At 61.1% G+C, this 57,671-nt stretch carries 40 protein-coding genes and 1 pseudogene (2 of these 41 only partly in view); 18 read left to right on the plus strand and 23 right to left on the minus strand.

Features of this window, described 5'->3' with window-relative positions:
* Positions 1-143 carry the start of a Fur family transcriptional regulator gene (locus AADH44_RS12265; RefSeq protein WP_341953146.1) on the minus strand. 301 nt of this gene lie to the left of the window's left edge, so 143 of the gene's 444 nt are visible here — the first part of the coding sequence; it begins with the start codon at positions 141-143; its stop codon lies beyond the left edge, outside the window.
* A gap of 150 nt (positions 144-293) precedes the next feature.
* Between AADH44_RS12265 and purL the strand changes: the two genes are divergently transcribed.
* On the plus strand, positions 294-2,594 hold the full coding sequence (purL, locus tag AADH44_RS12270; RefSeq protein WP_341953147.1) for a phosphoribosylformylglycinamidine synthase subunit PurL: 2,301 nt from the start codon (positions 294-296) through the stop codon (positions 2,592-2,594).
* A 1-nt stretch (position 2,595) separates the two neighbouring features.
* Positions 2,596-3,426, plus strand: a complete 831-nt coding sequence (locus tag AADH44_RS12275) for a redoxin domain-containing protein (RefSeq protein ID WP_341953149.1) — start codon at positions 2,596-2,598, stop codon at positions 3,424-3,426.
* Here the strand turns inward: AADH44_RS12275 and AADH44_RS12280 are convergent.
* The 5 genes from AADH44_RS12280 to AADH44_RS12300 form a co-directional block, all read right to left on the minus strand.
* The gene (locus tag AADH44_RS12280; protein WP_341953150.1) at positions 3,423-3,830 is read right to left on the minus strand and encodes a chorismate mutase; all 408 of its coding nucleotides are present in this window, start codon (positions 3,828-3,830) and stop codon (positions 3,423-3,425) included. The genes AADH44_RS12275 and AADH44_RS12280 overlap by 4 nt on opposite strands.
* Positions 3,831-3,839: 9 nt before the next feature.
* Positions 3,840-4,793, minus strand: coding sequence for a DMT family transporter (locus AADH44_RS12285; RefSeq protein ID WP_341953151.1), 954 nt, complete (start codon positions 4,791-4,793; stop codon positions 3,840-3,842).
* Positions 4,790-5,410: a GNAT family protein gene (locus AADH44_RS12290; protein WP_341953152.1), complete on the minus strand. Its 621-nt coding sequence runs from the start codon at positions 5,408-5,410 to the stop codon at positions 4,790-4,792. The genes AADH44_RS12285 and AADH44_RS12290 overlap by 4 nt, the downstream gene beginning before the upstream one ends.
* An 87-nt stretch (positions 5,411-5,497) precedes the next feature.
* Positions 5,498-6,784 (minus strand): adenylosuccinate synthase, encoded by a 1,287-nt coding sequence (locus AADH44_RS12295; protein WP_341953153.1) that lies wholly within the window; start codon positions 6,782-6,784, stop codon positions 5,498-5,500.
* Between the two features lie 53 nt (positions 6,785-6,837).
* Positions 6,838-7,290 carry a MarR family winged helix-turn-helix transcriptional regulator gene (locus tag AADH44_RS12300; protein WP_341953154.1) on the minus strand — a complete coding sequence of 151 codons (453 nt, stop codon included), beginning with the start codon at positions 7,288-7,290 and terminating at the stop codon, positions 6,838-6,840.
* Positions 7,291-7,405: 115 nt separating this feature from the next.
* Between AADH44_RS12300 and AADH44_RS12305 the strand changes: the two genes are divergently transcribed.
* The 3 genes from AADH44_RS12305 (at position 7,406) to AADH44_RS12315 (ending at position 9,804) form a co-directional block, all read left to right on the plus strand.
* Positions 7,406-8,227 carry a bacteriorhodopsin gene (locus AADH44_RS12305; RefSeq protein ID WP_341953155.1) on the plus strand — a complete coding sequence of 274 codons (822 nt, stop codon included), beginning with the start codon at positions 7,406-7,408 and terminating at the stop codon, positions 8,225-8,227.
* 133 nt (positions 8,228-8,360) lie between these two features.
* Entirely contained in the window at positions 8,361-9,470 is a 1,110-nt protein-coding gene (locus tag AADH44_RS12310; protein ID WP_341955012.1) for a M4 family metallopeptidase, read from the plus strand.
* Positions 9,471-9,510: 40 nt separating this feature from the next.
* Positions 9,511-9,804, plus strand: a complete 294-nt coding sequence (locus AADH44_RS12315) for a protealysin inhibitor emfourin (RefSeq protein WP_341953156.1) — start codon at positions 9,511-9,513, stop codon at positions 9,802-9,804.
* A 19-nt stretch (positions 9,805-9,823) separates the two neighbouring features.
* Here the strand turns inward: AADH44_RS12315 and AADH44_RS12320 are convergent, their stop codons facing one another.
* From AADH44_RS12320 to AADH44_RS12335, 4 genes are all read right to left on the minus strand, one after another.
* On the minus strand, positions 9,824-11,071 hold the full coding sequence (locus AADH44_RS12320) for an FAD-dependent oxidoreductase (protein WP_341953157.1): 1,248 nt from the start codon (positions 11,069-11,071) through the stop codon (positions 9,824-9,826).
* Positions 11,072-11,190: 119 nt separating this feature from the next.
* Positions 11,191-11,826: a TrmH family RNA methyltransferase gene (locus tag AADH44_RS12325; RefSeq protein ID WP_341953158.1), complete on the minus strand. Its 636-nt coding sequence runs from the start codon at positions 11,824-11,826 to the stop codon at positions 11,191-11,193.
* Positions 11,827-11,914: 88 nt separating this feature from the next.
* The gene (locus AADH44_RS12330) at positions 11,915-12,367 is read right to left on the minus strand and encodes a hypothetical protein (RefSeq protein WP_341953159.1); all 453 of its coding nucleotides are present in this window, start codon (positions 12,365-12,367) and stop codon (positions 11,915-11,917) included.
* Complete coding sequence (locus tag AADH44_RS12335; protein WP_341953160.1) at positions 12,364-30,666, minus strand: AraC family transcriptional regulator; 18,303 nt, start codon at positions 30,664-30,666, stop codon at positions 12,364-12,366. Before AADH44_RS12335 ends, AADH44_RS12330 begins: the two co-directional genes overlap by 4 nt.
* Before the next feature lie 151 nt (positions 30,667-30,817).
* Between AADH44_RS12335 and AADH44_RS12340 the strand changes: the two genes are divergently transcribed.
* Both AADH44_RS12340 and AADH44_RS12345 read left to right on the plus strand, forming a co-directional pair.
* Positions 30,818-31,678, plus strand: coding sequence for a DNA methyltransferase (locus tag AADH44_RS12340; RefSeq protein WP_341953161.1), 861 nt, complete (start codon positions 30,818-30,820; stop codon positions 31,676-31,678).
* On the plus strand, positions 31,675-32,451 hold the full coding sequence (locus AADH44_RS12345) for an HAD-IIA family hydrolase (RefSeq protein WP_341953162.1): 777 nt from the start codon (positions 31,675-31,677) through the stop codon (positions 32,449-32,451). The genes AADH44_RS12340 and AADH44_RS12345 overlap by 4 nt, the downstream gene beginning before the upstream one ends.
* Before the next feature lie 36 nt (positions 32,452-32,487).
* Here the strand turns inward: AADH44_RS12345 and AADH44_RS12350 are convergent, their stop codons facing one another.
* Together AADH44_RS12350 and pyrE are read right to left on the minus strand one after the other, a co-directional pair.
* Positions 32,488-33,639 carry a septum formation family protein gene (locus tag AADH44_RS12350; protein WP_341953163.1) on the minus strand — a complete coding sequence of 384 codons (1,152 nt, stop codon included), beginning with the start codon at positions 33,637-33,639 and terminating at the stop codon, positions 32,488-32,490.
* Positions 33,636-34,187 (minus strand): orotate phosphoribosyltransferase, encoded by a 552-nt coding sequence (pyrE, locus tag AADH44_RS12355; protein ID WP_341953164.1) that lies wholly within the window; start codon positions 34,185-34,187, stop codon positions 33,636-33,638. The genes AADH44_RS12350 and pyrE overlap by 4 nt, the downstream gene beginning before the upstream one ends.
* 57 nt (positions 34,188-34,244) lie before the next feature.
* Between pyrE and AADH44_RS12360 the strand changes: the two genes are divergently transcribed.
* On the plus strand, positions 34,245-35,081 hold the full coding sequence (locus AADH44_RS12360; RefSeq protein ID WP_341953165.1) for an exodeoxyribonuclease III: 837 nt from the start codon (positions 34,245-34,247) through the stop codon (positions 35,079-35,081).
* Between the two features lie 81 nt (positions 35,082-35,162).
* Here AADH44_RS12360 and AADH44_RS12365 read toward each other — a convergent pair whose 3' ends face one another.
* The 3 genes from AADH44_RS12365 to AADH44_RS12375 all read right to left on the minus strand — a co-directional run bounded on the left by AADH44_RS12365 (position 35,163) and on the right by AADH44_RS12375 (position 40,436).
* Positions 35,163-37,331, minus strand: a complete 2,169-nt coding sequence (locus tag AADH44_RS12365; protein ID WP_341953166.1) for an AAA family ATPase — start codon at positions 37,329-37,331, stop codon at positions 35,163-35,165.
* A gap of 146 nt (positions 37,332-37,477) precedes the next feature.
* Positions 37,478-38,842: an NAD-dependent succinate-semialdehyde dehydrogenase gene (locus tag AADH44_RS12370; RefSeq protein ID WP_341953167.1), complete on the minus strand. Its 1,365-nt coding sequence runs from the start codon at positions 38,840-38,842 to the stop codon at positions 37,478-37,480.
* An 85-nt stretch (positions 38,843-38,927) separates the two neighbouring features.
* Positions 38,928-40,436: a PucR family transcriptional regulator gene (locus tag AADH44_RS12375; protein WP_341953168.1), complete on the minus strand. Its 1,509-nt coding sequence runs from the start codon at positions 40,434-40,436 to the stop codon at positions 38,928-38,930.
* A gap of 127 nt (positions 40,437-40,563) precedes the next feature.
* Between AADH44_RS12375 and gabT the strand changes: the two genes are divergently transcribed.
* The 4 genes from gabT (at position 40,564) to AADH44_RS12395 (ending at position 46,017) form a co-directional block, all read left to right on the plus strand.
* A complete protein-coding gene (gene gabT, locus AADH44_RS12380; protein WP_341953169.1) occupies positions 40,564-41,925 on the plus strand; it encodes a 4-aminobutyrate--2-oxoglutarate transaminase in 1,362 nt (453 codons plus the stop codon).
* Positions 41,926-42,031: 106 nt separating this feature from the next.
* Positions 42,032-43,498, plus strand: a complete 1,467-nt coding sequence (locus tag AADH44_RS12385; RefSeq protein WP_341953170.1) for an NAD-dependent succinate-semialdehyde dehydrogenase — start codon at positions 42,032-42,034, stop codon at positions 43,496-43,498.
* A gap of 224 nt (positions 43,499-43,722) precedes the next feature.
* Positions 43,723-44,859 carry a methyltransferase gene (locus AADH44_RS12390; RefSeq protein WP_341953171.1) on the plus strand — a complete coding sequence of 379 codons (1,137 nt, stop codon included), beginning with the start codon at positions 43,723-43,725 and terminating at the stop codon, positions 44,857-44,859.
* A 195-nt stretch (positions 44,860-45,054) separates the two neighbouring features.
* Positions 45,055-46,017, plus strand: coding sequence for a DUF4143 domain-containing protein (locus AADH44_RS12395; RefSeq protein ID WP_341953172.1), 963 nt, complete (start codon positions 45,055-45,057; stop codon positions 46,015-46,017).
* 667 nt (positions 46,018-46,684) lie between these two features.
* Here the strand turns inward: AADH44_RS12395 and AADH44_RS12400 are convergent.
* The gene (locus AADH44_RS12400; protein WP_341953173.1) at positions 46,685-46,972 is read right to left on the minus strand and encodes a DUF4259 domain-containing protein; all 288 of its coding nucleotides are present in this window, start codon (positions 46,970-46,972) and stop codon (positions 46,685-46,687) included.
* 120 nt (positions 46,973-47,092) lie between these two features.
* A complete protein-coding gene (locus tag AADH44_RS12405; protein ID WP_341953174.1) occupies positions 47,093-47,389 on the minus strand; it encodes a Rid family hydrolase in 297 nt (98 codons plus the stop codon).
* 334 nt (positions 47,390-47,723) lie between these two features.
* Between AADH44_RS12405 and AADH44_RS12410 the strand changes: the two genes are divergently transcribed.
* Both AADH44_RS12410 and AADH44_RS12415 read left to right on the plus strand, forming a co-directional pair.
* Complete coding sequence (locus AADH44_RS12410; RefSeq protein ID WP_341953175.1) at positions 47,724-48,455, plus strand: alpha/beta hydrolase; 732 nt, start codon at positions 47,724-47,726, stop codon at positions 48,453-48,455.
* Between the two features lie 143 nt (positions 48,456-48,598).
* Positions 48,599-49,354: a hypothetical protein gene (locus tag AADH44_RS12415; protein WP_341953176.1), complete on the plus strand. Its 756-nt coding sequence runs from the start codon at positions 48,599-48,601 to the stop codon at positions 49,352-49,354.
* Here AADH44_RS12415 and AADH44_RS12420 read toward each other — a convergent pair.
* From AADH44_RS12420 to AADH44_RS12435, 4 genes and pseudogenes are all read right to left on the minus strand, one after another.
* Positions 49,351-49,853 (minus strand): annotated as a pseudogene (locus AADH44_RS12420) (ASCH domain-containing protein). The gene AADH44_RS12415 and the pseudogene AADH44_RS12420 overlap by 4 nt on opposite strands.
* A gap of 32 nt (positions 49,854-49,885) precedes the next feature.
* Positions 49,886-50,131, minus strand: a complete 246-nt coding sequence (locus tag AADH44_RS12425; RefSeq protein ID WP_341953177.1) for a hypothetical protein — start codon at positions 50,129-50,131, stop codon at positions 49,886-49,888.
* Positions 50,132-50,157: 26 nt separating this feature from the next.
* Positions 50,158-50,886 (minus strand): cache domain-containing protein, encoded by a 729-nt coding sequence (locus AADH44_RS12430; RefSeq protein ID WP_341953178.1) that lies wholly within the window; start codon positions 50,884-50,886, stop codon positions 50,158-50,160.
* A gap of 97 nt (positions 50,887-50,983) precedes the next feature.
* Positions 50,984-51,787 carry a GntR family transcriptional regulator gene (locus AADH44_RS12435; RefSeq protein ID WP_341953179.1) on the minus strand — a complete coding sequence of 268 codons (804 nt, stop codon included), beginning with the start codon at positions 51,785-51,787 and terminating at the stop codon, positions 50,984-50,986.
* Between the two features lie 131 nt (positions 51,788-51,918).
* Here AADH44_RS12435 and AADH44_RS12440 point away from each other — a divergent pair, with 131 nt between their 5' ends.
* The 4 genes from AADH44_RS12440 to AADH44_RS12455 all read left to right on the plus strand — a co-directional run bounded on the left by AADH44_RS12440 (position 51,919) and on the right by AADH44_RS12455 (position 55,978).
* Positions 51,919-52,977, plus strand: coding sequence for an ABC transporter ATP-binding protein (locus AADH44_RS12440; protein ID WP_341953180.1), 1,059 nt, complete (start codon positions 51,919-51,921; stop codon positions 52,975-52,977).
* Positions 52,978-53,079: 102 nt separating this feature from the next.
* Complete coding sequence (locus tag AADH44_RS12445) at positions 53,080-54,258, plus strand: extracellular solute-binding protein (RefSeq protein WP_341953181.1); 1,179 nt, start codon at positions 53,080-53,082, stop codon at positions 54,256-54,258.
* Positions 54,259-54,330: 72 nt separating this feature from the next.
* The gene (locus tag AADH44_RS12450; protein ID WP_341953182.1) at positions 54,331-55,158 is read left to right on the plus strand and encodes an ABC transporter permease; all 828 of its coding nucleotides are present in this window, start codon (positions 54,331-54,333) and stop codon (positions 55,156-55,158) included.
* A gap of 7 nt (positions 55,159-55,165) precedes the next feature.
* Complete coding sequence (locus AADH44_RS12455) at positions 55,166-55,978, plus strand: ABC transporter permease (RefSeq protein WP_341953183.1); 813 nt, start codon at positions 55,166-55,168, stop codon at positions 55,976-55,978.
* 96 nt (positions 55,979-56,074) lie between these two features.
* On the opposite strand, the gene AADH44_RS12460 is transcribed toward AADH44_RS12455, so the two are convergent.
* Together AADH44_RS12460 and AADH44_RS12465 are read right to left on the minus strand one after the other, a co-directional pair.
* Complete coding sequence (locus AADH44_RS12460) at positions 56,075-57,226, minus strand: ABC transporter substrate-binding protein (protein ID WP_341953184.1); 1,152 nt, start codon at positions 57,224-57,226, stop codon at positions 56,075-56,077.
* Between the two features lie 57 nt (positions 57,227-57,283).
* Positions 57,284-57,671, minus strand: partial view of an ABC transporter permease subunit gene (locus AADH44_RS12465; protein WP_341953185.1) — the 3' portion only. 476 nt of this gene lie beyond the right edge of the window; the window shows 388 of its 864 coding nt (coding positions 477-864); the start codon falls outside the window, past its right edge; its stop codon occupies positions 57,284-57,286.

The following is a 57,671-nucleotide window of genomic DNA, read 5'->3' on the forward strand; positions in this document are numbered from 1 at the left end:
GGCAGAACCGATCGGAAGATACGATCCGCATCAGAATGGGGGCACTCAACGAGCGCTCTCAACACTGCGACTCGGGGCTCAGTGACTTTGAGACCGGCACCGCGCAGGGTCTCAACGAACGCCTCATCCGTCACTGTTTCCATCACCCTCACTGTACTCCTTGTTTTGAATAACTCAAGACAACTCTCAGTGAACATCAGGTTCAGGGGCACGAGGCTAGCGGCCACGAAGGATCGGGGCCGCCGGTAGGATTAGAGCTTCCGGCACTCCCCAAATCCAGGAGCAAAAACCTCGTGACCTCGCCTGCGCAGACCATAGTTCCCGATACCGTGTCGAACGCGGCTGCCACCCCCGAGAAAGAGCAGCCCTATGGCGCTCTCGGGCTCAAGGATGACGAATACGCCAGGATTCGCGAAATTCTGGGCCGTCGCCCCACCAGCGGCGAGTTGGCCATGTATTCGGTGATGTGGAGCGAGCACTGCTCCTACAAGTCCTCGAAGAACTACCTTCGCCAGTTCGGCAAGAAGGTCAGCCCCGCCATGAAGAAAAACCTCATGGTCGGCATAGGCGAAAATGCCGGAGTTGTGGATGTCGGTGACGGCTGGGCCGTGACCTTCAAGATCGAAAGCCACAACCACCCCAGCTACATCGAACCCTTCCAGGGCGCCGCAACCGGTGTTGGCGGCATCGTTCGCGACATCATCTCGATGGGTGCCCGCCCTGTTGCCGTCATGGACGCCCTCCGTTTTGGCGCCATCGACCACCCCGACACCGCGCGCGTCGCGAAGGGCGTGGTTTCGGGCATCAGCTTTTACGGCAACTGCCTCGGCCTTCCCAACATCGGTGGCGAAACCTACTTCGACTCCGTCTACCAGGCGAACCCACTCGTCAACGCCCTAGCCGTTGGAGTGCTGCGCCACGAAGACCTGCACCTGGCTAACGCGCGCGGCGTGGGCAACAAAGTTGTGCTGTTCGGTGCCCGCACCGGTGGCGATGGCATCGGCGGAGCATCCATCCTCGCCTCGGATTCGTTCAGCGAAGGTGGCCCCACGAAGCGCCCCGCCGTTCAGGTCGGCGACCCCTTTGCCGAGAAAGTGCTCATTGAGTGCTGCCTCGAACTCTTCCAGGGTGACCTTGTTGAGGGCATCCAAGACTTAGGTGCTGCCGGCATTAGCTGCGCCACGAGTGAGCTCGCGTCTAACGGCGACGGCGGCATGTTCATCGAACTCGACAAGGTACTGCTGCGCGACCCCACCCTCACAGCAGAAGAAATTCTGATGTCTGAGAGCCAAGAGCGCATGATGGCCATCGTGAAGCCCGAAAAAATCGAAGGCTTTCTCAAGGTTGTTGAGAAGTGGGATGTCGAAACCAGTGTGCTCGGTGACGTCACCGACACCGGTCGCCTCATCATCAACTGGCACGGCGAAGAAATCGTGAACGTCGAGCCGCGCACGGTCGCCATCGATGGACCGGTGTATGACCGCCCCGTGGTCTACCCGAAGTGGATCGACAAGCTTCAGGCCGACAGCGCCTCCACACTTGCCCGCCCGAAGGAGGGTTTCGAACTTCGCGAACAAATGCTGCAGCTGCTGGCGAGCCCCAACCTGGCCGACAAGAGCTGGATCACCAACCAGTACGACCGCTACGTGCTCGGCAACACCGCTCTCAGCTTCCCGGATGACGCCGGCATGGTGCGCATCGACGAAGAAAGTGGCCTCGGCTTCTCTGTCGCGACCGACGCCAATGGCCGGTTCTGTCAGCTCGACCCCTATGCCGGAGCACAGGTCGCTCTCGCTGAAGCTTTCCGCAACGTTGCCGCTACCGGCGCGAACCCTGTCGCCGTCAGCGATTGCCTCAACTTCGGTAGCCCCGAGAACCCCGAAGTGATGTGGCAGTTCAGCCGCGCCGTCGAAGGACTCGCCGATGGCTGCCTCGAGATGGAGATTCCTGTCACCGGCGGAAACGTCTCGTTCTACAACCAGACCGGCGATGTGCCCATCCACCCGACTCCTGTGGTCGCGGTGCTTGGGCTGATCCGTGACGTTGCTGAGCGCATTCCCAGCGGCTGGCAAGACGAAGGCAACAACATCTACCTGCTCGGCACAACTTCGCTTGAGCTTGATGGTTCGGCTTGGGCGGGAACCATCCACGACCACCTCGGTGGCCTGCCCCCCAAGGTTGACCTCGCTGCCGAGCGTCGCCTCGCAGACCTCATCAGAGCCGGCAACGAGCAAAACATCATCGCCAGCGCGCACGACCTCGCCGATGGCGGTCTCGCACAGACACTAGCCGAGTCGGTCATGCGATTCGGCGTCGGTGCGCGCGTGTGGCTCGGCGAGTTGCTCGAACGTGACGGCATCGACGCCGCAACGGCGCTCTTCAGCGAATCGACCGGTCGCATGATCGTCTCGATCCCCCGCGAAGATGATGTGAAGTTCCGCGGGCTCTGCGAGGGTCGCAACTACCCGGCGGTCCGCATCGGAGTTACGGATGCTGCGGCTCCCGCCCTCGAAGTTCAAGACCTGTTCACCCTCACACTCGAGGAGCTAGAAACGGCTCACCGCGGAACGCTCGCGGAGGCATTCGGCGCCTAATATGCGAATCATCAAAGCGGTGTACGGCGAAGCCACGGCAACGCTAGCCCTCTTGATGATCGCGCTCGTCGTGGTTCGGGCGATGGTCGAGTCGCAGCCGTGGTGGCTCGCTGCTGCCCTGCCGTGGGGTGTGTATGCCCTCTATTTGGCGTTGCTGATGACGCGACTCGTTGTTGTGCAGCGTCGGCATCCGTGGGTTCAGCTCTCAGTTGCGGCGGTTGGTGTGGGGCTGTCGTTTATCGCGGGGCCGTTCGCCGTTCTCGTTGCCGCCCTGGGGCTCGCCGTGATTCTCGGCTACAACTACTGGTACTCGGTGCAGCACGTGACAGCGCGGCCCGTGCGCGTCGATGCGCCCCTGCCGCTGTTCCCCCTCACCACACTGGATGGCGCTCTCGTTGACAGCAGTGTGCTCACTCACCAACCGCACGTCATCATGTTCATACGCGGCAACTGGTGCCCATTTTGCATGGCCCAGGTCAGCCAGATCGCCGCACAGTATCGCGAACTCGATAAACGCGGTGTCGCCGTGGCGATCATCAGCCCCCAAAAGCCGGAAGGCACTGTGGCACTGGCTAAACGCTTCGACATCCCGCTGACCTATTACATCGATGCGGATGGCGCGGCTGCTACCATGCTCGACATTGTGCAGTCCGGCGGCACGCCTGTCATGTTCAGCACAGGCACCAACGGCGACACTGTTGTTCCGACCGTGATCATCACCGACCGCACTGGAAAGGTGCTTTGGGCGGAACACACCGACAACCACCGGGTGCGCCCCGAATCGACCACGTTCCTAGACGTGCTCGATCAGCACGGCATCCGAGCACGCTAGTTGTCGCCAGCCTCGGAATCAGGTTCGCCACCGGAGGCGAGCTGCTCGTGGTGGTGAATCACTTCGGCGACCACAAAGTTGAACCACTTCTCGGCGAAGGCGGGGTCGAGGTGCGACTCTTCGGCCAGTGACCGCAAACGGGCGATCTGGGTGCGCTCACGGCTGGGGTCAGATGCGGGCAGACCCTTGGCGGCTTTGAGCTGACCAACCTGCTGGGTGTACTTGAAACGCTCCGCAAGCAAGTGGATGAGCGCAGCATCAATGTTGTCGATGCTGCGTCGGGCGCCCAGAAGTTGTTCGCGAACCTCGGGGTCAACCTCGGTGCCCGGACCGTCGGGACCGGTGTTTGCGGCGCCGGTGTCACCGGTGCCGCTGGTTTCTGGGGCCTGATCTCCTGCTGCCATACATCGACTTTAGAGCGTGCGAGCCTTGCCCGTTAGCCATCGGAGCCTGCCCTGCGTCAACAGCACGCCCAGAATCACCAGTGCAGCGCCCACAGGTTCGTGCCACGACAGTGTTTCTTTGAGAACAGCGATGCCCAGGATGACGCCAATCACCGGGGTGATGTAGGTGACGGTGGAGGTGCGGGTTGGTCCCCACTCGGCGAGCACCCGATAATTCCAGACGTAGGCCATACCGGTGCCGAGCACGCCAAGTGCGAGCAAGCTCGCAACCACGGGCAGGGTCAGGTTAACGGGACCAACAGCGATGAGTGGAGTGAGCAGGAGGTACACGACCGCAGCAATACCGATGTTCATCGTTGCTGACGTCACACCAGCAATCTTGTATGGTGCAACGAAGCGACGCTGGTAGCTCATTGCTGCCCCATAGCAGAGGGCGGCACCGAGGCACGCGAGCTGTCCGAGGAGAGTGCCACTGATGTCGCCCGCTTGCCACGGCGCAATAATCACGAGCACGCCGAAAATGCCCACGGTGACACCCGCGATCTGCGAGCGCGACAGCTTCTCTACCCGAAATACGAGGGTTGCGAAGATCGCCGTCATGATGGGTGTCGTTGCGTTGTAGATGCTCGCCAGCCCCGAGCTCACATACTGCTCAGCCCACGCAAACAGCAGGTACGGGAACACCGCAAACAGCAACGCCAACACCGTGAAATGCGCCCACACAATCGGCTTGCGGGGGAGTTTACGGCGACTGATGGCAAACACGACGACAAGCGCTAGGGCGCCAAGCACAGCCCTGCTCCAGGCGACCTGCCCAAAGCTAACGCCATCCAATGCCACCTTGATGAAGAGAAAACTGGACCCCCAGACGAGGCCAGCGGCAGCGAATCGCAGGCTTGTGCCCAGCGTGGATGCGTGGTCATGCTTCTCTTCCCGGCCCGGCGGGGCTACGGTGGCGCTCACGCGCGTGGCTCCTGCTCGAGCCGTGCCAACAGTCCGGCCTTTACGGCAGGCCACTCGGTGTCGAGGATCGAGTACACGGCGGTGTCTCGCCACGAGCCATCAGCGCGGATGCGGTGCTTGCGCTGGATTCCCTCAAACGTGGCACCCAGCTTGAGGATTGCCGCGCGCGACCGGTCATTGATGGCATCCGCCTGAATGGTCACTCGGTTGTAGCCGCTGTCGAAGGCAAACTCGAGGAGCAGGAGCTTGGTTTCGGGGTTCACCGCGCTGCCCCACACCTTCGGATCGTAAGCAGTCCACCCCAGTTGAAGGTTGGCATTGGTCTCGTCGAGGTCACCCAGAGTGCTCGCACCAACGAGTCGACCGTTGCCGGAACCACCGTTGAGGCGCACAGCAAAGGGGAAGCGGTCGGGGTGCCCAAGGTAGGTGCCGCGCATCCATTCGACAAACGCCTCTTCGGTAGCGGGCAGACCGGCAGGGCCGCCACCGTAACCGCCGGCAAACACCTCGGGCACAGCGAGGGCCGGCCACAGCGCCGCCAGATGTGCCTCGGTCATGGGTTCAACGGAGATATGAGTTCCCTGCAAGATGCGGGGTAGAGGGCGCGTTACGGTCACTCCCAAATCTTCGCACCCCAGGCGTCTCGCGCACACGCGGAATTCGGACGTTCAGTCCAGCACTTGCCGATTGGCCTCTAGAGCTTCTTAGCCGATGAGGTCGTGCCGAACGATGATCTCGTCGCGGCCCGGTCCAACACCGATGGCTGACATGCGGGCGCCACTCATCTTTTCGATAGCGAGCACATAGTCTTGCGCATTCTTCGGCAGGTCGTCAAAGGTGCGGGCACCGGTGATGTCTTCTTCCCAACCGGGGAACGCTTCGTAGATGGGCACCGCGTGGTGAAAGTCTGACTGCGAAACCGGCATCTCATCGTGGCGAACGCCATCAACGTCGTAGGCGACACACACGGGAATCGTCTTCAGTCCGGTGAGCACATCGAGCTTGGTGAGCACGAAGTCGGTGACCCCGTTAACGCGCGCCGAGTAACGGGCAATGGGGGCGTCGTACCAGCCGCAGCGACGCGGGCGCCCCGTGGTTGTCCCAAACTCAAAACCATTCTGGCGCAAGAATTCGCCCGACTCGTCTTCGAGCTCAGTGGGGAACGGGCCAGCGCCAACACGAGTCGTGTACGCCTTCACGATTCCGATGACGCGCTCGAGGCGACTGGGGGCGACACCCGAACCGGTCGCAGCGCCACCCGAAGTGGAATTGGATGACGTGACGAATGGATACGTTCCGTGGTCGACATCCAGCATCGTGGCTTGGCCACCCTCGAAGAGCACGACTTCGCCGCGGTCGAGTGCCTGGTTGAGCAACAGGCCGGTGTCGGCGACCATGGGGCGCAGGCGGTCGGCGTAGCTGAGCAGTTCGGTGACGATCTCGTCAACTTCGATCGCCCGACGGTTGTAGACCTTCACGAGCAAGTGATTCTTCTGGTCAAGAGCACCTTCAACCTTTTGGCGAAGAATGTTCTCATCAAAAATGTCTTGGATGCGGATGCCTACACGGTTGATTTTGTCGGCATACGCCGGACCAATTCCGCGCCCAGTGGTGCCGATCTGACGCTTGCCGAGGAAGCGTTCGGTCACCTTGTCGAGGGTGCGGTGGTAGTTGGTGATGACGTGCGCGTTGGCGCTGACCAGCAGCTTCGAGACGTCAACGCCGCGGGCGATAAGCGCGTCGAGTTCTTCAAAGAGAACCTCGATATCAACGACGACACCGTTGGAGATGATCGGGGTAACGCCTTCGGTGAGAATGCCGGAGGGCAGAAGGTGCAGCGCATACTTCTCATTGCCGACGACGACGGTGTGGCCGGCGTTGTTTCCGCCATTGAACTTCACGACGTAGTCGATGCGACTGCCGAGGAGGTCGGTTGCTTTTCCTTTGCCCTCGTCGCCCCATTGGGCGCCGATGATGACGATTGCTGGCATGGTGGATCCCTTCGAAGAAGTGGGGGGATTACACCTCAGTCTACTTCAAGGACCTAGCGGCCCGTTCGGCTTGCCACTTCGTCAGCGACTCGTGTGAGCGCCGACTCGAAGGCGATCAGTTCTTCCTTGGTGAGGCTCGACGTGGATTCTGAGACCATTCGAGTGAAGTCCGAGTGGATACTGCGCATCATTGTGTGACCACTCTGGGTGAGTTCAAGAAAGATGCTCCGGCGATCACTCGGATGCGCGATTCGCTGCAAAAACCCACGGTCAGAAAGCCGAGTGGTGATCGCAGTAATCGCGCCCGTCGTCATCTCCATGTGTTCGGCCAATGCTTTGGGTGTCACGCTGGCATGCTCGGCGATCCAAAAGAGCGCACGAAGCTCGCTAGGGGTTAGTCCATTGCTGATGGCGATGTTCTCACGGTTCCGCTCAAGAGCGCGCACGAAACGGATTGCCGCAACGGGGAACCCTTCGAGGGCATGTTTTTCAGTGGCGCTAGTCATAATCTGCGAGTTTATTGCAGAAACCTCAAGAAGAATAGAAAACTTTTCTAGTAACTTACTTAGTAATTGATGTATTCTCTAAGGAGTCAACATCCACTCTCTACCGGAGGCTCTAATGATTCCTGACACCCTTACCCAGGGGCAGTACGACACCGTCTACAACTTCCTTTCGCTCGTCATCGCTTCGCAGCTCTTCACCGCTGTGTTCCTGACAATCGCTTTGCCGCGAATCTTGCCTCGCTACCGGCAGGCAATCACGGTAGCGATTGTTGTGTGCGCAATTGCGGCGTACCACTACTTCCGAATCTTCGACTCATTCAAAGAGGCCTTCGTGTCGGACTCTGTCGGTGGCGCGGGCGTATACACGCAAGCTGTCGGCGCATCGTTCAACGAGGGATACCGCTACGTTGACTGGCTTCTGACAGTGCCCCTTCTGCTGCTGGAACTCATCGCCGTACTCGCTCTCGCTCGCAAGGTGCAGACCGGACTGATCATTCGTCTGCTGCCCGCTGCCGCGCTCATGATCATCCTCGGATACCCCGGCGAGATCAGCGGCGACAACACCGTACGCGGAATCTTCGGTCTGCTGTCCACGATTCCCTTCGCGTACATCCTGTACGTGCTCTTCGTGCAGCTGGGTAAGTCACTCAATAAGCAGCCAGTCTCGGTGCGCCGCACCCTCAGCCAGTTGCGCTTCCTCCTGCTGCTCAGCTGGGGCGTTTACCCCATCGCCTACATCCTCCCGATGCTCGACATCAGTGGGGCGGATGCCTGGGTGGGCAAACAGATCGGATACTCGATAGCCGACATACTGGCGAAGGCCGTCTACGCGTTGATCATCTTCTACGTCGCCCGTATGAAGTCGTTCGACGATGACCCGGATTTCGCCGCGCGAGAGAACTCTCCCGAGGATGCCGCAATGTTCGTCCGCAGGTAGCTAACTCAAGAAGCAACAAGCTAGTGAGCGGACTTCGGCCTCTGGGCCGGGGTCCGCTCACCCCTGTGCAGGCCGACCCCGTAAATGGCTTAGTCGGTGTTGTCGGTGTCGTCGGCCCGTGTCAGCATGGAGCATGTTCCGGATTACTGAGCACCACGTTTCGCCTCTTGCGCTTCCGCAACCCCTCTGCTTGATCGTGCCCCCGTTCCTTCTGGCGCGGATCGCGACGCTGGAGGATCCCCGCTTCGAACGGGCCGCACACGCCGCACGGCGGTCGCTGACCGATGTCGCCCACGATCACCTCGACCATGGCCGCAGTCACAACGTGTTGCCCCACAGGTCGCTGCGCCCCGGTGAGCCGAGCGTGCGCGGGCAAATCAGTCGTTCCATCTACGACGCCCACGGTGCTGAAGCATTGCCCGGAACGTTGGTGCGCACCGAAGGTGAACCGGAGACCGACGATGCATCCGTCTCCGAGGCCTATGAGGGTCTGGGCAGCACGTTTGCCCTCTTCTGGGAAGTGTTCGCGCGCGATTCGATCAACGATCGCTCTGCCCCACTTGACGCCACCGTGCACTACGGAAATCGCTACGACAACGCGTTCTGGGATGGCACACGCATGGTGTTCGGAGACGGAGACGGCGAGATCTTCGGTGGATTTACGCGCTCGCTCAGCGTGATCGGCCACGAACTCACCCACGGCGTGACCGAATACACGGCGGGCCTGATCTACCAAGGCCAGAGCGGCGCACTCAACGAACACCTTTCCGATGTGTTCGGATCATTAGTCGAGCAGTATGCTCGCGGCCAGAACGCTGCAGCTGCATCGTGGCTTGTCGGGGAAGGCATCTTCACCGAACAGGTCGAAGGAAACGCGCTGCGCTCGCTGAGAGCACCCGGAACCGCTTATGACGACGACGTGCTCGGAAAAGACCCCCAGCCCGACCATCTAGATGGCTACATCGAAACTCTCGACGATAACGGCGGCGTGCACCTGAACTCAGGCATTCCCAATCGGGCGTTCTGGAGCGTCGCCAGTACCCTTGGCGGCAATGCGTGGGAACGCGCGGGGCAGATCTGGTACGACACCCTCACCGGCAACTCCCTTACGCCCCGCAGCAACTTTGCCGAATTCGCGGCAGCAACAGTCGAGACAGCTGTGGCACGATACGGGTTCAGCTCCCCTGAGCACGAAGCTGTCGTCGGCGGCTGGACTCTGGTCGGCATCACGACCGCCGAATAAGCACTGTCAAATAACCGAAGGCGCGGGATAGCATGCACGTGTGAAGGTTCAGGTGTGGCGCAGCGGAGGCCTACTCGGTCGACGCATCGAATGGGATGTCATCGTCGACGAACAACCCGATCCCGAACAGTGGTACCTCCTCATTGCCGCGCTACCCTGGGACAAGCGGGTAACGACAAACACGATGCCGGATCGGTACACCTACGAGATCCACTGCGATCCGCACGAAGTCGTCATCCCCGAGCAAGAGCTAGTTGGCCCGTGGCGCGAACTAGTCGACCGCGTGCGGGAGGCCAACGCGCAGCCCGAAGCGCGCCCCGACGGCGAGCGCTAACCTCGCACGTCAGTCATTGCTACCGCAGCGGATCGAAGGCGGTGAGGAGGGGATGCTTGTCGCCGCCCGTAATGGAGTCAGCGAGCATCCGCCCCGTCAACGGGCCTAGGGTGACGCCCCACATGCCGTGACCGCCAGCAACGTGCACTCGCGGCGAACGGGTGCCGCCAACCAGCGGCAGACCGTCTGGCGTGCAGGGGCGTGAGCCGACCCACTCTTCTTCGCGCGACTCCCAGTCGACACCGTCGAACATGGGGCTCGCGGCGTTGATGATGGTCTTGATACGGCGAGAGTCTGCTGGAGCATCGGCGTGACGGAATTCCATCATGCCTCCCACTCGCAGCCGATCGCCGAGAGGGGTGCAGGCTACGCGCTGCGCTGGCAGGTAGATCGGGTGGGTCGGGATCACCGGCGGCTTCACACTGAAGCTGTAGCCTCGACCGGCTTGCACAACTTGGCGAACACCGAACTGGCGGGCGAGACCGCCAAGCCAGGTTCCGGTGGCAATGACGACTTCGCTACTGAGCACGGCATCCTGCCCCGCGACGTCAACGGCGACACCAGCGGAACCAAGATCCCGGATGCCCGTCACGTTCGCACCCTCAACAATGCGAGCGCCCCGCGCCCGAACGGATGCCGCAAGCACGTCCATGAATGCGGGCGGGTTGATGAAACGTTGGCCATCGACGCGCAGTCCGTGGGTCACGAGTTTCGAGAGGCTCGGCTCGAACTCACGCAGTTCGTCACCGGTGATCTTCTCAAAGCTCACATGGCGACCACCGGCGGCGACCTCATCAAACTCGTGGGTGATCGCCTGTCGGTCGTGCTCGTTCACAAATGCAGCAAGGAAAGGATCAGCGTGGCGGAGGGCCGCAGCGACCCCACCATCTTCCATGCGGTCAAACGATTCGAGACTCCACTTGTTGATCTCCGCAAAGGTGACCATGTTTCTGCGCCACATTTTCGGCGTCGAATGCCGGGCGAAGCCTGCGAGGAAGCGCAGCAGTGCGGAGTTTGCTGCGATCGGAACGTACACGGGTGAGGCCGGGTCAACAACAGCCTTGAGACCATAACGGAAGATTGAGGGCTCAGGCAGGGGAAGCGTCAGTGCTGGTGCGACCCACCCGGCGTTACCTAACGAGGCTCCGGCAGCAACCCCGGTGCGATCGAGAACCGTGACCTCAACGCCGCGTTCTTGCAGAAACCAGGCCGTGCACAGCCCGACAATTCCGGCGCCAACAATAGTGACATGGGCAGGCGTAGACACAGAAATGCTCCTCATCGAACGTAACCTTCAGCCTAACGCCCGGCACGGCCTACCCGGCGAAGTGTTGGCCGGCGCGGTCTACGAGAAGATCTCCGTGAGAGCAGAAACGCTCGCCGCGGCTATGTCGAGAAGCGGACGTGCTGGGTAATCCAGTTGTGCATCGCAACGGCGGCCGCGGCTGAAGCATTGATCGACCGTGTCGAACCGAACTGGCTGATTTCCACAACATCCGCCGCCGCTTCGATGGCTTCGGGCGACAGTCCGGGCCCCTCTTGACCGAACAGCAGCACGCACCGCTGGGGCATATCGAAGGTCTCGATGATGACACTACCGGGCACATTGTCGATTGCGATGATGGGCAGGTCGTTGGCGGCGGTCCACTCGACGAAGGCCGCAACATCCGGATGATGAAGCACGTGCTGGTAGCGGTCAGTGACCATGGCGCCGCGTTTGTTCCACCGCCGACGCCCAATGATGTGCACGGTGTCGGCACCGAACGCGTTGGCGCTGCGCACGATGGAGCCGATGTTCATGTCGTGCTGCCAGTTCTCAATAGCAACATGGAATGGATGCCGCGTCACGTCGAGATCGGCAACGATGGCTTCCATCGTCCAGTAGCGATACCGGTCGATAACGTTGCGGCTATCGCCACGTTCGAGCAGCGCAGGATCAAAGTGGGGATCGGTGGGCATTTCGCCCTGCCACGGCCCCACCCCGTTGGTCGACAGCTCGACGCTGGGGTTCGGTTCAGTCACCGTTCCACGATACTCGTCGTGGGCCGAGCACTCGCACCACCTAGCGCTCGTGCCCGCTAACGCTCGTGCCCGCTAGCTGACGAAGCGCCTAGCCCTCGTACCGTTCCACGCGCAGCACACAGCTGAGTCCGTCTTCGGCGACCGGGATTGTGGTGCTCCAGTCGGCGCTTGCTCCAGGCTCGGTTGCTTCGACATCCACTTGAGTGAGTGCACGAGTGTCGTTGGCACCATTCAGCAGCGAGATGTAGATGCGGTAGGTGACGTTGGCATCGGTGGAGTTGGTGACGCTGCCCGAGACTGTCCACTCATCGCCGGCACGCTTGCACTCGTCAACTGTGGAGTCTGCGAGCGCACCTTGCAGATTCTCACCGGTGCCGGGAGCATCCGTGATGTCTGTGATGCCGGGCGTCTGCTCTGCCGAAGCGGAACTTTCGACCGGATCAGGCTGCCGCTCAGTGCCGTTGTTAGTGCAGCCAGCAAGAGTGAGGGCCAGGATCGCGAAAGGGACGGCGGTGGCGGTCAGTCGTGTGCGGAGCTTCATGAATTTTCCTGTCGTTGTCTTCTGCGTGCGAGCAGGATCAGGGCGAGGCCGGCGAGCAGTGTGCCCAGCCCGGTTGCGAGCGTTCCCCGTGGATCTGATCCAGTGTAAGAGAGTGCCTTGGTAGGTAGCTGCAAACTTGTTTGTGCTGTTGCGAATACAGGATCGCCAGAGTCGAGCTCTGTGCTCGTGACGGTTGCGGTCTCGTACAGCATCGTTCCGGCATCACGTTCCTGGATGACATAGTTCGCCGTTGCGGTGATCGATTCGCCAGGTGCGAGCGCACCCGTCGCGCCCGGCCAGGCGCCATAGCGGAGCGCTGACAAGCCACTTCGCAGATCGCTCATGGTGACGTTTGTCAGAGGCAGCGTGCCCGTGTTCGTCGCGACATAGGTGAAGATAACTACATCGCCGGGGAAACCCTTCTGCCCGGCAGCGAAGGCCGCAGAGAGTCGGAGATCGATGTTGGCCACATTCGGGATAGCCAACACATTGGTGTCACTGACCGGCGCGATCGCGCCCGATGGTGCTTCGGCGTTTACGGTTGCCTCATTGGTGGTCTCTTCGACATCCACATCTGCCTGAGTAATAACGTAGGTTGCCGTTGCCACCACGGACTGCCCCGGCGTCAGCTGCCCCGGCGTACCCGGCCACGTGTAACTGAGTGCCGACAGCCCCGGCTTCATATCGCTGACCGACACTGCGGTGAGTGTCACGTTTCCGGTATTGCGAACCTCAATGCGGTAGTTGACGGTTGCGCCCTGCTGGGCATAGGTCGCCAGCGAGCTCGTCTTCGCAATAGTCATCGAAGGGTCTTCAGCGATAGCGGTGGAGCCCAACGCAGTGTCGACGACGGCAGCCCCGACTGCAGGCGTGCCCGAAGCGGATGCCGTCGAACCGATGAAACCGGAGTCGACATCGTTCTGAGTCAGCACGTACGTTGCGGTCGCGGTTGCAGACTGTCCAGGAGCGAGTACGCCAGCCGCACCCGGCCAGATAATCGTGATCGTGATGGTACTGAGATTGGTTTGGTTATCGGCAATCGTCACGCCACTGAGCGTCACGTCTCCCTCGTTCGTCACCTCGAACGCAAACTCGACGGTGTCTCCCGCGCGGCTAGGGGCACCGGAGGCCAGCACCTGCGTCTTAGTAATCGCGATATCGGGACTACCGAGTGCGGTCGGAGTCACGACCGTGTTCGAGCTCACATCGATCGCATCGCCTCTCGGGTCAAACCCCGTGACGCCCGCCGTATTCGTCGCCGAACCAGCATCAAACTCTGTCTGGGTTACCTGGTAACTCGCCGTCGCCGCGACTTGCTCGCCCGGCGCAAGAACGCCGATCGCCGCCGGCCATGCTCCGTAACTGATCGTCGTGGTTCCCACCTTCGGGTCGGCGATAGTAACCTCGCCGATGGTCGTCTCTCCCGTGTTATTCACGGTGAAGGTGTAGTCGATCCACGAACCGACCGTTGCCGCGCCACCGCCGCGTACGGTGCCCGCCTTCGTGATCGACAGTGTGGAGTCCGCCGCGATCAATGGCACGACGGTGACTGCCGAGTCATCTGAGACGGCGGTTGCGCTGGGGGAACTGCCGGTACCGGTCGCAACATTTCTGACCTCGCCGGCGTCGACATCCGCCTGGCTGACGGTCCGGGTCGCCGTGACTGTGAGGCTTTCGCCAGGAGCCAGAGTGCCGGGGTTCGCGACGTCTGGCCACGTGTACGTGAAGCCGGTGAGCCCTGCAATCGTGTTGGACAGCACAACACCGGTGAGAGTGACGTTTCCGTTGTTTGTGAGGGTGAAATTGTAGTCGATGGTGTCACCGAGGAGACCGGTCGCTGCGGTCGCGAGCGCCGCACTCTGCGTCGTCAGGATCGATGGTGCTGCGGGTTCTGTGGGGTTCTCGACAGTGTTCGATACGCCGGTGACCTCGACACCGTTGGGAGCGGTTCCGACGGCAGTCGCGGTGTTGATCACCTTGCCGTTGTCAATATCGGCCTGAGTGAGTGTGTAAATGACAGAGCCAACCGCCTGCTGTCCCGGTCCGAGAATTCCGGTTGCCGAGGGGAACGTGAGGTCGGATGGCACTACTGCGATAAGGGGATCGAGCACCTCAACGAGGCGCAGCGTCACATTGCCGGTGTTCGTCACAATGAAGCTATAGACGATCTCAGAACCGACGCCGCCAGTGCCCGACGTGAGCACTCCCGACTTTTGCGCCGTGATGCTGGGATTGGCCGCTTCGGTCATCAGCCGGTCGACGGTAGAGCTGGCGGTCACCGCGGAGCTGTTCGGGGTCTCGCCACGGGCTGAAGCGGTGTTGTCGACATAGCCCCGATCCACGTCATCCTGCTCGAGAGCGTAGGTCGCACTCGCTGTTGCCGTCTGTCCCGGAGCAAGCACACCGCTCGCTGCGGGCCACGCGATGGAATCGATAGAGACATTGGGGATGCTGTCGCTGATCGTGACCGAGCGCAGAGTCACGTTTCCGATGTTCTGTACTTCGATTGTGTAGTTCACGGTGTCACCGGGACCATTTTCGCCAGCCACGGCTAGCTCACTGGACTTGCGTACTTCGAGCAAGCCCGCGTCCGCGAGAGTCACCGTTGCCGGTGCGCTCGCGGTAGCAGCTGCACCGACTGTAGGTGTTCCTTCACCCGTGACGATGCTCTGCACCGCACCCGAATCAATGTCCGCCTGAGTGAGAGCCTGCACACGAACTGCAGTAACCGATTGCCCCGGCGCAAGTTCGCCTACCGTCCCCGGCCAGGTGTAATCAGCGACCGGTAATGAACCGATAAAGTCGCTCAACGTGACGCCACTGAGTGTGACGTTGCCGCTATTGGTGAATGTGTAGTTCCACGTGACAGTGTCGCCAGCGGTAGCCGGGCCCGGATCGGTCACGGCACCAGAGTTGGTGATGTCGACCAGCACCGAGGGCTCTTCTGTTGGCACGACCGCGATATTCGACGTCGTCGAGATCGCCGCGCCGCGCACCGGAACCGATGAAGCGTTAGCGGTGTTTTCGACGAAACCGCGGTCGACATCCGACTGACGGATGACGTAACTTGCTGTGGCAGTTACCGTCTCGTTCGGTGCGAGAGTTTCGGTCGCGGTCGGCCAGTTGACAACGGGAGTCGTCATCCCTGGCAGCGGATCCGTCACCGAGATCGATCCGATAGTGACGTTCCCGGTGTTGCGCACCAAGAATTCGAAGCCCACTGTGCCGCCCAGGCCGTCTTCGCCCGACACCGTTACCTGACCCGACTTCGCCAAGGTCATACTCGACTGCGGCTGGACGGTTTCGACAATAACTTCGTTAGAGCGAGCGGCAACGTCAACGCCCTGAGGATCAGTGGCACCGACATCCGCGATATTGGAAATATAGCCAAGGTCGATATCCGCCTGTGTCAACTGAACGGATGCTTCGCCAACAACAGTTTCGCCCGGGCGAACGGTTCCCGGCTGAGTCGGATTTGGCCACGTGATGACGGGAATGCTCAGCCCCGGCAGGGGGTCGCGCAGCTCGCCATCATGCAGAGTCACGTTGCCGGTGTTTGCAATTTCCAGACGGTAGTCGACCCAGTCGCCCACCTTACCGATTCCGCCAGCGCGCAATTCGCCAAGTTTGAGAGCTTCGAGTGAGCCTGCAGCGATTATCGGAACGGTCGCGACTGAGGGCTCGCTGATCTCGGTACCTGAGGACGGCGTTGCGTCACCGCGGACCGTGTTTATAACAGAGCCCGAATCGATGTCGTTCTGAGTGAGCACGTAACGTGCGGTCGCGGAGACGATCTCTCCTGGGGCAAGTGTTCCCGCAGCTGCCGTTGGCCATGAATAAGTGAGCGCGGAAACGCCGGCGAGCCCGTCGACCAACTCGACGTCGGTCAGCGTCTGATTTCCGCTGTTGCTCAGCGTGAAATTGAAGTTGATGGTGTCGCCAGCGAAGCCTGTGGCGCCCGGCTCGATCGCACCCGATTTGGCGACAACTATTGATGGTTCTGCCGTATCAGTCAGGGTGGACTCCGTCGCCGTATTGCTGACGACAGCGGCATCCGCGGGAGAGGTGCCGTTCGCTGTCGCGGCATTATCTACTCGGCCAAGGTCTACGTCAGCCTGAGTGATGGCGTAGGTAGCGGTTGCCGTGGCCGTCTCACCCGCCGCCAACACACCGTTAGCGCCCGGCCAGTCGACAACGAGTGCACTCAGCCCAACCAGCGGATCGGCAAAGCTAATCTGGTCGATCGTGACGTTGCCATCGTTGAGCAACTCGAAACTGTAGGTGACGATGTCGCCAACGCTAGCGCTCGCGCCCGTAGTCGATGATTTAGTCAACAGGAGAGCTGGATTCGCCGATGCCACCGCCGTTTCTGTCACTGCGGTGCTCACCGAGATGGTGTCGCTCAGCGGTGGCTTTCCGCTGGCGGTTGCGATGTTCGACACCGATCCTCGGTCGACGTCCGTCTGAGTAATTGTGTAGTCCGCCGTCGCCGTCACTGTCTGACCAGGTTGCAAGGTTCCGGGCGTTCCCGGCCAGCTGAAGGCGGGCGCGCTCACCCCCGCAAACGCGTCAACCAAATCGATGAGCGTGAGCGTGACGTTTCCAGTGTTGGTGATACCAAAGCTGTAGTCGATCGTGTCACCGGTGTTACCCACCCCGTTGAGGGCTCCAGACTTCGTCACTGCCATCGCCGGTTGCTGAGCAAGTACGACTGCGGCGGATGCCGTGTCGCTCACGTCGCCACCGCGCGGTGGCGTGCCCGACCCGGTCGCTTCGCTCGCTACCGAACCCGAGTCGATCCGAGGCTGAGTCAGAACTGACGTTGCTGTGGCAGTGACCGACTGGCCCGGCTCGAGAATACCGGGCGCACCGGGCCACCCGTAGGTGATTCCCGAGATCGCGGGAAGGGCATCCACTATCTCAACTGCGGTGAGAGTCACATTGCTCGTGTTGGCCAATTCGTACGACCAGTTCACAATGTCGCCCTCGTCAGCACGTGCCGGGTCGGCGAGTACACCGCTCTTAGTCAGCTCGACCGTCGCACGAATCGACTCCGTCGGCACCGTATTGGGCTCAGAATCATCAGTAACCGCGGTGTCGTCGGGGTCGGAACCTTCCGCACTGGCGATATTGATGATCGAACCGGCATCCACGTCGGCCTGAGTGACGACGTAGGTGGCGCTCGCCGTCGCAACTTCGCCGGGTGCGAGCACATTCGGGCTCGCGGGCGTCGGCCACACGATGGCCAGCCCTGACAGGTCAGGAAGCGGGTCGCTGAGCGTCACCGTATCTAGCGTGACGTTGCCCGAGTTGAGAATCTGGAACTCATAATCAATCGTGTCGCCAACCTCTGCAGATGCGCGAGGAGTGCCCACCTTGGTAACCGTGATACTCGGTGCCGCCAAAACAGTCGGGACGATGACTTCGTTCGAGGTCTCAACCACCAACACCCGGTCCGGAGTTTCTGCAGACATATCAGCGATATTCGAGATGAAGCCGCGATCAACATCTTCTTGAGTCAGCTGATACGTCGCAACGCCTACGACCGCTTCACCTACGGGCACCTCACCGGGCTTTGCCGGGTCTGGCCACGTGATGACGGGTACGGAGAGACCAGGCAGAGGGTCGAGCAAGCGGCCGTCATAAAGGGTGACGTTTCCGTTGTTTGTCACAGTCAACGTGTATTGGATGGTGTCGCCGACTTCGCCAACACCACCATCAAGGTTGATGCCTGACTTCACCGGGGAGAGCACCGGAGCGGCGGCGACGATTACCGTCTCGCTCGCGGTGTCGCGAACGGTGCCCCCCGCGGGCATGTTGGCATCCGCAGTGACGGTGTTGTCGACGCCACCAGCGTCAACGTCCGCTTGGGTGAGCACGTACGAGGCAACCGCGGTGGCGCTTTGGCCAGGCGCAAGTTCGCCATCTGTCGCCGTGGGCCAGGTGTAGGTGAGTGCGCTTAAGTTAAGCAGCGGATCTGTGAGAGTGACATCGCTGAGCGTTACGTTTCCGCTATTGCGCACGGTGAAGGAGTAGTTGACCGTGTCGCCTTCGAATCCAGCAGCTCCCGGCGCAAGCTCGCCGTTCTTTGTCACAGTGACGGAACCACTCGCAGCTTCTGTTGCAACATCGATCGGACCGACCGAAGCGCTCACCGCGCCCGTTGGTGACGTCGCCACAACGTCCGCGCTGTTGCGCACATACCCAAGGTCAACATCATCCTGTGTTAGCTCATAGGTAGCGGTCGCCGTCGCAACCCCGTTGGGAGCAAGCTCCCCGGAGGCGCCAGGCCACGAGTAAGCCAGAGTGGAAAGTCCAACGAGCGGGTCGGCGATCGTCACACCGGTAACGGTCGTGTTGCCCGCGTTGCGCACGGTGAAGACGTAGCTCACGAGATCACCCAAGCGGGCGCCATCCGGAGTAGTGCCTGCTTTGTCGATCGTGATCGATGATTCGCGTGTTTCGGTGGGGGTCACCGCTGCAGCAGAGTACTCAAAGTATTCGGTTCCCGCGGGCGTCACACCAATTGCCTCAGCAGTGTTGCTGACTTCACCGGCGTCCACATCGGCTTGCGTGACCGTGTAGGTAGCTGTGGCACTCGCACTTTCGCCAGGGGCAAGCACCCGATCGACACCGGGCCACACGATCGCTGGAGCGCTTACGCCCGGGAGCGAATCGAGCAAGACCACACCGGTGAACGTGACGTTGCCGGAGTTAGTGATGCTGAACGTGTAGTCGATCACATCGCCGGCCTCGCCCGGCTGGCCACCCAGCTTGCCAGTCTTCACCACGGTCAGATCCGGGGCCGGGGTTAGTGCAAGGGTCGCCGAAGCTGGCTCGAGTACCGCCGAACCCGTGGGCGGAAGCGCCGAAGCATTGACGGTGTTGACGAGCGATCCAGCGTCAATGTCACTCTGAGCGAGGGCGTACGTCGCAGTCGCTGTCACCACATCGGTCGGATTGAGGAGACCGGGCGTGCCACTCGGCCAGGTGCCGAAGGTGACCGCGGTGAGCCCCGGTAGTTGATCAATGAGGTCCACGGATGTCAGTGAGACGTTGCCATCATTCGTGACCGTGAAGCTGTACTCGACGGTATCGCCAGCAACCCCGGTCGCCCCCGTCGCCAGTGAACCACTCTTGGTGACAGCCACGGACGACGTTGGGTCAACGGTTTTTGTGATGACCTTCGGAGAGTTTCCCGTGACGGCAGCACCCTGAGCGCCGGTTCCGCTCGCAGAAGCCGTGTTTGCCACCTGACCCGCGTTCACGTCGTCCTGCGAAATCGTGTACGACGCGGTCGCGGTAACGCTTTCACCCGGAGCGAGCGACCGCGTCGTGTTCGCAACATCCCAATCAACGATGGGTGTGCTCAGTCCCGGCAGTGGGTCACTGAGCACGATATCGGAGATCGTGACATTTCCCAGGTTCGTAATGACGAACGTGTAAACGATTTCTTCACCACGTTCTCCGACACCGTTGCCCGCAGCATCAACGCTGGCCGATTTGTTGACGCCGAGCAGTGGGGCGGGCCGTACCGTCGAAATTACTACCGTGTTGGTGGGTGCGGTTACGGGTTGGTTATTGGGCGTCAGCGCGCCAACCTCTGCCGTGTTTTCGATGTATCCCAGATCGATATCGGCCTGAGTGAGCGCGTAGTCCGCCGTTCCCGTAACAGACTCGCCGACTTTCAGAAGTCCGGGTTGTGCAGGAGTCGGCCAGTCAATGACGGGATCGCTAATACCGGGCAGTGGGTCAAGGAGCTGGCCATTGTGAACCGTGACGTTTCCGGTGTTCGTGACCGTCACGGCATAGTCGATGATGTCGCCAACCGCCCCGATGGCACCGGGGCGCAACGTTCCCGTCTTAACCGCACTCAGGCTCGCAAGAGGTTCAACAACAACAGTCGAGACGGCCGTGCCATCAATCTCTGCAGCACCACCGGGGGGCTGCGCTGTTCCCGTAACGGTATTCATCACGGCGCCCGAATCCACATCGGTCTGCGTGAGTGTGTAACTCGCTTGCGCGGTGACGACTGCACCGGGAGCTAGCTCGCCCGCGACCGAGCCGGGAGCCCAGGTGTAGGCGAGTGAGGTGATCCCCGGCAGAGAGTCGGTGAGCTCTACTGCCATGAGCGAAACATTCCCGGTGTTTGTCACGGTGAACGAGTACACAATATCGTCGCCAGCACGCCCCGTAGCACCCGGCGCAAGCTCGCCAGATTTGGTAACCACAATGCTGGCACTCTGTGCGACCAATGACGTAACCGCGGAAGGTGAATCATCGCTGACGGTGGAGTCGTCTCCGGCGGACTCGCCGAAACCGGTTGCCGTGTTGCTCACAGAGCCGAAATCAACATCGGCTTGAGTGATGGTGTAACTTGCCGTGGCGGCAATGAACTCTCCGGGAGCCAGCGCGCGGTCGGGCGACGGCCAAGACCCGTACGCGATTGCGCTGAGCCCCGCCAAAGTGTCAGCGATCGCGACATTCTTCACCGTGACGTTTCCATCATTAGTGACGGTGATCGTGTAGTTCACCGTGTCACCGACGTTGCCACTGCCGGAGAGAATCGCCGCTTTAGTGGTCGTGAGCACCGGGTTCGCGGCCGCGGTAGTCACCCGGACCGTCGCAGAATCCTGATCGAGCAAAGCACCGCGCGGAGTCGACGCGGCCACTGATGAGGCATTGTCTACATACCCCCGGTTAACATCTTCCTGCGTGAGAACGTAGCTCGCGGTCGCAGTAAGCACATCGTTCGGGCCTAATGTTCCGGCGGCGTTGCCAGCCCAGTCGTCATAGCTGATCGCCGAGACCCCGGCCAACGGGTCATCAATACTCACGTCGCTGAGCGTGACATTTCCGCTGTTCGTCACAGTAAAAGTGAAGCCAACAGTGTCGCCAACAGCACGGCCAGTCGGCACCGCATTCTCTGCCTTCGTAATACTGATGGCGGGAGCCGCCACGAGCGGAACCGTCGCCGATGTCGTCGCGCGGGCTACAGCGCCCCGCGATGGAGTGCCGGATGCGTCAACAGAGTTAATGACCGCACCGGCGTCAACATCCGCCTGGGTAACGACAGAGCTGGCCCGCGCGATCACGGACTCACCGGGGTTCAACTGCCCCGCTATACCGCTCGGCCATGGGTCGAATGCGGGAACGACTCCCGCGAGCGCGTCAACGAGCGCGACGCCACTGACGGTAACGTTTCCCGTGTTGGTGACCGTGAACGTCCAGTCAACGGTGTCTCCGGCGTGGCTCGCTGACGTTCCGCTCTTCGTCACCGTGATTCCCGGTCGAGCAATGTCGGTAGCGGTCGTTACCGACACAAGGGCACTCTCGACGGGAACCGCCGACAGCGTTGCCCCCTGCGATTTCGCGGTATTGAGCACAGAACCCGCATCGACATCGATCTGGGTGATTACGTAATCTGCCGTGGCAGTCGCGATCTCACCCGGGTCAAGGACTGTTGTTGACAGCACGGGGGTCGAAGCACCTAAAAGCGGGTCATCGAGAACAATATTCTCCAGAGTGACATTGCCCGTGTTCTCAACGATGAACGAGTAGGTGATTGTTGTGCCGACCGCTGCAGGACTCGGAATAACACTCGCAGTTTTAGTAGTTCTCAGTTCGGGCCGCTGCGCACCGGTAGCAACGACAACTTCGCCAGACTCGCCAGATACTGATGCTGCTCCGCCCGGAGGTTGCGCGGAAACGAACGCCTCGTTGGTGACGCTTCCGACGTTAATATCTGCCAGTTGAATCTCATACGTCGCGGTGGCAATCGCGGTCTGACCTGGCGCGAGAACATTGTCTGCGCCTGGCCACGAAATGTTGGGCACGCTGAGATCGGCGAGGCTGTCGATCAGCGTCACTGCGGTGAGTGTTTGATTTCCGGTATTGCGGATCGTCATTGTGAACGTGATGACATCGCCTTCAAGCCCGCTACCGCCGACGGCTGCCGTCTTTTCCACGTTAATCCGTGGGGCAGCGGCGATCGACACGGTCGACGAATCATTCTTCGCAAAAGCAGCGCCCGACGGCGGGCTGGCTTGAGCAGTCGCCGCATTCACGACGGACCCAGCATCAACATCCGCCTGTTTCACAACGTAGTTGGCGGTCGCCGTAACGGTCTGTCCCGGGGTGAGCGTTCCTGCAACTCCCGGCCAGGTGTAGGTAATGGTTCCGAGATCGGGCAGCGTGTCGGTGACACCCACGCTCGTCAGCGTCACATTGCCAGCATTTCTCGCGGTAAAGGTATAGGTGATGGTGTCGCCAGCGACTCCGAGCGAACCGGGCTGGAGAGCCCCAGCCTTTGAGAAGGTAAGCGTCGAATTAGTGGCGACGGTGGGAGTCTGAATCGGGTCCGAGGCGTCAGCGATTACGCCCGCCGCCGGCGCCGTTCCTTGGGCCGTAGCTGTGTTGTTGACGAAACCTGCGTCGACATCCGCCTGCTTAATGGTGTATCTCGCCGTTGCGACAACCTGCGTCGACGGTGGCAGCGTTCCCGTAACCCCACCGGGCCAGGCGCCGTAGGTGAGCGAACTGAGACCCACAAGCGGATCACTAGCCGAAACTGAAGTCAGAGTCACGTTGCCGATATTGGCCACGGTTATCGAATAGGTGATGATGTCGCCAACGGCACCGGTGCCGGCAACGCTCGCCGACTTCGTAGTGATAATACCCGGCGCCCGAGTCGCGGTATTCACCGAGACCGTCGGAGACGACGCAGTCGCGTTGGCGCCGACCGGCGGCTTGCCCGATACCGAGGCCGTGTTGGTGACGGTGCCTGCGTTTTGGTCAGACTGGAGGATGACGTAGTCAGCGGTCGCAGTGATGCTTTGCCCTGGTGCGAGGCGGCCGGCAGTCCCGCTCGGCCAGCCCGCGTAAGTGAGAGCACTGAGCCCCACGTGCGTGTCGACGATCGTCACACCCGTCAGAGTGACGTTTCCCGTGTTCTGGGCAGTGAAGGTGTAGCGGACGGTGTCGCCGACCACACCGGTTCCCGGTGAAACTATGGCTGCAGTCTTGTCGAGAGTCACGCTCGCGTTCGAAGCGAGTGTCAGCGTTGCCGGCGCCGTCGCGGATGCCGGCGAGCCCCGAGAAGGTGTACCCCGGGCAGTGGCCGTGTTCGAAACCGCGCCGGAATCAACATCTGTCTGCGTCAGCGTGGACGTTGCTGTGGCGGTAACGCTCTGGCCGGGAGCAAGGGTGCCAGCACTCGACGGCCACGTTCCATAGGTGACAGCGGAAATACCCGGGAGCGAGTCGGAGACATTAACCGAGGTGAGCGTAACGTTTCCGGAGTTACTGAGGGTGATGCTCCACGTGACAATGTCACCCGCGACGCCCTGTGCACCACCGGCGAGAGCGCCCGACTTCGTGACGCCAATGCTTGGTGTGGCCGCTGCTGTCGGGGTGACGAGTTGCGAGGATGGAGCCGTGACGACGGCACCCGTGGGTGGCGTGCCAGACGCGGTCGCAATGTTCTTCACCGAACCGGCATCGACATCCGCCTGGGTAATTGTGTACGTGGCGGTTCCGGTCACTGTTCCGCCGGGGTTCAGTTGGCCCGAGACACCGCCTGACCATGTCAGGCTCGGTGGTGAGAGCCCAGGAAGCGGGTCGGTGAGGGTGACTGCCGTCAGCGTGACGTTACCGGTGTTGCGCGCGGTGAGCGTGTAAGTGATGGTGTCGCCGACTCTTCCCGTTCCCGAAACGGTAGCGCTCTTGAGCGTCTCCAAAGACGGTGCCGCACCTACCGTCGGCACTACCGCCGGCGTCGACGTTGCGGTTGCCACCGGCCCTGAGGGCGGGGTTCCGGATGCTGTGGCGGTGTTGCTCACTGAGCCCACGTTCACATCTGACTGCTTAATCGTGTATGTCGCCGTGGCCGTCACTTGGGCGTTCGGGGCAAGGGTTCCCGCGACTCCACCCGGCCAAGCACCGAAAGTGACCGCGGAGAGATCGGCCAAAGAGTCGGAGATTGCTGTGGACGTCAACGTCACGTTTCCCGTGTTGCGCACGACGAACGAGAAAGTGATCGTGTCACCAACGCGCCCAGTGCCTGCCGTGACTGCGCCGGACTTTGTCACGGTGAGCTTTGCGCTCGTCACCAGAGGGACGGTGGCGGCGTCAGTCGCTGAAACGCCGGTCCCGTTCGCGCCGGTTCCGGTTGCGCTCGCGGTATTCATGATCGACCCGGAGTCGACATCCTGCTGCTTCACCGTGTACGTCGCAGTTGCGGTCACCTGCGCGCCCGGAGCGAGCGTTCCGGCGGCGCCACCGGGCCACGTGCCAAAGCTGATAGCGGAAAGGCCGGACAGCGGATCAGTTATCGCCGCGCCTGAAACCGTGACGTTGCCCGTATTGCGCAGCACAAAGCTGTAGGTGACGACTTCATCCGCGCGCGCGTTTGACCCTGAGGGCAGCGCACCCGTTTTCGCGAGCGAAAGCGCGGGAGCCGCAACCACCGTAGTCGTCACTACGTCGATGGAATCATCGCTGACCGCGACCGATCCGGGAGCTAGTCCATCCGAGGTGGCACGGTTGGTGATCGAACCAGCATCAACATCCGCCTGTTTGATGGTGTAGTTGGCAAGCGCGGTGGCAGATTGCCCCGGAGCCAAACGACCTGCTACACCGGGCCACGTCACAGCCGGAGTCGACAGTCCAATAAGCGAGTCCGTCAGGCTGACGCCCGTGAGGGTTTGATTGCCAGAGTTTGAGATCGTGATCGAGTAGGTGACCGTGTCGCCAACCTTGGCACCAGAAGTAACATTTGCTGACTTCGTGGTTGTCAGCTGAGGGGCAGCCGGTGCGGTCGGAACAACCGCAGCAGACGGAATCGACGTCACCGTTGCGTTCGCCGGTGACCTTCCTGACACCGTTGCCGTGTTCGAAACGCTGCCGGAGTCAACATCGGCCTGCTTCACCGTATACGTTGCCGATGCTGTCGCCGCCTGACCCGGTGCGATTCGGCCAGCGGTGCCAGTGGGCCAGGTAAAAACGGGGGCCGAAAGACCGGCGAGGGAATCAGCGAGCGCGACACCGGTGAGGGTCACGTTTCCCGGGTTGGTGATTGCGAACGCAAACGTAATCGTGCTGCCAACTCCGCCGCTGCCCGAGGTGACCGCACCCGTCTTGGTCACCGCGATTGCACCATTAGGGGCGACGACCACGGTCGCGGGAGCGGTAGCGACAACTGCCGCACCGGTTGGCGGAGTACCGCGAGTTGTCGCGCTGTTGGCAACTGAACCGGCGTCGACATCCGACTGCTTCAGGGTGTATGTCGCGCTTGCCGCTACCTGTGTGTTCGGCGCCAACGTGCCGGCGGCACCTGGCCAAGCACCAAAGGCGACAGTCGAAAGTCCGGGGAGCGGGTCGGTCAGCGTCACACCCGTCAACGTCACGTTGCCGGTGTTTCGAACAACGAAGTTATAGGTGACCACGTCACCGGCAACGCCGGTGGCTCCCGCAGCCAGAGCACCAGATTTCGTAAGCGAGATCGTGCGTGTGGCGGCGACCGTCGGTGTCGTTACCTGCGGCGACGGGTTATTCACCGTTGTGGCACCGAAAGAGCCCGTCGAGGTTGCGGTGTTTTTTACCGAGCCGGCATCGACATCAGACTGCTTTATCACGTAGGTCGAGGTTGCGGCGATCTGCGAGTTGGGCTGGAGGGTGCCGGATGGAGCATTCGGCCAGACTCCATAAGCCAACGGTGAGAGCCCCGCCAGGGGATCGGTGATCGCCACGCCGGTGAGCGTGACGTTTCCGGTGTTTCTCGCCGTGAAGGTATAGGTGATGGTGTCGCCGACTGCGCCCGTTCCGCTGACGCTCGCGGACTTGGTGGTGGCAATCGCGGGAGACGATGCCACTGTCGGCACGACTGCCTGGGGCGACGTTGCCGAGACGGAACCGGCAGCGGGCGTGGTTCCGGATGCCGTAGCCGTGTTCTTCACGGAGCCAGCGTTAACGTCAGCCTGCTTGATCGCGTAGGTGGCTGTCGCGGAGACCTGAGTGTTGGGTGCGAGCTGGCCCGAGGTGCCGCTCGGCCAGGCACCAAAGTTCACTGCCGAAAGGTCGACAAGAGAATCGGCAATTGCGACGCCTGAGACGGTGACATTTCCCGTGTTACGGACGATGAAAGTGAAGGTGATTGTGTCGCCGACTGAGCCATTTCCTGTGGTAACCGCTCCCGACTTTGACACTGTCAGCGCGGGGCCGGAAGTGATGGGCACTGTTGCGGGACTCGTGCTCGTCACTGCGGGTCCGACGGGTGGGGTGCCCGCGCCCGTGGCGGTGTTGGAGACTGACCCGGCATCCACGTCGGACTGCTTGAGCACGTAGCTAGCGGCAGCGGTAACCGATTCACCAGGTTTCAGCGTGCCGGCTACCCCAGACGGCCACGTTCCGTAAGCAAGCGCTGAAAGATCGGACAGAGAGTCAGTCGCGGCTACGGAGGTCAGGGTGACGTTTCCGGAGTTCGTGAGCTTCACCGAGAAGTTGACGGTGTCGCCCGCACGGCCGGTTGCGCCAGCAGCAAGAGCACCAGACTTGAGGGTGGTGATTCCCGGGCTAGCGGCGACGGTCGGCACGGTGACCTGATCGGAGGGGTCGGTTGCGGTGATACCGGCGTGCTTTCCTGAACCAGTCGCGATGTTATTGACCGTGCCAGCATCCACATCAGATTGCTTGATCGTGTATGTCGCTTGCGCTGTGACCGATTGTCCGGGAGAGAGAACGCCGGTCGCGCCGGGCCATGTGTACACGAGAGCCGAAAGTCCAGTAAGCGGATCGGTTATGGTAACCCCACTTAGGCTCACGTTTCCGGTGTTTTGCGCACGGAACGAGTAGTTGATGACATCGCCGACAGCTCCGGTGCCAGAACCCGCAATCGTCGCTGACTTGGTCGTCTCGACACCACGAACGGCCGTGATGGTCGGCACCACAACCTGGGGAGAAAGCTGCGTTATTGTGCCGCCGGTTGGTGTTCTTGCAGTCGCGCTGGCCGTGTTCTTTACGGAGCCAGCATCGACATCTGACTGCTTAATCGTGTACGTCGCCGTTGCTGACGCGGTCTGGCTTGGAGCCAGAACTCCGGATGCTCCGGGCCAGGTCACTGAGATCGGGCTGATCCCGGACAATGGGTCGGCCAGCGCGACCTGACTGAGGGTGACATTTCCGTTGTTCTTGACGCTGAAGGTATAGGTTACGGTGCTTCCCACGGCTCCGCTGCCCGTGGTGATGGCGCCCGATTTTGTGACTACTAATTTCGCGTCAGCAGTGATCGGAACGGTCGCTGGAGTGGTCCGGGTGACATCGGCGCCTGACGGCGGCGTGGCTTTCGCGGTCGCGCTGTTGACCACTGCTCCCGCATCCACATCGGACTGCTTCACGGTGTATGTGGCAGTCGCGCTCACCGATTGACCAGGGTTGAGCAAACCAGTACTGCCGTTTGGCCACGCGCCGTACGAGATTACCGATAGGCCAGGGAGGGGGTCAGTGATCCCCGCGTTCGTGAGAGTGACGTTTCCGGAGTTGCTGAGAACGAACGAATAGTTGATCGTGTCGCCAGCAGCAGAACCTCCAGCGAGTGCACCGGACTTCGTCAGAGAGACCGCGGGCGTTCGCGGCTGAAGGGGAACGTCTACGCGAGGAGAAGCTGCCGTAACAATGATTCCCTTGGGGGAAGTTCCTGAGCTGGATGCGGTGTTACGCACGCGGCTTAAATCAACATCTGCCTGAGTGACTGTGTACGTCGCGGTCGCGGTCACCGTCTGTCCAGGCGCCAGAACGCCTGCGGTTGACGGCCATGTGTAGTTCAGCGCAGAGAGGCCGGGGAGCGGATCAGAAATCGAGACGCCAGCGAGAGTGACGTTTCCGGTGTTCTTGGCGCTGAGTGCATAGGTGACCGTATCGCCAACTCCCTTCGGAGCGGGGACCGTTCCAGACTTCGTGGTGGTGATAGCCGGGGCCGCAGGCGTGGTCGCGAGGGTTGCTGCGTTGCTGACGCCCGTCACCGCAACATTCTTGGGGGTGCGCCCTGAAACCGAGGCTTGGTTGACGATGTTTCCTGCGTCCACATTTGCCTGAGTAACGGTATACGTCGCCGTCGCCATCGCCGTCTGACCTGGCGTGAGGGTTCCCGGCGTTCCCGGCCAAGTGACGGCGAGCACCGAAAGGCCCGGGAGCGGATCGGTAATCGCGACGGATGTCAGAGTAACGTTTCCGGAGTTCTTGACCGCGAAGGTGTAGTTGACGGTGTCGCCAACATTGCCAACGCCCGCACCCGCATAGGTGGCCGTTTTGGTGGTTTCGAACGCTGCGCTGACCGGAATCGGTGTCGTGCGGCTCGAAGTGGAGCGCGGCTTTACGCCACCATCCGCGTCGGTGCCTGTCGCCGTCGCGATATTTGCAATTGACCCCGCGTCCACATCCGCCTGCGTCAGCGTGTAGGTAGCGCGCCCGGTCGCGGTTGCTCCGGGCGCGAGTGCCCCCGCCGTCCCTGTCGGCCACGTATAGGTGATCGCCGAGAGTCCGGGCAGTGGGTCCGTAACAGCCACCGCGGTTAGGGGTGAGTCGCCGTTGTTGCGAACCGTAAAAGTGTAGTTGAGCGTGTCGCCCCCACGACCAGTGGCACCACCAGCCAGTGCGCTGGTTTTTGTGAGTTCAACGGAAGACAGCAGCACTCGGGTTGAGTCGCTGCCGTTCGCCGAATTGGCGCCCACCACGGTCGACGCGGTTGCATCAGCCGTGGTGTCGTATGACGCGGTAGTCAGTCCATTGGCCACGCACGTATAGGTGTACGACTCAAGAGGTGCCAGAGTGACTCCGGAGAGCGTGCGCGCACAGTTGGTTTGATCGTCAGTTACCACGATGTTTTGAAGTGTTCCCACGCCAGAGTTGGTAACTTTGATCGTGAAAGTACCGGCTTCGGCCGCGGTGCGCGATTGAACGTCAAGGGCGCCATCGAAAGTTTTTTGCACGTTGATTCCGGCACTGGGAACCGAAAGGATCACATTGCGCAGTAGATACGAATCGCCGCTCGTGCTCATCCGCATGTTGACGGAGGTATCACCTTGCTGAACGTTGGGCAGCTCGGTGGTTGCGACATCAACGCTTTGATTGGTAAAGGTCGAGAAATCTGAGGTGTTCGTGTAGCGAATAGAGCCCTCGCCCCGACCGATTCCGATGTTACTGAAGGAGTTCGCGCTATTGCGTAGTTGGGAGTAGCCGCCGCCGCCGCGGGAGTACTCCGCGATGTCACCCGCAATATTGCGGTCGCCCTCAAAGAGTGTGTAGCCCGCGCGTGCGCCGGAACTTACCGACTTAAAGCCCGTAAACGCGACCGTTAGGGGAGCGTCGCTCGCGCCTTCTCTGACATGACCCTCATAGAAGATAATCCGCTTTGGGTACGAATCGGAGTTGGACGGAATGAACTTCCCAAAATCGTAGATCACCGTCAACGACCAGCCTGCGAAGCAGCCCGCTCCCTGCGGTGTCCAAATGTTTCCCGCAGAAACCGTAAGGGGTGAACCTGCCGTAGCCCCGGAGAACGCCGATGTTACGTCCGAACCTGCACTGTAATAGAGGCTCGTAGATGTCCCCGCGGGGTCTTCGAGGATGCTTGCAGGAGCGAAGGAAGAGACCGGGGATGAACCGACTTTCAGTTGTACCGCCTGAGTTCGATAACCCGTCGCCGACCCCGGAGGCATAGTGGCGGTTCCTCGGTTGCCACCGGGTGAGGCGCAATACGCAGCCGATTGGCCGGTGAACGCACCCGTATTTGCACTCCAACTGAGGAAGGCTTTCGTTACGGTCGAGCCGGAAGGGATCGTTATGTTGGCTGAACTTGAGTTAGTAGTGAAACCGCCGACGGTGTTCGAGTTCTGCAGGTAGAAGTTGTCGTTGACGTTGTTGCCGTTTGACGACGAAGCCGAATGAAGGTCTGCACACGATCCAGTGCCCGACTGAAACGCACCGAGGCACTCAAGAACACCGTTGCCCGCCATGACGAAGTCACCATTGACGGTGGTCTGATAGTTGGGAGCAGTGCCGCTGTTGGTACCCCACTGAACAATTGCCGCTTCCGCTGGTGCTGCGGGAATCACGGTGAGCCCGGCGACCAGTAACCCGAAGGTGACGATACTCGCGATACCACTTATCACAGCATTTCGAGGTCCCCGCTGGGAGCGCTCTGCCGCGATACGACCGTCTCGCACTTTCCACTCCCCCGGATAAATCCCTTCAACTTTGTGGGTCACCACACTGCTGAAAAATTGCTCTTCGGGTGAGCGCGTCACCCTCAACCCTAGACAAGAAATCGAACTCTGGGGCGAGAACCTCAGGAAAGAGTGCTAATGGAACACCCCAGTGCACGGGTGGAACCACTCGTCCCATCGCTTAGACGGGCCGGCGCGGCAGCACAAGCGCTACGACTGTTAATCTCAGAGCATGCAGCCAATGTGGAGTCCTGATGGCCCCGATCTTGTCGTTCACGGAGACAACCTCCACGCGATCGGTACCCTCCCTGACGAGAGTTTCAGGTTGATCTACATTGATCCACCGTTCAACACGGGTCGCACACAGTCACGTCAGGGCATAGCGACCAAACGATCCACGGATGGTACTCGGGTCGGGTTTGGGGGAAACACTTACGAGACCGTCAAAGGCGCCCTCTACTCGTACGACGACCGGTTCGCCGACTATTGGGAGTTTCTCGAACCCCGACTCCAGGAGGCCTGGCGCCTGCTTGATGACCGCGGCACCCTCTACCTACACCTTGATTTCCGCGAAGTTCACTACGCGAAAGTTGCCCTAGACGCACTTTTCGGTCGCGAGAGTTTTCTCAACGAAATCATCTGGGCCTACGACTACGGTGCCCGTGCCACCAAGAAGTGGCCCTCAAAACACGACACGATCCTCGTTTACGTGAAAAACCCGAAGAACTACTACTTCAACAACGAAGAGGTCGACCGCGAACCGTATATGGCTCCGGGACTCGTCACTGCCGAAAAGGCGGCGCGAGGCAAGCTGCCAACGGACGTCTGGTGGCACACCATCGTCTCCCCGACTGGCAAAGAGAAGACCGGCTACGCGACCCAAAAACCGGAAGGAATTCTGAGGCGCATCATTCAGGCATCCAGCCAGCCTGGCGACTGGGTGCTCGACTTCTTCGCCGGCAGTGGCACGACCGGGGCCGTCGCGCAGGCACTACATCGGCGCGTCGTGCTCGTCGAGCAGAACCCGGCCGCGATCGAAATCATCGCCCGTCGTCTCTCCCACGAGACCGTATTCGCTAACATGAGCGCATGAGAAATCGCGGCGAAATCGAATGCTGGCTCACCGACATGGATGGTGTGCTCGTTCATGAGAACAACCCGGTGCCGGGCGCGGCAGAACTGTTGCAGCAGTGGCGCGAAGAAGGCAAGCCCTACCTGGTGCTCACCAACAACTCGATTTTCACCCCGCGCGACTTGAGTGCGCGCCTCAGAGCGTCGGGACTCGAGGTTCCAGAATCAGCCATCTGGACCTCAGCGCTAGCAACGGCAGATTTCTTGAAGGAACAGGTCCCGGGCGGCAGCGCCTTCGTCATCGGGGAGGCCGGCATCACCACCGCTCTCCACGAAGCCGGGTTCATCATGACCGAAACCGACCCTGACTATGTCGTGATCGGCGAGACCCGCAATTACTCGTTCGAAGCAATCACCAAGGCGATTCGCCTGATCGGCAACGGCAGTCGGTTTATTGCAACTAACCCGGATGCCACCGGCCCCAGCGCAGACGGCCCCATGCCCGCAACGGGAGCCGTGGCCGCTCTCATCACTAAAGCCACAGGCCGACAACCCTATATTGTGGGAAAGCCGAACCCGATGATGTTCCGTTCTGCGCTGAACAAGATTGGTGCGCACAGCGAGACCACCGGAATGATCGGTGACCGCATGGACACCGACATCGTTGCCGGCATCGAGGCAGGACTCCACACCGTGCTGGTGCTCACAGGCATCAGCGATCAAAAAGAGATTGACCGCTACCCTTTCCGTCCCCACGAGGTGCTCGACAGCGTGGCCGACCTGCTCAACAAATAGAGCGGGCTGCTCAAGCTTCTACTGGTCAAGCGTCGGCTATTCGCCATCGGCTTCAGCAGCTACTTGAGGTTGCGCAACAGACTCCGTGAGTGCTTCGCTGCCGCTTCGGGTAGCAAAGCAGTAATAGTCGCGCTGACCGGCATCCCAACTTTGGGCGGTCGGTGCGAAACTTGCCACCAGTTCAAGATCAGCAAAAGACTCGGCCGCCGCGTAGTTGATGACCGCATCGGTGGAGCACAAGGAAGTCGTTCGGGATACGAGGTCGTCAACCTCCGGAAAAGGCGCCGAGACTGCGTCGTCGAACTGGCCTCGTTTCAGAAGCTGCGCTGCGTGCGGTTGCGCACACTCGATGACGGTGTACTCGTCTTGCCACGCCGAATCGAACGGCTCAAGACATTCTCCACCGAGGAGCTCGTTCCACGCATAGGTTCCCCCGGGGAGCGGACCAATCGTCGGCGCTGCGCTTGCGGTATCAGTCGGTGACGGCGTCGCGACCGCAGCGGGAGTAATCGAATCGCCAATCCGTGTGCCTGCCAAGAAGAGGGCGGTGAGCGCGAGCGCCGCCACAAGTCCGGTGGCGATAGAGATCGCGAAAAGCTGCCCGCGCGGAATGGGAGGACGGGGCGCTTGAGGTGCACGCGGACGGGTGATCGCCGCGGGAACCAGAGCTCCGCGCGGTTGGTCTTCGTACTCAACAAACTGTTCGTCGCCGAAGAGCGCACCAACGGCATCATGCTCGACAGATTCATCTTCTGGCCCCGCAGCCGACACCGAGTGTGCACCAATAATCTCGGTTGCGCCCTCAAGATCAGAATCCACTGCTGCAGGCATCCGGAGTTGGCGCCGAGTCGGTAGGTCCATGGCTGCCGTGGGCAGGTCAGCTGCGGTAATTGCCGCAGTCGGCAGGTCGGCAGCGTCGATCGCCGCAGTGGGCACATCGCTGGCATCTGAGCTGCCCTGGGGAATGTCCGCGACGTCCATGAGACCCGTCGGCATGTCCTCGACGTTGAGCGCCTCGGTTGCGGGCGGCTCGGAGACGGGCGGCTCGGTTGCGGGCGGCTCGCTGTCTGGCAGCACGAGTTCGGGCAACTCAGGCTCGGGTTCAGTCGGCGTCAAGCCCCAACTGAAGGCAGGCTCGTGCGGCTGTTGCTCGTCGTCGGAGCCGGAAGAATGGTCTCCCGGGGTCACGGGGTCAGTCCCAGATCACCAAGCCCGATCGCAGAAAAATATGGGTAGCCGGCCGCTTCAATGCGCTCTTTCGCGCCCGTGTCACGATCGACGACGACGGCAACCCCGGCGATGATCGCGCCAACCTTCTCCAGCGCCTCAATCGCAGCTAGGGGCGATCCGCCCGTGGTCGACGTATCCTCAAGCACAATCACTCGCTTGCCCTCAAGCTCAGGCCCCTCAACCTGACGGCCTCGGCCGTGGTCCTTGGGCTCCTTGCGCACAACGAAAGCGTCATAGCTGGCGCCACGGGCGGCACCCTGGTGAAGGATCGCCGCCGCGACAGGATCAGCGCCCATCGTCATCCCACCAACAGCGGTCACGTCGGGGATGTCAGCGATTAGATCAAGCATCACCTGACCAATCAGCGGAGCAACGCGGTGGTCAAGGCTGACGCGGCGCAGATCCACGTAGTAGCTCGCCTGCTTGCCGCTGGTCAACGTGAAGTCGCCATGGAAGACGGCATCGGCGGAAATGAAGTCAATGAGCTGCTGCTTGGCGTCGGTCACGAGTACACAATACCCATGCGTTGCCCAATCCGGGGGTAGACCTATTAGCGTTGACATATGCGTATTGCTACATGGAACGTGAATTCAATTCGAACCCGCGTCAGTCGCGTCGTTGATTGGATGCTTCGGGAAGACATTGACGTTCTGGCAATGCAAGAAATCAAGTGCAAGCCCGAGCAGTTTCCTCATGACGCGTTCGCCGACGCGGGCTACGAGGTAGAACTCCACGGCCTGAGCCAGTGGAACGGGGTCGCATTCGCCAGTCGACTGCCCATGGATGACGTCAGCATCGGTTTCGACACCCAACCCGGCTTCGGTAAGCCGCTCGACGACGGCACGATTCCCATCGAGGCACGCGCTCTCGGAGTCACCGTCGAGGGTGCCCGCTTGTGGAGCCTGTACGTTCCCAATGGCCGAGAACTCGACAACCCGCACTACCCATACAAGCTGGAGTGGCTGGCCAATCTCGCCACGCAAGCAAGCAACTGGATGCGCGATAACCCCGAACAACCACTCGCCCTCATGGGTGACTTCAATATTGCACCACTCGACGTCGACGTGTGGGACATTGCGGCGTTCGAGGGGAAGACCCATGTGAGCGCACCCGAGCGCGCCGCTTTTACGGCGTTTGGAGATTCCGGTCTCATTGATGCGCTGCGCAGTCGCGGCATCGAGGGATACACCTACTGGGACTACCAGCGGCTCCGGTTTCCGCGCAACGAGGGCATGCGCATCGACTTCATTCTGGGCTCGCCACGGTTTGACGAGCTCATCACCGGTGCATCAATTCACCGGGAAGAGCGCAAGGGCGACGGACCAAGCGACCACGTTCCTGTTGTCGTCGACCTCGCGATCGACACCGAGAACGACGACGATCGGCCCATGTTCCTGTAGTCGTGGCGCGAAGGTCGCCGCTTCCGGCCACTAGGTTTCTCGGTGGCCGGAGCTTCTGGGTGGCGGCAGCTTCTCGGTAGCCTAAGCCTCAGTTTCTTCGGGCTTCATTCGCGACACCACTAGGGCGTCGCCATCTGATGCGAGCGCCACAAGCACGGTATCTCCATCGCGAATGTCACCAGCAAGCAACGCTTTCGCGAGCCTGTCGTCAATCTCGCGCTGCATGAGCCTGCGCAGCGGACGCGCACCATAGATCGGGTCGTAGCCGCGTTCGGAAAGCCACGTGCGCGCATCCGGAGTCACTGCCAACTGGAGGCGGCGGTCGGTAAGGCGCTTACTCAGCCGGTCGATGTCGAGCTCAACGATTTGACTGAGGTCATCGGTCGACAGCGGCTGGAACACGACGATGTCGTCGAGCCTGTTGATGAACTCGGGCTTGAACGATTTGCGCACAAGATCGTGCACCGCATCTTTGCGCGCCTCCCAAGGCAGTGCCTGCTCGGTAATGAACTGGCTGCCCAAATTGCTGGTCAAGATTAGGATCACGTTGCGAAAGTCGACCGTGCGACCCTGGCCATCGGTGAGGCGTCCGTCATCGAGCACCTGCAAGAGAACATCGAAGACTTCGGGATGCGCTTTCTCTACCTCATCGAGCAGGATCACCGAATACGGCCGACGTCGCACCGCTTCCGTCAGCTGCCCGCCTTGCTCATATCCAATGTATCCGGGAGGGGCGCCCACGAGTCGTGAGACGGAAAACTTCTCCCCATACTCACTCATGTCGATCCGAACGAGCGCTTTTTCGTCGTTGAAGAGATACTGCGCGAGCGCCTTAGCAAGCTCGGTCTTGCCGACGCCGGTCGGGCCAAGGAAGAGGAACGAGCCAGTCGGACGGTCGGGGTCGGAGATCCCGGCTCGCGTGCGGCGCACCGCTTCGGAGACGGCCTGCACTGCCTCTCGTTGCCCGATGAGACGCTTGCCCAGTTCGGCTTCGAGGTGGAGCAACTTTTCCGTTTCGCCCTCGGTAAGGCGATCAACGGGGATGCCAGTCCAGGCGGCGACAACGGCGGCGATGTCTTCTTCCGTCACCTGATCGTTGACCATCCGCGGACCTGTCGGCTCGTTACTCTCTGCCGTCGCAATTGCCTCCTCGATTGAGGGGATGGTCTCGTAGTTAAGCTTGGATGCTTTCTGGTATGCGCCGTCGCGCATGGCCCGGTCGAGCTCAATTCGAGCGTCGTTGAGGCGCGTCTTGAGGTCACCAACACCGGTGAGGCTCGCCTTCTCGATCTTCCAGCGCGCTTCAAGTTCACTGAGCTTCTTGCTTTGCACAGTAAGGTCTTCGCGCAGTTTCGTAAGGCGAGCTTTAGACGCGTCGTCTTTCTCCTTTTTGAGAGCCAATTCTTCGATGCGTAGCCGGTCGACGGCACGCTTCAACTGGTCGATCTCGACGGGCGAGGAGTCAATTTCCATCTTGAGGCGGCTGGCAGCTTCATCGATCAGGTCAATGGCTTTGTCGGGAAGTTTGCGCCCGGAGATGTAGCGGTTGCTGAGGGTTGCGGCAGCAACGAGCGCTGAGTCGGCAATCGCGACCTTGTGGTGCGCTTCGTAGCGCTCTTTCAGGCCGCGCAGGATTGCAACAGTGTCTTCGACCGATGGCTCGCCAACGAACACTTGCTGAAAGCGTCGTTCGAGAGCGGCATCTTTCTCAATGTATTGGCGGTATTCGTCGAGAGTGGTTGCACCTATCAGACGCAACTCTCCGCGCGCAAGCATCGGCTTGAGCATGTTGGATGCAGCAACAGAACCTTCTCCGCCACCCGCCCCCATGAGGGTGTGGAGTTCGTCGATAAAGGTGATGACCTCACCGTCAGACTCTTTGATCTCCTTGAGCACTGCTTTGAGTCGCTCTTCGAATTCGCCTCGGTACTTTGCGCCGGCAACCAGAGCAGCAAGGTCGAGAGAAATGAGTTGCTTGCCCTTGAGCGAATCGGCGACGTCACCAGCGATGATGCGCTGGGCGAGACCCTCGACAACGGCAGTCTTACCTACACCGGGTTCGCCGATGAGCACAGGGTTGTTCTTGGTGCGCCGAGTCAATACTTGGCTAACGCGGCGGATCTCTGAATCGCGCCCGATTACCGGGTCCAACTTGCCACTTCGTGCGATCTCCGTGAGATTGACACCGTACTTCTCGAGAGCACTCTCTTGCTCTTCGTCAGTACTTGGGGCACCCTGCATGTTTGCCATTGCAAACCCTCCACAAAAGTTGAGTTAAGTCGACTCAAGTTTATACCGGGGAGTATGCGCATGGCTAGCGAAATACAGCGCGCTCACAGAGAACCACCCCGCGCTCATACGAGACGCGGGGTGGTTCGAAAGTGCAGCCTCAGGCGCTATGGGCGCTTGACGAGCTTGCGGTTCATAAACTCGTCAATACCGTGAGAGCCAAGCTCGCGACCGGTGCCGGAGTTCTTGACTCCACCGAATGGCAGCTCGGGAGCATCCGCGCCCACCTCGTTGATGTACACCATGCCGGCGTCGATGCCGTCAGCGATGCGGTCAGCCTGAGCGGCATCCGTCGTGAACACGTACGAGCCAAGCCCAAACGGTGTTGCGTTGGCCAGCTCGATTGCCTCTTCTTCACTGCTCACGCGGTGCAACTGGGCCACCGGACCGAAGAACTCTGTGCTGTATGCAGGGTTCTCGGGGCTGATGTTCTCCAACACGGCGGGGGCAAACTTCGTGCCGTCGCGCTTGCCGGTTCCGACGCGGAGGGTTGCGCCAGCGGCGACCGCTTCAGTGACCTGTTCTTCCAAGTTCTTCGCAGCGTCCACCGAGCAGAGCGGGCCCAGTTCGGTGCCCTCGTCCATGGGGTCGCCCACGGTGATCGCGCCCATTGCGGCGCTGAATTTCTCCGCGAATTCTTCGTAAAGCGAGTCGATCACGACAAAGCGCTTTGCCCCGTTGCAGGCCTGACCGTTGTTATCGATACGCGCTGCAACTGCGGCCTCGACTGTGGCATCCATGTCGTCTGTCGACATCAGGATGAACGGGTCTGAGCCGCCCAATTCGAGCACGCTCTTCTTGAGGTTCGCACCGGCGGCCGCGCCAACAATGCCTCCCGCGCGCTCGGAGCCCGTGAGCGAGACTCCCTGGATGCGGGGGTCCTCAACCATCTTCGCGATTTGGTCGTTATCGGCGAGCACGTTTTGGTAGCCACCGATCGGCAAACCGGCCTCATGGATGAGAGCTTCAAGCGCGGCAGATGACTCTGGGCACTGCTGGGCTGGCTTCACCAAAACGGGGTTGCCGAGCACAATGCTGGGGCCGGCAAAACGGGCGATCTGGTAGATAGGAAAGTTCCATGGCATGATTCCCAGGATGGGGCCGATGGGGCTCTTGCGAATCCAGGCGGTGCCGGAACCGGCGGAGATTTGCTCATCGGCGAGGAACTCTTCAGCGTTGTCGGCGAAGTACCGGAAAATGTCGGCCGAGAATTCAACTTCTCCCACGGCTTGAGCCAGTGGCTTGCCCATTTCGCGCACGATAATTTCGCCGAATTCGGCCGAGCGCTCGGCAAGAAGATCGGCAATTCGCGTGACGATTGCGGCACGCTCTTTTACCTGATCACGGTTCATTCCGCCCGCATATTCAGAGTGTGCTGCGGCGACGATCTGCTCGATCGCTTCGGCGCCAACGGCGGGGTGTGCCGTGCCCTCTTCGCCGGTGTAGGGATTGATCAACTGATAGGTCTTCATGAGAGGCTCCTCGCTGTTCGAAAATGACCGGCGACGCCGCCGAGATTCGTTCGTAGGCTACATCCGAAATCCTGTGAGTTGGAAGTCAAGATTTTTCATTGAGGTCGATTGCCGCCAACATTGCCCACAATTCGGCACGGCCTTGGAAGCTGTCGAGGCTCAGGTTTGTTAGCTCAGCAAGTCGCTGCATGCGGGTTTTGAGACCGTGTCGGTGGATGCCCAATTCGCGTGCCGCCGGATCCCACTGCCCATTGTGGCGAAGCCAAACTTGCGCGAATCGCAGCAGACCCAATCCCTCGTGTGACTCGATGACACTCGCGAGGCGCGCATGGGCGATATCGGCAACAGAACTCGATGCGAGAAGCCCAAAGAAGCTTTGGCCAACAAGCTTAGCGAATTCGGTGATGCTACCGGGCGGTGCCGCCTCAAGGGAACGCACCGCCTGAGTGATCGCAACGGTGAGTTCGTCCCACCCAACTTCAGCCGACAGCCCAACGGTGAGATGGTTGATGTCGAAGAAGCGGCGCTCGGCAACCAGTTGGCTTGCATCAATGAGCACAAGCAGGTGCCGACCATCCGCAACCGCAAAGAATCTGCTTTCGGGGCGTGCCGCCCGTCGCTCAAGTACGTCGCGAACGCTCGCACTGGTGTCGTTCAGATCGAGCGCGGCGACTGCGAAACGCGTGTCGGGAAGTTCGATACCGGCGACCCGCACGGCGCGACGAACGCTATCCACACGCCCGTCTTTGAGCAGCTGAAACAGTTGTTCGAGAATCGCGCGATGCCCGACGCGCTGGTTCTCCGTCTGCTCAAGCGACACCTCGGCGAGCGCTGCAAGAACAGTCATGACCGAACGATCGAGGGAATCGAATTCTGTGTCGCGCGACCACGCCACCGCCCCGCACAGTTGACCGCTCGGCCCCAGGGTCTGAATAATGCGGTGCTCACCAGGGGTGTCGTCGGCAACGCGGGCTCGGCGGGCTCGGCCCAAGAGTTCATCCACTGACGAGCGCACGTCGGCCGGGCACTCTGACGCGCTGTTTTCGGGGCGGTCGCTCACGACTTCGCCATCGGCATCGAAGAGCCAGACTTGGCAGTCGAGGTGTTCGGCGGCTCTGGCCGTTGCAGCGCTCAACCGCCCTTTGCCCACGGCGGCACGAGCGATGTCGTTCTGGGCGGCGAGCGCGCGGTCGAATCCCGCTCTGGTCTGTTCGGCTTCGTTATCGGCGACGAGTCGGCTGATGGCGATGAACGGTATTCGGTACGGCACCTCGAAGAGCGGTAGCCCGACGGCGGCGCACGCTGTGACGAGCCCGACGGGAACACCGTGGGTGATGACTTCGGTTCCGAAACCGAGAGCGGCAACGCCCGCCGCCGTGAGTCGGGCAACGTAGCAATCGAAGTCTGGCTCGGGGTTATCGACGAATTGGCGGCCGGTAGTCAGCAGCAGTTGGCCCTCGGCAAGAAAGGGTGTTGGGTCGTCGAGGTCAGAGTTGTGCACCCAGTTCACTGAGCAGTCGAACGTCGTTCGCGGAGTGAGCGGGTGCAACGCTAGGTGAGGCGTTGAGACGATGTCCCAGAGCGATGTTGGCATGGTCGAACCTCCTTGTGCCATTGTGGCACTAAAACCTTATAGACGGGCCAATCTGCCACTATTCTCGCCAGCATCCGCAGACTAGGTTGATCCAAACGCATTCTTCACAGATTGGATATCGGTGGCCATGACTACTTCTTCCCTTGCCCCCACGGCCCCGATCGGCGGCCCCACCCTCACGCAAAAGCGTGAGCTCGTCACGGCAATTCCCGGACCCCGCTCGCTCGAACTGCTTGAGCGCAAGAAGCAGTCCGTCGCAGCCGCAATCGGCATCACACTCCCCGTGTTCGTTGAAGCCGCCGGCGGCGGAGTCGTACGTGACGTTGACGGCAACACTCTCATCGACTTCGGTTCCGGCATCGCTGTGACCGGTGTCGGCAACGCGGCCCCCGCCGTCGTGGAAGCCGTCACCCAGCAGGTCGCCCAGTTCACCCACACCTGCTTCATGGTCAACGGCTACGAAAGCTACATCGAAGTTGCCGAGAAGCTCAACGAGATCACCCCCGGTGACCACGAGAAGCGCACCGCCCTCTTCAACTCGGGCGCCGAAGCCGTCGAGAACGCCGTAAAGATCGCCCGCTACTTCACCGGCAAGCAAGCCATCGTCGCCTTCGACCACGCCTACCACGGCCGCACCAACCTCACGATGGGCCTCACCGCCAAGTCGATGCCGTACAAGAGTGGCTTCGGACCCTTCGCCTCCGAGATCTACCGCGCCCCCATGTCGTACCCGTTCCGCGATGGCGGAATCAGCGGCGAAGAAGCAGCCGCACGGGCAATCCTGCTGATCGAAAAGCAGATCGGCGCAGCCAACCTCGCTGGAATCATCATTGAGCCCATCCAGGGTGAAGGTGGATTCATCGAACCTGCCCCCGGATTCCTGCCCGCACTCAGCGAATGGGCCACCGCCAACAACGTGATCTTCATCGCTGACGAAGTTCAGACCGGATTCGCTCGCACCGGAGACCTCTTCGCCTCCAACCACGAAAACCTAGTGCCCGACATCATGGTGACCGCCAAAGGCATCGCCGGCGGACTCCCCCTCTCAGCCGTCACCGGACGCGCCGACGTCATGGATGCCGCCCACGTTGGTGGCCTCGGAGGAACCTACGGCGGAAACCCCATCGCCTGCGCGGCAGCGCTCGCTACCATCCGCACCTTCCAAGAAAGTGGCGCAATCGAACGCGCCCGCGAGATCGGAACAATCTTCCGTGGCCGCCTCAACGGACTCCGTGCCGGCGACCCCCGCATCGGAGACGTACGCGGCCGAGGAGCCATGATCGCCATGGAACTCGTCGACCCCACCACGAAGCAACCCGACGCCGCCCTCACCTCGAAAGTTGCGGCTGCAGCGCACGCCGCCGGCGTCATCCTGCTGACCTGTGGAACCTACGGAAACGTCATCCGCTTCCTGCCGCCGCTGTCGATCTCCGATGAGCTGATCGCTGACGGCCTCGACGTCGTTCGCGACGCGCTCGCCAACGCTTAGCTCACGCTCCCCACCCAGCATTGCCACACGCCGCGCCAAGCCGAAGTTCAGCTAGCGCTGATTGACTAGCGTCGCCGTTTTCATCAACCTGAAAGGTGCACCCCGCATGACTAACTCCACCGAAACCCAGCTTCTCGAAGCAGTTCCGAATCAGCTCTTCATTGGCGGTCAGTGGGTCGCAGCTTCAGGCAACAAGACGCTTGACGTGACCGACCCCGCTACCGGAAAGGTCATCCGCAGCATTTCGGATGCCTCAGCCGATGACGGAATGCGGGCGCTCGACGCGGCCGTTGCTGCTCAGGATTCGTGGGCCGCAACCCCCGCTCGTGAGCGTGGTGAGATTCTGCGTCGCACCTTCGATCTCGTGCAGAAGCACCGCGATGACATCGCCCTACTCATGACACTCGAGATGGGCAAGCCGCTCGCGGAGGCCAACGGCGAGGTCACCTATGGCGGCGAGTTCTTGCGCTGGTTCAGTGAAGAGGCCGTGCGTATTTCGGGTCGCTTCGGCGATACCCCTGAGGGCACCGGCCGCATGATTGTGTCGCAACGCCCGGTGGGGCCCAGCTTCCTGATTACGCCGTGGAACTTCCCGCTCGCGATGGCAACCCGCAAGATTGCTCCAGCGCTGGCCGCCGGCTGCACGGTCGTCGTGAAGCCTGCAGCACTCACTCCGCTCAGCACCCTGTTCCTTGCGAAGCTGTTCGAGGAGGCTGGCCTTCCCCCCGGTGTGCTCAACGTTGTGACGACCTCCAGCTCGTCTGCCGTGTCGGAGCCGATTATCGCCGACTCGCGCCTGCGCAAGCTCTCGTTCACCGGCTCGACCCCGGTGGGCAAGGCACTCATCAAGCAGGCTTCCGAAAACGTTCTGCGCACGTCGATGGAACTCGGTGGCAACGCCCCGTTCGTTGTCTTCGACGATGCCGACCTCGACAAGGCCGTTGACGGTGCGATTGCAGCGAAGTTCCGCAATATCGGCCAGGCCTGCACCGCAGCAAACCGCTTTATTGTGCACAGCTCAGTTGCGGCCGAGTTCGCCGAAAAGGTCGCCGCCCGCGTCGCCGACATGAAGATCGGTCGCGGCACCGAAGACGGCGTCAACATCGGCCCGCTCATCAATGACAAGGCAGTCGACAAGGCTGACGAGTTGGTTCAGGATGCCGTGAAGCGCGGCGCAACCCTCGTCGCCGGCGGCAAGCGCGTCGCGGGCGAGGGAAGCTTCTATGAGCCCACTATTGTCAGCAGCGTTCCGGCCGACAGCGACATCCTCCGTGAAGAAATCTTCGGACCGGTCGTCTCCATCGTTGAGTTCACCGACGAAGCTGACGCCGTGAAAATTGCCAACGACACCGAATATGGTCTGATCTCCTATGTGTTCACCGAAAGCTTGGCTCGAGGGAATCGGATGATTGACGCCCTCGACACCGGAATGATGGGCCTCAACGTTGGAGTCATCTCCAACGCAGCCGCCCCCTTCGGTGGTGTCAAGCAGTCCGGTATCGGTCGCGAGGGTGGCTCGGAGGGTATCCACGAGTACCTCTCCACCAAGTACACGCTCGTACCCAATAGCTAATGTGCAACTGCATCCCGTCGGCGCACATCGTGGAATGCCCTCTGTGCGTTGACGAGCCGCACATCACGCGCGGCTACAACTAGATTCCCGTGAGCGAGTGGCCCCACTAGTGCCGGGGCTGCTCGCTTTCTGGGTTAACGCGGGGGGCTGCTGCGGGGTGCTCGGCTACGATTGGCCTCAGCCGCTCAGCTTTTCTGCGGCGCCGCGCCACCGAAAGAGCCCCCATGTCTGAGCACCTGTTCGCCACTTTGCGACGCTGGCCCGACGTGGAAGCTCCTAACCTTTTTGCGGTGGATGCCAGCGACCGCCTCATTCTTGATGAGGCTGCTCCGCAGTTGACCGACATCCAACCGGGTGAACTGGTGGTGATGGGTGACAACTATGGGGCGCTCACTCTGGGCGCGGCTACCGTGTACGACTGCCGCCGCATCCGCGTGTTCCAGGATTCCCTGGTGTCGGAGCTGGCTCTGGCCGAGAACGCGGGCGATATTGCCCCACGCTACAGTTCACACACGCTGGGCGCCGAGTTGCTCGAGGGCGCCCGCCTGGTGTTGATGCAGTTGCCGCGCAGTCTGGCCGAGCTGGATGAGTGGGCTCAGGCCATTGCCCGCTTCGCGTCGCCTGACGTGGTGGTTATTTCGGGTGGCCGCATCAAGCACATGACGTTGGCGATGAACGAGGTGCTGGCGCGTTCCTTCGATGATGTGAACGCCGGTCGTGCCCGCCAAAAATCGCGCACCCTCACCTCGCTGGGCGCGCGACGCGGCGCTATCGAGGCTCGCTACCCGATGATGTCGGTGCTGCGCGAACCCGAGCTTCCCGTCGATGAACTGACGGTTAGCGCCCACGGTGGTGCTTTCGCCGGCGCCGCCCTCGACATGGGCACCCGCTTCCTGTTGACGTTCCTACCGGAGATGAAACCGGACGCCGCCACCGCTGTCGACCTGGGCAGCGGCACCGGGGTGCTCGCCGTCTCTCTCGCTCTTGTCCGCCCCGACCTGCGCGTGGTTGCCGTTGACCAGTCCAGTGCCGCCGTGGCGTCGACCCGCGAAACAGCCGACGCGAACGGTGTCGGAGCGCGCGTTGAGGCCGCGCGCGAAGATGCCCTCACCGAACGGCCGACGGCCAGTGCTGATCTGATTGTGTGCAATCCGCCGTTCCACACGGGCGCGACTGTGCATGCCGGCGTTGCTTTGCGGATGCTGGCTGACGCACGCCGCGTGCTCAAACCCGGCGGAGAACTGTGGGTAGTTTTCAACACCCACCTTGGGTACCGCGACTACCTGAACCGCACCGTCGGCCCCACCCGCCAGGCCGGACGCAACAGCAAGTTCACCGTGACGGTGTCGGTGCGGGAGTAATTCAACCCCGAAGCCACTCACCGACTTCGGACAGGAATCTGCGGCATCGCGCGCATCGACGAATTCCGCATGCCGTGCCCCTCGAAATCCGCAGCCCGACTGGTTCGAAATCCGCAGCCCGGCTGGTTCGGAATCCGCAGCTCAAGTGCCTCGAAATCCGTAGAACGCCGGGCCATCAGCGTAATTCGCGAACGGATGACCGAAGAGCCAGTGGTTCTGCTGGAAGGCCCCAGTTCCGTGGGCAAGTCCACCTTGCTGAAATCTTTGGCTGATGCCCACAATGCGGAGGTCATCGATCTGGATGATTTAGCGACCCGAGACGCCGTCCTGGCGGACCCGGGGCTATTCATGGCGGGCACGCCCCCGGTGTGTGTGGACGAACACCAGAAAGCACCTCTAGTGTTGGATGCGATCAAAGCCCAACTCAATAAGAGCACACGTCCGGGCCGTTTCCTCTTGGCCGGGTCAACCCGACACTGTGCGTTGCCCCAAACGGCGCAGTCGTTGACCGGGCGGCTGAACCGGATCACCATCTATCCTCTGGCACAGGCAGAGATCGAGGGGCACACCAGCAGCCTCGTCGCAACCCTCTTCTCCTCCCCCGCGACCGCAATACAAGCGCCCACGCCGAAGACGACCCGCGACGAGTACATACAACGCATTGCCCACGGCGGGTTACCGATGGCGCTCGAACGCGACGCTCGGGAACTGTCCAACATCAGACAATCCGCCATGCTGCCTCGCCTTTTGGGGAGGCTTACCAGCCAAACAGCCCAAGTGCTCAACATCGCCAGCGCTGCAGCTGACATCACGCTCGATGAACGAATCGCCGCCACGCCTAAACTCCACATCATCGATTCGGGCGTGGCAGCACGACTGCTACGCCTCACCCCTGAGAAACTGGCCCGCCGCGACGCCACATCGCTGACTGAGTTCGGGCACCTCCTTGAGACATTCGTCGTCGGAGAACTACAACGAGAAGCGTCGTGGATGGACGGAATCGCAGGGATCGGGCACTGGCGAACCCACGACCACGATGAGGTCGACCTTGTTATCGAACGCGACGACGGCGCAATCATCGCGTTCGAAGTCAAAGCAGGAAGTCGAGTCCCCGGTGAAAGCTTCTCTCCTCTGCGCAAAAATTGCGTGACAAAGTAGGAGACGCTTTCATCGCAGGAGTGGCTTTCATCGCAGGAGTGGCTTTATATCTGGGAGAGCGGTCCTACACATTTGAGGACCGTTTGCACGTGATGCCCGTGGATCGTCTCTGGTCTGCGTAACGCAGGCCGTTACGAACTCGCGCAAGATTTCCACATCCCTCTCGACCGCCAGCGCTGACCTGCTCGCCTGCATTCGGCCCTTCCACAACGGCGGAACCGATCGTGCCGGTGTTGCTTGGCGTAGATAATGCACAACCGTCGGCTCGATCAACCCAGGTCGAGGTGTTTCTCGGTTTGTAGGCTCAAGGCCCGCCAGCCCAATTCACTCTTTCGGAACCGAGTGACGTTGTAGATGAGGGGACGTTCAGGCATCGACACTGTTGCTGATTCTCGGATCGGCTTCAGCCGCACCGGCCGCCACGCTCGCGGCACCTTTCGCCCGGGCCGGTCCAACCATTCGAGGTATGGAAAATCTCCGAGCCGCGAGCGCTGAGTGTCAGCAACACGAAACAGTGCCATCCGATTATTTGTCGCTGTGTAGGCAAGCACGTCCCCCGCCGTCAACTCCGTCTCATCGTGACGCCATGGTGGGCGGAGTTTCTTGGGCGCCGACTGCGGTCCGGTCAGCTGGTCGCGCAGTTTCTGGAGGACCGCGACACGCTTCGCTAGTGCGGCGAACCCGCATCAGCCCACAACTCAAGGCCCGCGCCGTGATCAATCGCTGCCAGCGCAGCCGTCTTTACTTCCGGGTCCAGTCGGCCAACCTGAGTCTGCGCAGCGGCTAGGGCTACCCGCAGCTCCCCCATGTCATTGGGTCGAAGATGAGCGAATGACTCGATGACGAGTCGAGTTACTTCCGCATCCGGTATCCGGTCTTCGAGGTATTCACGGTACTCACTGTGGATGTCCGCCGCAGTGTCGTTAGCGAAGACATCTGTCCCCCATGCGCCCATCTGGGAAATATGCCAGCTAATGCCAGCCCTGCGATCTTGAGAAGATACTGAAGCCGCGACCCATTCCGGTTTCGGTGCGCGAGTAGCTAGTTGTGCGGAGAAAGTCGTTCGAGTTGGAGATCATGGGCGCTGTGCGATGAGTTTGATTTCGATGTTGGACCCTAGCGGGGGTGACGCGACCCCGATCGTCGTGCGCTCCGGAAACGGTTCGCTGAACTGGGCCGCGTAGATCTCGTTCATCGCGGCAAAGTCATTCATGTCAGTGAGGAAAACGTTGACTTTCACCACATCGTCGGGCCCGAGTCCAGCGGCGGCAAGCACGCCGAAGAGATTGTCGAAGCACTGCTGAGTTCGCCGCTCAATGCCGCCGTCGACGAGCTTGCCGGTTGCGGGATCTATGGGGTCTGCCCCGAACAAAACACCAATCCGCTGGCATCGATGCCGTGGCTATAGGGCCCAACCGCAGCCGCGGTGGGGCTGGTGACGGGCTGGCGCATGGTGTGCTCCAATTCGTTGATGGGGTTGATGGGGTTGAGGCGGGTTGAGGCGGGTTGAGGCGGGTTGCGCCGACAGGAAGAGGGAAGTGTTGGCGACTGCTTACGCAAGATCTTGCCTTACTGCGACTCCATGTCCTTAGCTTGACGCAGCTGGGCGACGAACCTTCGACGGCTCATCCGGAGCGCCGCGCACATATCGTCTGGGCAGGATCAAAAATCGAGCCGGCCAGCCATAAGGACCTTAGGATCGATACATGTCTTTTACTCCTCTTTGGCTCTCCGACTCAGGCGACGGTGAACCACTGGTGTTTCTCCATCCCGGTGGCACTGATTCACGGGCGATGACTGCGCTGAAAAATGAGTTGCCCGAATACCGGCAAATACTCATTGATCGAGCCGGCCACGGTCATTCCGCTGACACCGACGATCCGTGGTCGTTCGCGGGCATGGCGGACGCCGTTGCGGCAGTACTCGACCAGCTTGAGATCCCCAGCGCTCACATCGTGGGATGGAGCGATGGGGCTATCGTCGGCCTCCATTTAGCTTTGCGGCGTCCCGACTTGACGCGAACGCTCGTGTTCGGCGGTGCCGCCTACCATTTCACCGGCTGGCTCGATGGCGTGCTAGACGGTGATCCGCCGCAATTCATGTCAGACGCCTATGCGGAAGTCTCGCCAGACGGCGCACTGCACTGGCCAATCGTCGTCGACAAGGCCGCAGAACTCCATCGCGGTGAGCCGGATGTGTCGCCCACTCAACTCGAGACGCTCGCGGTGCCGGTGCTTATCGTGGTTGGCGACGATGATCAGGTCAGATTCGATCATTTGGTACAGATGTATGACGCACTCCCAGACGCCGAGCTGGCGGTCGTCCCCCGCGCCACCCACGGGCTCATCGTGGAGAAGCCGGAGCTGCTCGCGCGCATGATTCGCGATCTGCACCAGACCGATCGCACCAACGGCGTCGCCCCAATCCGGCGGAACTAGCTCCCCGGGCATCCTCAAACGGCGAACGACCTCAACGACTGCGATCCCGTTTGGGGACGCTGGGTCGAAGCCGGTGTAGCCGGCAGTGACCGCTGCCTTCCCGGTCCCGTCAAACCCTTCGCCCGCCGTGCGAGACTTTGGCGATGCGTACTTATGCCGTGCTCCTGATCGCTTTTGCTCTCCTGCTCAGCGGGTGCAGCATCCTCGGTTTCACGCCCTCCCCAACGACCACCAACACCGACGAGACAGGCACCGAGGTCACGGTGGACTGGGTCAACTACCCCGCGTACGAAGGATACGACGGAGAGAACCTACTCGGGTACCCGGATCAGGCAGAGCTGGAGCCCGGCGCACGCGAGCTGGTCGAGCAATTGCAGACCGTGATTGCTGACACTTCCGGGTTCGCGCTGACCTCCGGCGAACCCGAACGGGACTGGTTCGCTGACAATAACTGGCACCCCCAGGACGACAATGGGTACGGCGGAGACTCAATTCTCACCACGGTTAACTGTTGCGACTTCTCATCAGACGGAGCCCCAATGTCGAGCGAATGGCAGCGGGTTCTCGATGCAGCAAGCCAAGTCACGCAGGATGCGGGGCTCGGAAAGTTCGTGCTCGACGATGAACGCGAATGGTGCGGCGACACCGGTGAACAGTGCTGGCGGTGGGCAGGTACCGCGACCGACGGCGTGCAATGGATATTCATCACGATCCAAGACGGGGCGCTAGACCCGACCGGCGACGCGGTGAATGAGGCGAAAAGGTTCGGATGGCCGGTGGCCAGCATCAGCTTCGGATACGGCGCCACAGTCGTGCCGACCGGGCAGGTCGATGAATACACCCGCGCACTCGATCCATTCCTAGGACTGGAACAACCCGCGTCGACGTCTTCGGATTAACGAAATCGCAAATGGAACTTACCGCAGCCGGCGTGCTGATCGCGTGGGTCGGCGTGTTCCGGAGGCCAAACGACACTAAACCGTTCGAATACGATCTCGTCGCTTTCATCCCACACCGCACCGCGAGCGGCACACCCCCGTTCCAATATTTGCGATGTTCCGTGCGCCAACTGTCCAACGACCGATCGTCTTCACCCTCATCCCAAGCAAATGCTTCATCCGCAGAATCGAAAGGCCCCAACCTCAACTCGGTCGTACGCAAGATCACCGTCGGCGTTCCGGCACTATCGCAGGCAATCCAGTGGGATCCAACCCGAGGAATCGACTCACCTCTCGCTATGAACTCGGCGCCTAGCTCCGACGTGGCGCGCTTGGAACCGTGGGTCACTTCGCGCAAGAGCGCATCAGCCAACAGCCCGGAGTCGCCAAAATGCTCAACCGTGTACTCAGCACACAGTGCGACAAACTCCGGACGGCTCATCGAATACTGGGCCCACATGCGCTGAGCAGCAGGTAAATCTAGTTCGGCGACTACCTGCACGGAGTCGGGTCCCTCCACATTGTCGTGACCGCTGGCCGTCCAGAGGCAACCAGGATGCTGCCGTGCACCGTGAATCCGGCTGCTTCATAACGGTTCGGAGCATCCACCGCGCGAGCATGCTCAAACCGCTCGAAGAGCCCGTTAACCGCCTCGGCGTGATCTCCGAGAAGATCACCAAGAACAGTCGGGAACCGTTTCGCATCCGACATCTCGTCGACGACGAAAGTGCACATCATTCGTGAATTCGGGCCGGCTAGAGGAACTATTCGGCGATGATCTCGAGCGCGAGCCCATCACACGGCGTGCGCGGAAGATCTGCCAGTGGCCCACCGCGCACAGCATCACCGGTAGCGTGACGCGGATTAGTGGAGACCACTACGCGACCAACGCTGTTGATGACGGTGACGTTATCGCCGAGTTCAGAGAGCAAGGGCAACAGTTGGCGTTCGACGGAATCGATCAGCAGATCGAGGCCGGCGACACCGACGAACCGGCCGCCAATGTGCACGGGAGCGGCGACGGTGATCGTGTATTCGTCACTGCAGAGGTAGTCAACGTAGGGCCCGGCAACGTGTCCGCGGCCTGTCTCCATCGGCACTCGAAACCACTCAAGTTCGCTGTAATCGATGAGTGCTTTGTTTACGGATTGTGCGGCCAACAGGAGCTTGCGGGGGTCGTCGCCCTGCCACCATGACAGGTGATTTCGTTCGTCGGTCAGCAGCCCGATTGCGGCGATGAATCCTGCGCCGTAAATCTGTGGGTCGGGGAGCCCAAGGATGCGATGGGCATGCGGTTCAACTAGCGCATCGAGGCGCTGCGCCGAGAGTGCGCCGACGTGCGGTGACGAGGCGAGTTCCATTCCGAGCTCTGCTGCCGTCGCATCCAGAGTCTCGATCGGGCCCCTCAGGTACTCGGAGACAATCTCGGCTGCGCGCGCCGCGGTTGTTTGCGCCGCGATTCCGGACGCCTGCGCACTGGTTGCCGTCACCATGGGGTGATGCTGTCGGTCGAAATCATGGGTGCCTCGCCTGCTGGTTGCGTGGTTCTATCTGTCGCATCCTACGCACGGGATGGCATGCACCGCTAGTTCACCGATTTTTGGACTGAAGTTCAATGAGCGCATTGATCACACTGTCGACCATGCGTTCCGTGGCATTCACTGCAGCTTGGTCATCGCCCGCTTCGACAGCATCCACCACGGTCACGAGCAGTTGATGCTGCGTTGCGCGGGAGTCACTTTCGGCGTCGATGAGCCGAAGGAGCGGAGAGATCTCTGCTTGCAGTCGCATCTGCTCGCGAGTTAGGCGCGCGGACTGGCTCAGCGAGACGAGTTCGACCTGAACATCGTCGAGGGTGCTGCGCCATTGGGCAAGGTCGGTGTCATCCAATCGCACCAGGCGCGAACGAATTTGTTGCGCTTCTGAAGGCGCTGCGCGGCGGGCCGCAAGGCGAACACAGGCGGCGGTGATGGCCGAATAGTGGGCGCCCAAATCGCGCAACGCGAGGCGAGAAGTTTCGGCCAAGGCGGTTCGTGCGTGTGCCACAGGGTCGGCGGAGTCTGCAACGAAACTGCCTCCGTTGCGTCCGCGCTTAGTGACAACGAGTCCCTGGCTGCGCAGCGCAAGAAGCGATTCGCGCACGGTTGTCGGCGCTACCCCAAAGGTGCGCGCGAGGTCGTTTTCTGAGGGAAGTCGTTCTCCCGCGCGGAGGTGTCCCCCAGTGATTGCCCCGGCAAGGCGACGCTCGACAAGCTCCGCACGGCCGGCATCACCGATGGATTGAAAGAGAGAACCATGGAGGCGGCCCGGTCGCGTGGCATCGCGGAATCGTGCGGCGTCGCTGTCAACTGCCGCACGGTGTTCCGGCGCGTCAGTCGATTCGGACGGGTGCATTGCTCAATTCTCGCACTGTTCGACTGAACCGTTGCTGATTTGTGACGATTTGGACACACGCTTGAAATATGAACTCTGGTTCTATAGGTTTAGATCCACTCAGTGATCAATGTCGTTCCAAGGAGTCCACCGTGCACGCGTCCGCCCAGCAAGCCTCGTCCGAATCGGACTCCCTGTCCGCGCCCGGTGCAGTAAGCCTCACTGAGGTCTCCAAACAGTTCGGCGACTTCACTGCAGTCGAAGCGCTCAACCTCGACGTCAAGCCAGGGGAGTTCCTCTCAATGCTCGGTCCGTCCGGCTCGGGCAAGACGACCGTGCTGCGGATGATCGCAGGCTTCGAGAACGTCACGAGCGGCAGCATCCACCTCTCGGGCACCGACGTAACCGACGTGCCACCGCACGCCCGCCAAGTGAACACCGTCTTTCAGGATTACGCGCTTTTCCCGCACCTGACCATCGCCGAGAATGTTGGCTACGGCCTTCGCGTTGCCGGAGTCGACCGCACCACACGTGCCGCTCAAGTTGGCCTCGCCCTCGAGCAAGTTCAACTATCTGCCGTGGCTGACCGCCTTCCCCACCAGCTTTCCGGTGGCCAACGGCAACGCATCGCCCTAGCCCGCGCGCTCATCTTGCGCCCCCAAGTTCTCCTTCTCGACGAGCCGCTCGGCGCCCTCGACAAGCAACTCCGCGAAGAAATGCAGATTGAGCTCAAACAGATCCAGCGCGATGTTGGAATCACCTTCATTTTCGTCACCCACGACCAAGAAGAAGCGCTAACCCTCAGCGACCGTGTCGCCGTCTTCAACAAGGGGCGAATCGAGCAGGTAGGCACCGCTCGCGAGGTCTACGAGTTTCCTGCCACCGAGTTCGTCGCCCAGTTCTTGGGGCTTTCCAATCTCGTCCCCGCTGAACTCTCAAGCGATGGCGCTCAATCGAGCGTGCGGCCCGAGCGCGTGCGCCTCCGTGCTGCCGACTCTGCGGCGAGCGCCGGCGCAATCTCGCTACTCGGCACGATCTCCGAAACGGTCTACACCGGGCCAACCACCCGATTCCTCGTCGACACCGAAGGAGGCGTTCGCATCATCGCCGAACGCGCCAACGACCACCACCCCTCCGCCGAATCCGCCTTCGCTCGCGGAGATCGGGTGCGCGTCGAGTGGACAAAAGACCACGCCTCTCGCATCGGCTAACCAACCACCCCCGCACGACCGGCGCTACCGGCACAACCGGGCCAGCCGCATCCAGAGTCACCCACAGAACGCACCACATACAACAATCACAAAGGAGACACCATGAGATCCAAGATCATGACCAGCGCAGCATTCCTTGCTGTTGCTGCTCTCACCCTCACCGGCTGTACGGCCGCGACTGACGGCACCGCCACCGGCGGCCTCTCGATCGACGTTCCTGACGTTCCCATGCTCGAAGAGCTGGGCGAGATGGAAAGCGAAGTCAACATCGTCGCGTGGAGTGGCTTCGTGGAGCCAGCCTGGACCGACGAATTCACCGCCGAGACCGGATGCACTGTCAACCGCCGTGTTGCCGGCACCAGTGACGAAATGGTTCAGCTCATGCGCACGGGCGACTACGACGTCGTCTCCGCTTCGGGTGACGCCAGCCTTCGCCTCATTGCGGGTGGCGATGTTCAGCCCATCAACCTCGACCTCGTTCCCAACTTCGGTGACGACATCGTGGAAGGCATGAAAGGTCAGATCTACGACACGATCAACGGCAAGTCCTACGGTGTTCCGATCGGCCGTGGAGCCAACATCCTTCAGTACAACAGTGAAGTTGTCACCGAAGCACCCACGAGCTGGGATGTGGCGTGGGAGGCCGACAGCCCCTATGCCGGGCAGATCATCGCCTATGATGCACCGATCTACATCGCTGACGCCGCCGTGTACCTGATGGCTCACGAGCCTGACCTCGGCATCACCAACCCGTATGCGCTCGACCAGACTCAGCTCGATGCTGCGATCAATCTGCTTCAGCAGCAGAACAAGATCGTCTCCGAGTACTGGGCTGACCCCGCCGCACAGATCACGTCGTTTGCCGGTGGAACCAGCACAATCGGTACCTCATGGGAGATCCTGCGCAAGCTGACGGAAGACGAGAAATTCAAGAGCGTTCTTCCTGAAGAGGGTTCGACCGGATGGTCAGACGCCTGGATGATCGCGACTGAGTCGAAGTCACCCAACTGTGCTTACGCCTGGGTTGACTACACGAGCGAAGCTGAAGTTAACGGTGCAATCGCCATGAACTTCGGTATGGCTCCCGCCAACGGTGCCTTCTGCGAAACGAGCGACGAAGCAGCCGCACACTGCGAGTACTTCAACGCAACCGACGAAGAGTACTTCAGCAATGTCTGGTTCTGGACCACCCCCATCGAGCAGTGCATCGATGGTCGCACTGACGTCACTTGCACGAACTTCCAGCAGTGGACGGATGCCTGGCTCACTGTCAAAGGCTAGCTAACTGACCAGAGGGGTGGGCTTCACCAACCCGCCCCTCTACCTCTTCACCCCCCAACCGAACGGAACACCATGAATCGCCGCGCGCAACTCTCGGCACTGCTGGCGCTGCCCATGCTGTGGCTCATCGGGATCTATATTTTCTCGCTCATCATGCTTCTCGTGACGGCGTTCTGGGTGACCGACCCCTTCACGTCGAAGGTGAAGCCCGGCTTTACTCTGCGCAACTTTGAGCAGATCATCGCGAACCCCGCATACGCGTCGACCTCGCTGCGCACTCTCGGTATCGCCCTCGCGGTCACGGTGCTCAGCATCCTGATCTCGGTTCCACTGGGTATCTTCATGGCTAAGGTCGCGTCGCCCAAACTGCGCGCCATTCTGGCCGTCGCCATCACCCTCCCGCTCTGGGCCGGCTACCTCGTCAAAATTTTGGCCATGCGCATCACCTTCACTGAAGAAGGCTTCTTCAACTCGATGCTCGGCCCCCTCGGCATCAGCGGCCCCGGCTTTAGCCTCGTCACCGTCGTGCTGACCCTCACGTACCTGTGGTTGCCGTACATGGCGGTGCCCGTGTACACCGCGATCCGGCAGTTGCCACCAAACCTGTTTGACGCATCATCCGACCTCGGCGCGGGTGCCGGGTTCACGATTCGCACCGTCGTGCTTCCTCTTATCAAGCCAGCCATCATCGCCGGCTCGATCTTCACGTTCTCGCTCAGCCTCGGTGACTATATCGCCGCCAAGTTTGTGGGCGGCTCAACCCAGATGATCGGAAGCATCATCGCCTCCAACATCAACCTCAACCCTCCGATCGCCGCCGCGTTCTCGCTAGTGCCGATCGCTTTCGTCGTCATTTACCTTGTCGTTGTGCAACGCACCGGCGCTCTAGAACGGATGTGATGCGACCATGCTGAGACTCTCCCTCGGGGCCAAATTCACCCTCGGAACAATCGTCGCGATCGCCCTCGCGTTCATGTACATCCCGCTGTTTCTCGTCGTCATCAACTCGTTTAGCGCCGCCCGCATCTCGAGTTGGCCGATCACCTCGTTCTCTACCATTTGGTGGGAGAAGGCCTTCGTAAGCGAACCGATCCGCGCAGCACTGCTCAACTCGGTGATCGTCGGACTCGGGGCGACCGCGATTGCGCTCATCCTAGGCACTCTCGTCGCCTTCGCCCTGCAGCGTTACACTTTCTTCGGAAAACAGAGCGTCAACCTGCTCGTCGTACTCCCCATCGCGCTCCCCGGCATCGTGACCGGTGTTGCTCTCAACAACACCTACAACCGGGTACTTGAACCAATCGGCATTGATGTCGGATACTTCGGGATGATCATCGCCCACGGCACCTTCTGCATCGTCATGGTCTTCAACAACGTGCTCGCGCGATTACGCCGCATCAACCCCAGCATCGAAGAAGCATCCCGCGACCTCGGCGCGACGCCGCTGCAAACCTTCCGCCTCGTGACGTTCCCGCAGTTCCGCAGCGCTTTCGTCGCTGGCGCTATCTTGGCCTTCGCGCTCAGCTTCGATGAGGTCGTTGTCACCATCTTTACCGCCCCGCCCGGGGTCGACACCCTGCCGCTCTGGATCATGAACCAGATGGCACGACCCAACGAAGCATCCCTGGTGAACGTCGTCGCGACCGTCGTGATCCTCGCCTCGTTCATCCCCGTGTGGGTCTCACAGCGCCTCGCCCGCGGCGCCGACGAACGCGAATGATCGCCAACCCGCGCGTACGCTGAAAACGCCAGTTAACGAACGGATGCCGCCCTCGCAGTTGCGAAAGCGGCATCCGTCAGTCGGTATTCGGTTCGCCTAGTTGCCGCCTTCCAGAAGGGTGACGTCGATCGGCGAATAGCTCGAACCCGTAGTGTCGACGCCCTCAGCTTCGAGTTCGTCAAGTGCCTTCATGATCCAGTCATTCGACCAGGCACTGGCCGGTGGTGCTTCGGTGATGGGGCTCGCGCCTGTTTCGTTCACGGCGCTGATCGCACCGTCAACAGTGCGCTGCCACGCTGCTTCATCGATCACTCCGATGCCGTTGGGTGCTGGCCAGATGAGCTTGTTGGTCTCGTTGACCATCCAGAGCTCGTGGCTTGGGCCCCACCCGGAGCCGGCGCCGATAGTGATGTTTGCGGCTTCTTCAGGGTTCTCGGCCGAATAAATCCAGCCCTTGACGACGGCCTTCAGGAACTTGACCGTGGTTTCTTGGTAAGCCTCATCGCTGTCGAGGCGCCCAGTATCAGCCCAAATTGCATCCTGCAGCATCGCGCCAACGGTGTCTTCATAGCTAATGACGTTGAAATCCGAAGGCTGGTAAAGCTCGCCCGTCTCCGGATCCGTTGACTCGAGCAGTTGCGCGTACTCGTTGTACGTCATCGCCTGAGCGGCATCGATGTCACCCTGCAGGAAGGCGTTCATGTTGAAGTCTTGCGTGATGATCTGCACCGTCGACGAATCGAGGCCCTCAGCGGCCATTGCGGCGAAGATTTCCCATTCGTTTCCGAAGCCCCACGAGCCAATCTTCTTGCCCTCGAAGTCGGCAACAGAGTTGATACCCGAGTCGGCCCATGACACTTGGAGAGTTCCCGACGTCTTGAAGATTTGGGCGATGTTCGTCAGGTTGGCCCCTTGCTCAATTGAGCCGAGCACCTTAGGAACCCACGCGACGGCGTAATCAACGTCACCGTTGGCGAGCGCATCCTGCGGAACGATATCGCCACCGGAGGGGATGATCTCGACGTCCAGACCTTCCTCCTCAAAGTAGCCCTGATCGGCTGCAGCGAAGTAGCCAGCGAACTGACCCTGTGGGAGCCATTGGAGTTGGAGCTTCACCGGGGTGAGTTCGCCAGCGGATCCGCCATCTCCCCCGTTTCCGCCATCGCTCGGTGAGCAGGCTGCTAGAAGGAGCGCTGCCGAGACGGCGAACGCTCCGGCCGCAAGTACGCGGCGTGTGTTGTGCTTCATGTCAGTCCTTCCAGATTCTCGGTGCAAGTGGATACTGCGGGTAAAGCGGTGTGGTCATCAGGCGCCCCCAACCGGAACACGACGCAGCACGAGTCGTTCGAGCGCAAGCGTCGCAAGGTAAAAGAGCAGACCGAGGGCGATGGATGCCGCGACATACGCCCAGGCGCGGGCATACGCGCTTGAGGCGGCAGAGGTAGCAATGAGGCTGCCAAGGCCACCTCGCGGCCCACCGAAGTATTCGGCGACGAGCGCTGAGATGACGGCGAGCGACGATGCGATGCGGATGCCCGTGAGAATGAAGGGGCGCGCCGTGGGGAGGGTGAGCGCGCGCAACATTTGTGTGGAGTTGGCCGCATACGCCTTCATGAGATCACGGTGCACGGGCCTCGTCTGCCGGAACCCCCGCAGGGTGTTGAGAAAGACCGGCACGAACGAGGCGATTGCC

The sequence above is a fragment of the Salinibacterium sp. TMP30 genome (genome assembly GCF_038397785.1).
In the GTDB taxonomy this organism is placed as follows: Bacteria; Actinomycetota; Actinomycetes; order Actinomycetales; family Microbacteriaceae; genus Rhodoglobus.

Coding starts and splice junctions, on each gene's coding strand:
- AADH44_RS12275 (WP_341953149.1), top strand. CDS start 2,596: ATGCGAATCATCAAAGCGGTGTACGGCGAAGCCACGGCAACGCTAGCC.
- AADH44_RS12280 (WP_341953150.1), bottom strand. CDS start 3,830: ATGGCAGCAGGAGATCAGGCCCCAGAAACCAGCGGCACCGGTGACACC.
- AADH44_RS12295 (WP_341953153.1), bottom strand. CDS start 6,784: ATGCCAGCAATCGTCATCATCGGCGCCCAATGGGGCGACGAGGGCAAA.
- AADH44_RS12300 (WP_341953154.1), bottom strand. CDS start 7,290: ATGACTAGCGCCACTGAAAAACATGCCCTCGAAGGGTTCCCCGTTGCG.
- AADH44_RS12305 (WP_341953155.1), top strand. CDS start 7,406: ATGATTCCTGACACCCTTACCCAGGGGCAGTACGACACCGTCTACAAC.
- AADH44_RS12310 (WP_341955012.1), top strand. CDS start 8,361: ATGTTCCGGATTACTGAGCACCACGTTTCGCCTCTTGCGCTTCCGCAA.
- AADH44_RS12330 (WP_341953159.1), bottom strand. CDS start 12,367: ATGAAGCTCCGCACACGACTGACCGCCACCGCCGTCCCTTTCGCGATC.
- AADH44_RS12340 (WP_341953161.1), top strand. CDS start 30,818: ATGCAGCCAATGTGGAGTCCTGATGGCCCCGATCTTGTCGTTCACGGA.
- AADH44_RS12345 (WP_341953162.1), top strand. CDS start 31,675: ATGAGAAATCGCGGCGAAATCGAATGCTGGCTCACCGACATGGATGGT.
- AADH44_RS12360 (WP_341953165.1), top strand. CDS start 34,245: ATGCGTATTGCTACATGGAACGTGAATTCAATTCGAACCCGCGTCAGT.
- AADH44_RS12365 (WP_341953166.1), bottom strand. CDS start 37,331: ATGGCAAACATGCAGGGTGCCCCAAGTACTGACGAAGAGCAAGAGAGT.
- AADH44_RS12370 (WP_341953167.1), bottom strand. CDS start 38,842: ATGAAGACCTATCAGTTGATCAATCCCTACACCGGCGAAGAGGGCACG.
- AADH44_RS12375 (WP_341953168.1), bottom strand. CDS start 40,436: ATGCCAACATCGCTCTGGGACATCGTCTCAACGCCTCACCTAGCGTTG.
- gabT (WP_341953169.1), top strand. CDS start 40,564: ATGACTACTTCTTCCCTTGCCCCCACGGCCCCGATCGGCGGCCCCACC.
- AADH44_RS12385 (WP_341953170.1), top strand. CDS start 42,032: ATGACTAACTCCACCGAAACCCAGCTTCTCGAAGCAGTTCCGAATCAG.
- AADH44_RS12390 (WP_341953171.1), top strand. CDS start 43,723: ATGTCTGAGCACCTGTTCGCCACTTTGCGACGCTGGCCCGACGTGGAA.
- AADH44_RS12395 (WP_341953172.1), top strand. CDS start 45,055: ATGACCGAAGAGCCAGTGGTTCTGCTGGAAGGCCCCAGTTCCGTGGGC.
- AADH44_RS12400 (WP_341953173.1), bottom strand. CDS start 46,972: ATGGGCGCATGGGGGACAGATGTCTTCGCTAACGACACTGCGGCGGAC.
- AADH44_RS12410 (WP_341953175.1), top strand. CDS start 47,724: ATGTCTTTTACTCCTCTTTGGCTCTCCGACTCAGGCGACGGTGAACCA.
- AADH44_RS12415 (WP_341953176.1), top strand. CDS start 48,599: ATGCGTACTTATGCCGTGCTCCTGATCGCTTTTGCTCTCCTGCTCAGC.
- AADH44_RS12425 (WP_341953177.1), bottom strand. CDS start 50,131: ATGATGTGCACTTTCGTCGTCGACGAGATGTCGGATGCGAAACGGTTC.
- AADH44_RS12430 (WP_341953178.1), bottom strand. CDS start 50,886: ATGGTGACGGCAACCAGTGCGCAGGCGTCCGGAATCGCGGCGCAAACA.
- AADH44_RS12435 (WP_341953179.1), bottom strand. CDS start 51,787: ATGCACCCGTCCGAATCGACTGACGCGCCGGAACACCGTGCGGCAGTT.
- AADH44_RS12445 (WP_341953181.1), top strand. CDS start 53,080: ATGAGATCCAAGATCATGACCAGCGCAGCATTCCTTGCTGTTGCTGCT.
- AADH44_RS12450 (WP_341953182.1), top strand. CDS start 54,331: ATGAATCGCCGCGCGCAACTCTCGGCACTGCTGGCGCTGCCCATGCTG.
- AADH44_RS12455 (WP_341953183.1), top strand. CDS start 55,166: ATGCTGAGACTCTCCCTCGGGGCCAAATTCACCCTCGGAACAATCGTC.
- AADH44_RS12460 (WP_341953184.1), bottom strand. CDS start 57,226: ATGAAGCACAACACACGCCGCGTACTTGCGGCCGGAGCGTTCGCCGTC.